58 protein-coding genes, 1 tRNA gene and 1 other RNA gene (2 of these 60 cut by a window edge) are annotated in these 56,805 nt (G+C 66.1%); 40 read left to right on the top strand and 20 right to left on the bottom strand.

What is annotated here, in order from left to right; genetic code table 11:
• Positions 1-3,517, top strand: partial view of a chromosome segregation protein SMC gene (gene smc, locus N2K99_RS10645; RefSeq protein WP_227933738.1) — the 3' portion only. 101 nt of this gene lie to the left of the window's left edge; 3,517 of the gene's 3,618 nt are visible here — the last part of the coding sequence; the start codon falls outside the window, past its left edge; it ends in the stop codon at positions 3,515-3,517.
• Here smc and N2K99_RS10640 read toward each other — a convergent pair.
• Positions 3,514-4,245 (bottom strand): glutamine amidotransferase, encoded by a 732-nt coding sequence (locus tag N2K99_RS10640; protein WP_227933737.1) that lies wholly within the window; start codon positions 4,243-4,245, stop codon positions 3,514-3,516. The genes smc and N2K99_RS10640 overlap by 4 nt on opposite strands.
• Entirely contained in the window at positions 4,242-5,471 is a 1,230-nt protein-coding gene (locus N2K99_RS10635; protein ID WP_227923633.1) for an MFS transporter, read from the bottom strand. Before N2K99_RS10635 ends, N2K99_RS10640 begins: the two co-directional genes overlap by 4 nt.
• A 62-nt stretch (positions 5,472-5,533) precedes the next feature.
• On the opposite strand from N2K99_RS10635, the gene ftsY reads away from it, so the two are divergent.
• The 18 genes from ftsY (at position 5,534) to N2K99_RS10545 (ending at position 19,090) form a co-directional block, all read left to right on the top strand.
• A complete protein-coding gene (gene ftsY / locus N2K99_RS10630) occupies positions 5,534-6,721 on the top strand; it encodes a signal recognition particle-docking protein FtsY (protein WP_227923642.1) in 1,188 nt (395 codons plus the stop codon).
• Between the two features lie 211 nt (positions 6,722-6,932).
• The gene (locus N2K99_RS10625) at positions 6,933-8,231 is read left to right on the top strand and encodes an ammonium transporter (protein WP_227933736.1); all 1,299 of its coding nucleotides are present in this window, start codon (positions 6,933-6,935) and stop codon (positions 8,229-8,231) included.
• A complete protein-coding gene (locus N2K99_RS10620) occupies positions 8,228-8,566 on the top strand; it encodes a P-II family nitrogen regulator (RefSeq protein ID WP_227923647.1) in 339 nt (112 codons plus the stop codon). The genes N2K99_RS10625 and N2K99_RS10620 overlap by 4 nt, the downstream gene beginning before the upstream one ends.
• A 174-nt stretch (positions 8,567-8,740) precedes the next feature.
• Positions 8,741-10,324, top strand: coding sequence for a signal recognition particle protein (ffh, locus tag N2K99_RS10615; RefSeq protein WP_227923649.1), 1,584 nt, complete (start codon positions 8,741-8,743; stop codon positions 10,322-10,324).
• Positions 10,325-10,441: 117 nt separating this feature from the next.
• Positions 10,442-10,987: an NUDIX domain-containing protein gene (locus N2K99_RS10610; RefSeq protein ID WP_227933735.1), complete on the top strand. Its 546-nt coding sequence runs from the start codon at positions 10,442-10,444 to the stop codon at positions 10,985-10,987.
• A gap of 8 nt (positions 10,988-10,995) precedes the next feature.
• Complete coding sequence (locus N2K99_RS10605; protein ID WP_227923654.1) at positions 10,996-11,568, top strand: alpha/beta fold hydrolase; 573 nt, start codon at positions 10,996-10,998, stop codon at positions 11,566-11,568.
• The gene (locus N2K99_RS10600; protein ID WP_227933734.1) at positions 11,568-12,071 is read left to right on the top strand and encodes a GNAT family N-acetyltransferase; all 504 of its coding nucleotides are present in this window, start codon (positions 11,568-11,570) and stop codon (positions 12,069-12,071) included. The genes N2K99_RS10605 and N2K99_RS10600 overlap by 1 nt, the downstream gene beginning before the upstream one ends.
• A gap of 35 nt (positions 12,072-12,106) precedes the next feature.
• Positions 12,107-12,643, top strand: a complete 537-nt coding sequence (locus N2K99_RS10595) for a DUF3592 domain-containing protein (RefSeq protein WP_227923659.1) — start codon at positions 12,107-12,109, stop codon at positions 12,641-12,643.
• Between the two features lie 57 nt (positions 12,644-12,700).
• Entirely contained in the window at positions 12,701-13,582 is an 882-nt protein-coding gene (locus N2K99_RS10590) for a VOC family protein (RefSeq protein WP_227933733.1), read from the top strand.
• Positions 13,583-13,776: 194 nt separating this feature from the next.
• The gene (rpsP, locus tag N2K99_RS10585) at positions 13,777-14,184 is read left to right on the top strand and encodes a 30S ribosomal protein S16 (RefSeq protein WP_227923663.1); all 408 of its coding nucleotides are present in this window, start codon (positions 13,777-13,779) and stop codon (positions 14,182-14,184) included.
• Between the two features lies 1 nt (position 14,185).
• A complete protein-coding gene (locus N2K99_RS10580; RefSeq protein WP_146364407.1) occupies positions 14,186-14,428 on the top strand; it encodes an RNA-binding protein in 243 nt (80 codons plus the stop codon).
• A gap of 168 nt (positions 14,429-14,596) precedes the next feature.
• Positions 14,597-15,157: a ribosome maturation factor RimM gene (rimM, locus tag N2K99_RS10575; RefSeq protein WP_227933732.1), complete on the top strand. Its 561-nt coding sequence runs from the start codon at positions 14,597-14,599 to the stop codon at positions 15,155-15,157.
• Positions 15,158-15,937 carry a tRNA (guanosine(37)-N1)-methyltransferase TrmD gene (trmD, locus tag N2K99_RS10570; RefSeq protein WP_227923667.1) on the top strand — a complete coding sequence of 260 codons (780 nt, stop codon included), beginning with the start codon at positions 15,158-15,160 and terminating at the stop codon, positions 15,935-15,937.
• A 239-nt stretch (positions 15,938-16,176) separates the two neighbouring features.
• On the top strand, positions 16,177-16,536 hold the full coding sequence (gene rplS, locus N2K99_RS10565; RefSeq protein ID WP_146364401.1) for a 50S ribosomal protein L19: 360 nt from the start codon (positions 16,177-16,179) through the stop codon (positions 16,534-16,536).
• Between the two features lie 5 nt (positions 16,537-16,541).
• Complete coding sequence (gene lepB, locus N2K99_RS10560) at positions 16,542-17,252, top strand: signal peptidase I (RefSeq protein ID WP_227923670.1); 711 nt, start codon at positions 16,542-16,544, stop codon at positions 17,250-17,252.
• A gap of 11 nt (positions 17,253-17,263) precedes the next feature.
• The gene (gene lepB, locus N2K99_RS10555) at positions 17,264-18,028 is read left to right on the top strand and encodes a signal peptidase I (RefSeq protein ID WP_227923672.1); all 765 of its coding nucleotides are present in this window, start codon (positions 17,264-17,266) and stop codon (positions 18,026-18,028) included.
• Entirely contained in the window at positions 18,025-18,762 is a 738-nt protein-coding gene (locus N2K99_RS10550; RefSeq protein ID WP_227933731.1) for a ribonuclease HII, read from the top strand. The genes lepB (N2K99_RS10555) and N2K99_RS10550 overlap by 4 nt, the downstream gene beginning before the upstream one ends.
• A gap of 7 nt (positions 18,763-18,769) precedes the next feature.
• Entirely contained in the window at positions 18,770-19,090 is a 321-nt protein-coding gene (locus tag N2K99_RS10545) for a DUF2469 domain-containing protein (protein ID WP_227901490.1), read from the top strand.
• Here the strand turns inward: N2K99_RS10545 and N2K99_RS10540 are convergent.
• Positions 19,062-19,652: a GNAT family N-acetyltransferase gene (locus tag N2K99_RS10540; RefSeq protein ID WP_227923677.1), complete on the bottom strand. Its 591-nt coding sequence runs from the start codon at positions 19,650-19,652 to the stop codon at positions 19,062-19,064. The two genes, N2K99_RS10545 and N2K99_RS10540, sit on opposite strands and share 29 nt — an antisense overlap.
• Positions 19,653-19,695: 43 nt before the next feature.
• On the opposite strand from N2K99_RS10540, the gene N2K99_RS10535 reads away from it, so the two are divergent.
• The gene (locus N2K99_RS10535; RefSeq protein ID WP_227933730.1) at positions 19,696-20,283 is read left to right on the top strand and encodes a 2'-5' RNA ligase family protein; all 588 of its coding nucleotides are present in this window, start codon (positions 19,696-19,698) and stop codon (positions 20,281-20,283) included.
• 25 nt (positions 20,284-20,308) lie between these two features.
• Here the strand turns inward: N2K99_RS10535 and N2K99_RS19080 are convergent, their stop codons facing one another.
• Positions 20,309-21,073: an LPXTG cell wall anchor domain-containing protein gene (locus tag N2K99_RS19080; protein WP_308036399.1), complete on the bottom strand. Its 765-nt coding sequence runs from the start codon at positions 21,071-21,073 to the stop codon at positions 20,309-20,311.
• 328 nt (positions 21,074-21,401) lie between these two features.
• On the opposite strand from N2K99_RS19080, the gene N2K99_RS10525 reads away from it, so the two are divergent.
• From N2K99_RS10525 to N2K99_RS10495, 7 genes are all read left to right on the top strand, one after another.
• Entirely contained in the window at positions 21,402-22,136 is a 735-nt protein-coding gene (locus N2K99_RS10525; protein ID WP_227933729.1) for an SDR family oxidoreductase, read from the top strand.
• Positions 22,137-22,235: 99 nt separating this feature from the next.
• Complete coding sequence (locus N2K99_RS10520; RefSeq protein ID WP_227923704.1) at positions 22,236-22,601, top strand: YraN family protein; 366 nt, start codon at positions 22,236-22,238, stop codon at positions 22,599-22,601.
• Positions 22,601-24,148 (top strand): YifB family Mg chelatase-like AAA ATPase, encoded by a 1,548-nt coding sequence (locus N2K99_RS10515; protein WP_227933728.1) that lies wholly within the window; start codon positions 22,601-22,603, stop codon positions 24,146-24,148. Before N2K99_RS10520 ends, N2K99_RS10515 begins: the two co-directional genes overlap by 1 nt.
• Positions 24,145-25,368 carry a DNA-processing protein DprA gene (dprA, locus tag N2K99_RS10510; protein WP_227933727.1) on the top strand — a complete coding sequence of 408 codons (1,224 nt, stop codon included), beginning with the start codon at positions 24,145-24,147 and terminating at the stop codon, positions 25,366-25,368. Before N2K99_RS10515 ends, dprA begins: the two co-directional genes overlap by 4 nt.
• 48 nt (positions 25,369-25,416) lie before the next feature.
• Positions 25,417-25,950 carry a methylated-DNA--[protein]-cysteine S-methyltransferase gene (locus N2K99_RS10505; protein ID WP_227933726.1) on the top strand — a complete coding sequence of 178 codons (534 nt, stop codon included), beginning with the start codon at positions 25,417-25,419 and terminating at the stop codon, positions 25,948-25,950.
• 31 nt (positions 25,951-25,981) lie between these two features.
• A complete protein-coding gene (locus N2K99_RS10500) occupies positions 25,982-26,926 on the top strand; it encodes a tyrosine recombinase XerC (RefSeq protein ID WP_227933725.1) in 945 nt (314 codons plus the stop codon).
• 210 nt (positions 26,927-27,136) lie between these two features.
• Positions 27,137-27,640 (top strand): DUF3145 domain-containing protein, encoded by a 504-nt coding sequence (locus N2K99_RS10495; protein WP_227923692.1) that lies wholly within the window; start codon positions 27,137-27,139, stop codon positions 27,638-27,640.
• A gap of 80 nt (positions 27,641-27,720) precedes the next feature.
• On the opposite strand, the gene fabF is transcribed toward N2K99_RS10495, so the two are convergent.
• The 9 genes from fabF to aceE form a co-directional block, all read right to left on the bottom strand.
• The gene (gene fabF, locus N2K99_RS10490) at positions 27,721-28,956 is read right to left on the bottom strand and encodes a beta-ketoacyl-ACP synthase II (RefSeq protein WP_227933711.1); all 1,236 of its coding nucleotides are present in this window, start codon (positions 28,954-28,956) and stop codon (positions 27,721-27,723) included.
• An 80-nt stretch (positions 28,957-29,036) separates the two neighbouring features.
• A complete protein-coding gene (locus tag N2K99_RS10485) occupies positions 29,037-29,282 on the bottom strand; it encodes an acyl carrier protein (RefSeq protein WP_055240832.1) in 246 nt (81 codons plus the stop codon).
• Between the two features lie 113 nt (positions 29,283-29,395).
• Entirely contained in the window at positions 29,396-30,457 is a 1,062-nt protein-coding gene (locus N2K99_RS10480) for a beta-ketoacyl-ACP synthase III (protein ID WP_227923710.1), read from the bottom strand.
• Positions 30,454-31,407, bottom strand: coding sequence for an ACP S-malonyltransferase (locus N2K99_RS10475; RefSeq protein ID WP_227933710.1), 954 nt, complete (start codon positions 31,405-31,407; stop codon positions 30,454-30,456). The genes N2K99_RS10480 and N2K99_RS10475 overlap by 4 nt, the downstream gene beginning before the upstream one ends.
• Before the next feature lie 109 nt (positions 31,408-31,516).
• Positions 31,517-32,740, bottom strand: a complete 1,224-nt coding sequence (locus tag N2K99_RS10470; RefSeq protein ID WP_227923715.1) for a CdaR family transcriptional regulator — start codon at positions 32,738-32,740, stop codon at positions 31,517-31,519.
• A gap of 60 nt (positions 32,741-32,800) precedes the next feature.
• The gene (locus N2K99_RS10465) at positions 32,801-34,156 is read right to left on the bottom strand and encodes an ABC transporter substrate-binding protein (RefSeq protein WP_227933709.1); all 1,356 of its coding nucleotides are present in this window, start codon (positions 34,154-34,156) and stop codon (positions 32,801-32,803) included.
• Between the two features lie 39 nt (positions 34,157-34,195).
• Positions 34,196-35,116 (bottom strand): carbohydrate ABC transporter permease, encoded by a 921-nt coding sequence (locus tag N2K99_RS10460; RefSeq protein ID WP_227923719.1) that lies wholly within the window; start codon positions 35,114-35,116, stop codon positions 34,196-34,198.
• Positions 35,113-36,066, bottom strand: coding sequence for a carbohydrate ABC transporter permease (locus N2K99_RS10455; RefSeq protein ID WP_227933708.1), 954 nt, complete (start codon positions 36,064-36,066; stop codon positions 35,113-35,115). The genes N2K99_RS10460 and N2K99_RS10455 overlap by 4 nt, the downstream gene beginning before the upstream one ends.
• A 295-nt stretch (positions 36,067-36,361) precedes the next feature.
• Positions 36,362-39,106: a pyruvate dehydrogenase (acetyl-transferring), homodimeric type gene (gene aceE / locus N2K99_RS10450; RefSeq protein ID WP_231709533.1), complete on the bottom strand. Its 2,745-nt coding sequence runs from the start codon at positions 39,104-39,106 to the stop codon at positions 36,362-36,364.
• Positions 39,107-39,389: 283 nt separating this feature from the next.
• Here aceE and N2K99_RS10445 point away from each other — a divergent pair, with 283 nt between their 5' ends.
• From N2K99_RS10445 to gndA, 6 genes are all read left to right on the top strand, one after another.
• On the top strand, positions 39,390-39,809 hold the full coding sequence (locus N2K99_RS10445) for a DUF3052 domain-containing protein (RefSeq protein ID WP_227923726.1): 420 nt from the start codon (positions 39,390-39,392) through the stop codon (positions 39,807-39,809).
• The gene (locus tag N2K99_RS10440; RefSeq protein ID WP_227933707.1) at positions 39,806-40,270 is read left to right on the top strand and encodes a peroxiredoxin; all 465 of its coding nucleotides are present in this window, start codon (positions 39,806-39,808) and stop codon (positions 40,268-40,270) included. Before N2K99_RS10445 ends, N2K99_RS10440 begins: the two co-directional genes overlap by 4 nt.
• Positions 40,267-41,217 (top strand): NAD-dependent protein deacetylase, encoded by a 951-nt coding sequence (locus N2K99_RS10435; RefSeq protein WP_227933706.1) that lies wholly within the window; start codon positions 40,267-40,269, stop codon positions 41,215-41,217. Before N2K99_RS10440 ends, N2K99_RS10435 begins: the two co-directional genes overlap by 4 nt.
• 84 nt (positions 41,218-41,301) lie before the next feature.
• Positions 41,302-41,377 (top strand) — tRNA-Val (locus N2K99_RS10430).
• 86 nt (positions 41,378-41,463) lie between these two features.
• Positions 41,464-42,321 carry a serine hydrolase gene (locus N2K99_RS10425; RefSeq protein WP_227933705.1) on the top strand — a complete coding sequence of 286 codons (858 nt, stop codon included), beginning with the start codon at positions 41,464-41,466 and terminating at the stop codon, positions 42,319-42,321.
• Between the two features lie 125 nt (positions 42,322-42,446).
• A complete protein-coding gene (gene gndA, locus N2K99_RS10420) occupies positions 42,447-43,883 on the top strand; it encodes an NADP-dependent phosphogluconate dehydrogenase (protein WP_227933704.1) in 1,437 nt (478 codons plus the stop codon).
• Between the two features lie 66 nt (positions 43,884-43,949).
• On the opposite strand, the gene epsC is transcribed toward gndA, so the two are convergent.
• The 3 genes from epsC to msrA form a co-directional block, all read right to left on the bottom strand.
• Entirely contained in the window at positions 43,950-44,534 is a 585-nt protein-coding gene (gene epsC, locus N2K99_RS10415) for a serine O-acetyltransferase EpsC (protein ID WP_227923736.1), read from the bottom strand.
• Positions 44,535-44,582: 48 nt separating this feature from the next.
• Positions 44,583-45,518 carry a cysteine synthase A gene (gene cysK / locus N2K99_RS10410; RefSeq protein ID WP_227923738.1) on the bottom strand — a complete coding sequence of 312 codons (936 nt, stop codon included), beginning with the start codon at positions 45,516-45,518 and terminating at the stop codon, positions 44,583-44,585.
• An 83-nt stretch (positions 45,519-45,601) separates the two neighbouring features.
• Positions 45,602-46,126, bottom strand: coding sequence for a peptide-methionine (S)-S-oxide reductase MsrA (gene msrA, locus N2K99_RS10405; protein WP_227923740.1), 525 nt, complete (start codon positions 46,124-46,126; stop codon positions 45,602-45,604).
• Positions 46,127-46,254: 128 nt separating this feature from the next.
• On the opposite strand from msrA, the gene N2K99_RS10400 reads away from it, so the two are divergent.
• The 3 genes from N2K99_RS10400 (at position 46,255) to N2K99_RS10390 (ending at position 48,944) form a co-directional block, all read left to right on the top strand.
• Complete coding sequence (locus N2K99_RS10400) at positions 46,255-47,163, top strand: Nif3-like dinuclear metal center hexameric protein (RefSeq protein ID WP_227933703.1); 909 nt, start codon at positions 46,255-46,257, stop codon at positions 47,161-47,163.
• Between the two features lie 77 nt (positions 47,164-47,240).
• On the top strand, positions 47,241-47,981 hold the full coding sequence (locus N2K99_RS10395; RefSeq protein WP_227923745.1) for a zinc ribbon domain-containing protein: 741 nt from the start codon (positions 47,241-47,243) through the stop codon (positions 47,979-47,981).
• 3 nt (positions 47,982-47,984) lie between these two features.
• Complete coding sequence (locus N2K99_RS10390; RefSeq protein WP_308036394.1) at positions 47,985-48,944, top strand: reverse transcriptase-like protein; 960 nt, start codon at positions 47,985-47,987, stop codon at positions 48,942-48,944.
• Positions 48,945-48,948: 4 nt separating this feature from the next.
• On the opposite strand, the gene N2K99_RS10385 is transcribed toward N2K99_RS10390, so the two are convergent.
• Positions 48,949-49,713: a YaaA family protein gene (locus tag N2K99_RS10385; protein WP_227933702.1), complete on the bottom strand. Its 765-nt coding sequence runs from the start codon at positions 49,711-49,713 to the stop codon at positions 48,949-48,951.
• Positions 49,714-49,791: 78 nt separating this feature from the next.
• Between N2K99_RS10385 and rnpB the strand changes: the two genes are divergently transcribed.
• The 3 genes from rnpB (at position 49,792) to N2K99_RS10370 (ending at position 53,209) form a co-directional block, all read left to right on the top strand.
• Positions 49,792-50,197, top strand: an RNA gene (gene rnpB / locus N2K99_RS10380) — RNase P RNA component class A.
• A 124-nt stretch (positions 50,198-50,321) separates the two neighbouring features.
• Entirely contained in the window at positions 50,322-51,629 is a 1,308-nt protein-coding gene (locus N2K99_RS10375) for an MFS transporter (protein WP_227933701.1), read from the top strand.
• A gap of 152 nt (positions 51,630-51,781) precedes the next feature.
• The gene (locus N2K99_RS10370) at positions 51,782-53,209 is read left to right on the top strand and encodes a glyceraldehyde-3-phosphate dehydrogenase (protein ID WP_231709540.1); all 1,428 of its coding nucleotides are present in this window, start codon (positions 51,782-51,784) and stop codon (positions 53,207-53,209) included.
• Positions 53,210-53,289: 80 nt separating this feature from the next.
• Here the strand turns inward: N2K99_RS10370 and N2K99_RS10365 are convergent, their stop codons facing one another.
• Entirely contained in the window at positions 53,290-53,862 is a 573-nt protein-coding gene (locus N2K99_RS10365) for a peptide deformylase (protein ID WP_227923754.1), read from the bottom strand.
• 40 nt (positions 53,863-53,902) lie between these two features.
• Positions 53,903-55,060: an acyl-CoA dehydrogenase family protein gene (locus tag N2K99_RS10360; RefSeq protein WP_227933700.1), complete on the bottom strand. Its 1,158-nt coding sequence runs from the start codon at positions 55,058-55,060 to the stop codon at positions 53,903-53,905.
• Between the two features lie 528 nt (positions 55,061-55,588).
• On the opposite strand from N2K99_RS10360, the gene N2K99_RS10355 reads away from it, so the two are divergent.
• Entirely contained in the window at positions 55,589-55,966 is a 378-nt protein-coding gene (locus N2K99_RS10355) for a VOC family protein (RefSeq protein WP_227923757.1), read from the top strand.
• Between the two features lie 468 nt (positions 55,967-56,434).
• Here the strand turns inward: N2K99_RS10355 and N2K99_RS10350 are convergent, their stop codons facing one another.
• Positions 56,435-56,805 carry the end of a hypothetical protein gene (locus tag N2K99_RS10350; protein ID WP_227923758.1) on the bottom strand. The gene runs 376 nt beyond the window's last position, so only the last 371 of its 747 coding nucleotides appear in the window; its start codon lies off the right edge, out of view; its stop codon occupies positions 56,435-56,437.

Here is a 56,805-nt window from a genome sequence, read left to right as displayed (position 1 = left end):
GTCCGGGAAGTCCAACGTGGTGGATGCCCTGGCGTGGGTGATGGGCGAACAGGGTGCCAAGACGCTGCGCGGCGGAAAGATGGAAGACGTGATCTTCGCGGGCACGTCCGGCGCTTCCGGCCGTGCGCCGCTGGGACGGGCCCAGGTGTCGCTGACCATCGACAACGCCGACGGCGCCCTGCCGATCGAATACTCCGAAGTCACCATTTCGCGCACGCTCTTCCGCACCGGCGGATCCGAGTACGCCATCAACGGCAGCCCCTGCCGCCTGCTCGACATCCAGGAACTGCTCTCGGACTCCGGCCTGGGCCGTGAGATGCATGTCATAGTCGGGCAGGGCCAGCTGGACAAGGTGCTGCACGCTTCAGCGGAGGAACGCCGGGGCTTTATCGAGGAAGCCGCCGGAATCCTCAAGCACCGGCGGCGCAAGGAAAAAACCCTGCGCAAGCTGGACGCCATGGCCGCGAACCTCGCCCGCGTCACCGACCTCACTGCCGAACTGCGGCGCCAGCTGGGACCGCTGGGCAAACAGGCCGCCGTCGCCCGCCGGGCCAAGACGGTACAGCAGGATGTCCGGGATGCCCGTTCACGGCTGCTGGCCGATGACCTGGCCACCCTGAGGGCTGCCTACGAAAAGGAAACAGCCGATGAGTCGGCCCTGAAGGCACGCCGCACGGTAGTGGAGGCTGCGGTGGAAGAGGGCCGGAAGCGGCAGTCCGAACTCGAGGCACTGGCTGCGCAGGCCGCACCGCAGCTGAACGCCGCACGGGACACCTGGTACGAACTGTCCTCGCTGCAGGAGCGGTTCCGTTCCCTTGGCGCGCTTGCGGCCGAGCGTGCCCGGCTGCTGGGGGCAGCGGAACCCGCGGCCGGCAGCGGCCGGGACCCGGAACAGCTGCAGGCCTCCGCGGACCGGGTACGCGCGGAAGCTGCGGCCCTGGACGCCGAAATCGAAGACCGGCGGGCACGGCTGGAGGACGCCGTGGAGATCCGCGAGGCAGCCGAAGAGGAAGCGGCTGCGGAGGAAAAGCGGTACGCCGGGCTGCTCCGGGCCGCGGCGGACCGGCGCGAGGGCCTGGCCCGGCTGACCGGCTCGGTGGAAGCCGCCCGTTCGAGGGTGGCCTCGGCGCAGTCCGAAGCGGGCCGGCTGCGGGCCTCGATCACCGCTGCCGAGGAACGCCGTACCCGTGCCCGGGAAGAGTTCGAGCAGCTGGAAGGGTCCGCCGCCGGCGCCGAGGCAGGCGAAGCGGACCTCGATGCCGCGTATGAGGAAGCACAGGAAGCCCTCGAAGCGGCCGAGCAGGAACTCCGGCACCTGCAGCAGGCCGAGCGGGAAGCAGTCCGCGAAACCGAGAACCTCGCTGCCCGCCGTGAGGCCCTCGCCGTCGGCCTGGACCGGCGCGACGGCAGCGCCTCCCTGCGCGGGGCCGGGGTGGACGGCGTGCTGGAACCGCTGGCGGAATTGGTCAGCGTCAAGCCGGGCTGTGAACGGACAGTGGCGGCAGCATTGGGATCCGCAGCGGACGCCCTGGCCGCCGCGGACCTCGACGCCGCGGGCCGGGCCCTGCAGCACCTGAAGGACACGGGCGAGGGACAGGTGGAACTGCTGCTGGGCGGGGCACCGGCCCGGGCAGCGGAACTGCCCGCGGATCTCCCGGCCGGCGCGGTGCCCGTGCTGTCCCTGGTGAGTGCCGATGCCAAGGTGCAGGAAGCGCTGAACGCACTGCTGGGCAATGCCGTGGCAGTCCCCGATCTGCCCTCCGCCGTGAGCCTGGTGGCCGCCGCGCCCGGCGCCGTCGCGGTGACGCCCGACGGGGATGTGCTGAGCGCCTTCAGCGCCCGGGGCGGATCCGCGTCTGCCCCGGGGCTGCTGGAAATCTCCGCCGCGGTGGAGGAAACGGATGCCCGCCTGGCAGCGGCACGCGCCCGGGCGGAGGAAGCCGGCACCGGCATCGGTGAGGCGGCCGCGCGGGTCGAGGCCTGCCGGCAGCGGGCGGACGCCGCGCTCGCGGCCCTGCATGAGTCCGACGCACGGCTGGCCGCGGTAGCTGAACGGTTGGGCACTCTGGGTTCCGCCCTGCGCGCCGCCTCGGGGGAGGCCGAACGGCTTTCGTCCCTGGTGGCGGCAGCAGAAGCCAACGTCGTGGCGGAAGAAGCGAAACTGGCGGCCGTGTCCGAGCGCCTCGCCGCAGCAGGCCAGGAACACCGGCCCGAAGAAGACCCGTCTGCGGACCGGCGGGACGCTTTGGCGCTCGCCGCTGCGTCGGCACGGCAGGCTGAAATGGATGCCCGCCTGGGCCTGCGCTCAGCCGAAGAACAGCTCAAGGCCGTAGCCGGCCGTGCGGAGTCACTGGAACGCGCTGCCGGAGCCGAACGCCGGGCCCGGGCTGCAGCCGCGGAACGGGCCCGACGCCGTGCCGGACAGCATGCCCGCGCGGTTGCCGTCGGCGCGGCGGCAGAAGCAGTACTGGCACACCTGCAGGTTTCCCTGGCACTGGCTGCCGAGGAACGCAGCCGTGCGGAGGAAGCCCGGACCGCACAGGAAGCCGAGCTGTCCGCCGTCCGCAGCGCGAACAACGACGCCGCTGCGGAACTGGCACGGCTCACGGACTCCGTCCACCGCGACGAGCTGGTCCGTGCACAGCAGCGGCTGCGCATCGAGACCCTCGAAGCCCGCGCCCTCGAGGAGCTGGGCATGACCGCGGAGCACCTGGTGGCGAACTTCGGGCCGGACCAGCCGGTCCCGGTGCCCGCCGAGCCGGTCAGCGGCGACAAATGGGCGGCACTGCGCACGCCCGTGGACGAGGACGGCAATCCGCTCCTGGACGGCATCCCGTATGTCCGGGCGGAGCAGGAGAAACGGCTGAAGCGCGCCGAGCGGGACCTGGCGGCGCTCGGAAAGGTCAACCCCCTGGCGCTGGAGGAATTTGCCGCCCTGGAGGAACGCCACCAGTTCCTGTCCACGCAGCTGGAAGACCTTAAGGCCACCCGGAAGGACCTGCTGGACATCATTGCCGACGTTGACCGCCGCGTGGAAGAGGTTTTCACCGCCGCGTACCGGGACACGGCCGAGCAGTTCAAGCATGTCTTCGGCACGCTGTTCCCCGGCGGAGAGGGGCGGCTGGTGCTGACCGATCCGGACAACATGCTGACCACCGGAATCGAGGTCCATGCCCGGCCGGCCGGCAAGAAGATCAAGCGGCTTTCCCTGCTCTCCGGCGGGGAACGCTCACTGACGGCCGTGGCGTTGCTGGTGGCTATCTTCAAGGCCCGGCCCTCGCCGTTCTACGTGATGGACGAGGTGGAGGCCGCGCTGGATGACACGAACCTCGGCCGGCTGCTCACCATCTTCGAAGAACTGCGGGAGTCCAGCCAGCTGATCGTCATCACCCACCAGAAGCGCACCATGGAAGTGGCGGACGCGCTCTACGGCGTGACCATGCGCGGCGACGGGGTCTCCACCGTTATCAGCCAGCGGATCGAGCGCGGGACGGGGCCCGAAGCCGTCCGGAGCTAGGACGCGTAACGGCTCACGAAGTTGCGCAGCACCCGCGGCGGCACGTGCACGGCAGATCCGCGGACGGCGTCCATCACCGTCTCCGCCTCGTCCGCCTCAAAATAGCCGGCATGCCGGTACACGGAGATCCGCGTCAGCAGCCCGGCGACGTCCAGCTCGGGGTGGAACTGCGTGGCGTACAGGTTGGACTTCACCCGGAACATCTGCACCGGGCAGGTCGCCGAGCCGGCAAGGTTCACCGCCCGCGCCGGGAGCTCGGCGACGGCCTCCTTATGCCCCACGTACGCGGCGAAGGTGTCCGGTACGCCTTCCAACAGCGGGTCGCGGCGGCCTTCGGGCGTCAGCCGGACCTCGATCGGGCCCACCGGCTCGCCGTACCGGCGGTCCACGGTTGCACCCTGGTGCCGTCCCAGCGTGCCCACTCCGTAGCAGGCACCGAAGAACGGAAAGTCGCGGGCCACGACGTCGTCCAGCAGCTTGGCCATCTCCGACTCAACCCGCAGCTGGACCGGGGACTTGGACTCCTCGGGATCGCTCGAGTTGAACGGGCCGCCGCCCACAATTACGCCGCTGTAGGAATTCAGGTCCACCGGCGGCATCGGGCCGGCTTCCAGGCGGACCCGGTGCAGCTGGCCCTCGTCAAGCCCGCCGAAGCGCAGGAAAGAGGCGTACTCCTCGTCGGCGGCGTCATCTTCGGCGCGGGTGGCCAGGAGCAGGAAAGGCTTCATTCCTCGATGGTAGTGGGGGCCGGGGCCGCTTTCCGGGCAGGCAGGGTCTCCCGCGCCGTCAGCCAGGCGATGAAGCCCATGGCGGCAATGGCACCGGTGACGCCGAACGCCCAGGAGTAGCCCAGCGAATCGGCGAGCATGCCGGCGAGGATGGGACCGGCAATGGCACCGGTGTCGCTGGCCATCTGGAAGGTGGCCAGGACCTTTCCGCCGCTGCGCCCGTTGCCGATGATGTCGCCCACGGCGGCCTGCTGGGCGGGATTGAGCAGGCCGGTGCCCATGCCGGCGATGACGGAGATGATCAGGAACTCCGGCACGCTGGAGCTGAAGCCCATCAACGCGGTGGCCGCGGCGTTCACAGCCAGTCCAATAAGGGCCAGTGGCTTGCGGCCCCAGCTGTCGGCCAGCCGGCCGGAGAACGTCAGGACGACGGCGGTGCCCACAGCGAAGGCCGTCAGGGAAATGCCTGCCACCTCCGGTCCGGCGGACAGCGCCGCGGCAGCGAACAGCGGAACCAGGGCGTTCCGCACACCGAACGAGGACCAGCCGTTGGCGAAGGAGGACACCAGCGCCGCACGGTACGTCGGATCGCGCAGCGCCTCCGTGACGGTCAGTACCGGCAACGCGGCGGGCTTGGTGTCACCGGGGCCGGCCACCGGACGGGCGTCCTTCAGCCGGAGGAAGACGACGCCGGCGGCCAGCACCAGCGCGGCTGCGTAGACGAGGAACGGAACACGCAGTCCGAATCCGGCCAGCAGGCCGCCGAGCAGCGGGCCGCCGATATTGCCCAGCAGGAAGGAGGAGGCATAGGCGCTGGAAACCCTGCCGCGGATCTCCGCAGGTGCGAGCCGGATGATCAGCGCCATGGCCGAGATGGTGAACATGGTGGACCCGATGCCGCCCAGGCCGCGGAAGACCAGGAGCTGCCAGTAACTCTGCGCAAAGGCGCATGCGGCAGTGGACACGGCCACGATCAGCAGGCCGGCAATGTAGACCGGGCGCTCGCCGAGCTTTTCCAGCAGCATGCCGCCGGCCGGGGCGAACACCAGCCGGGTGAACGCAAACGCGCTGACGATGACGGCGGAAGCCGTGACGCCGACGTCGAAACTCTGCGCGAACTGCGGCAGCACCGGCGCCACCAGGCCAAAGCCAAGGGCTATGACGAAGGCGGCCGCGATGAGGACCTGGATTTCCTGCGGGATTCGGATTCTGGAAGAGCGCACCATGATAAGGCGATTCTCTCAGATCCCAGGGGATCGGATGAGCGGCATGTGAGAAGCTTGGGAGCGTGAATGAGACCCTTTCGATAGTGATCTATGTCCTTGTTGCGATCGCCGTTGTCGGCTTCTCCGCGACACTGCTGGTACGGACCCGGCGTACACCCAAGAGCATGTACCCCACCCGCCGGGACGCCAACGATCCGGTCACCGGAACCGGCGGCGGCACCGACACCCTGGAGGCACCGCCGGGGGAGACCGACGTCGTCGTCCCGGATGACCTGCGTGACCTCGAGGAAGCCCCTGCCCCGCAGGCGCCGACCATCGAAACGCCTGAACCGGTGCAGGGCCGCCTGGCCCGGCTGCGGGCACGGCTGGCGAAATCCAACAACGCGCTGGGCAAGGCGCTGCTGGCGCTGCTCTCCCGCGACACGATCGACGAAGACGTCTGGGACGAGATTGAGGAAACCCTCCTCCTTGCCGACCTGGGCACCGAACCCACCATGGAACTCGTGGACGCGCTGCGTCAGCGGGTCAAGGTCTCCGGCAGCCAGGATCCGCAGGAAGTCCATGCGATGCTGCGCGAGGAACTGATCAAGCTGGTCGATCCGTCCATGGACCGCTCCCTGGCAGTGACCCGCCACGCCGAGACCCCCGCCGTCGTAATGGTCGTCGGCGTCAACGGCGTCGGCAAGACCACCACCGTGGGCAAGCTGGCCCGCGTACTCGTGGCCGAAGACAAGGACGTGCTGCTGGGTGCTGCCGACACCTTCCGTGCCGCCGCCGCCGAACAGCTGGCCACCTGGGGACAGCGCGTAGGCGTACCCACCGTGCGCTCCGAGATCGACGGCGCAGACCCCGCCTCCGTAGCGTTCGAAGCGGTCAAGGCCGGCATCGAGGGTGAAGTCGACGTGGTCCTGATTGACACCGCCGGACGGCTGCAGAACAAGGTCGGCCTGATGGACGAGCTCGGCAAGGTCAAGCGCGTCATCGAAAAGCAGGCCGCCGTGGACGAGGTCCTGCTGGTCCTTGATGCCACCACCGGCCAGAACGGACTGACCCAGGCGAAGGTTTTCGCCGAGGTAGTCAACATCTCCGGCATCGTCCTGACCAAGCTGGACGGTACCGCCAAGGGCGGCATCGTCGTCGCGATCCAGCGGACCCTGGGCGTGCCCGTGAAGCTCGTGGGACTGGGCGAGGGTGCCGACGACCTGGCCCCGTTCGAAGCGGAGAGCTTCGTGGACGCGCTGCTGGGCTAGGCAGGCCACTCGAACGCACAGCCCCGTTTCCCGCAAGGGAGGCGGGGCTTTTGCGTGTCCGGAAACGTTTCCGAAACGTCGTTGTCACGATCCTTTTACCTCAGGGCCGGGTTTGTAACGTCCCGGCAACACCTCCGGGCCCGGACGGAAATCTGGCCCCGGCAGAGTTCGTTGTGCGGGAGATGCCCGCCATATGTGAAGGGACGTGAAGATGGATCTGTCAGCAGGTCACGTCTGGGTAATGGTTTCGGCGGCACTTGTGCTGCTTATGACGCCGGGCGTGGCATTTTTCTACGGCGGCATGACCCGCGCCAAGGCCGCGTTGAACATGATGATGATGAGCTTCGTCTCGATCGGACTCATCGGCGTGGTCTGGATCCTCTGGGGCTTCTCCATGACCGGCGGGAACGGTATCGCCGGACTGTTCGGCAACCCCTTCACCTCCTTCGGGCTGAAAGACATCCTCGGCAGCGAGGACCTCATCACCGCCGGCTACGGGGCTACGTTCGCCATCATCACCGTTGCCCTGATCAGCGGCGCGGTGGCCGACCGGACCAAGTTCGGCGCCTGGGCGGTATTCGTGCCGGTCTGGGTAACCCTGGTCTACTGCCCGCTGGCGTTCATGGTCTGGGGCGGCGGACTCCTCGGCGCCGAGGGTGCCGTGGGCTCCGTGGTCGGTGAAGCCATCGACTTCGCCGGCGGCACCGTGGTCCATATCAACGCAGGCGTGGCGGGACTGGTCCTGGCCCTGATCCTCGGCAAGCGGAAGGGCTTCGGGAAGGACCCCAACCAGCGTCCGCACAACATCCCCTTCGTGATGCTCGGCGCCACATTGCTCTGGTTCGGGTGGTTCGGCTTCAACGGCGGCGCCGCGGGCACTGCCGAAGAAGCGGGGCTGATCTGGATCAACACCCTCGCCGCACCGGCCGCAGCGATGCTCGGCTGGCTCCTGACCGAACGGCTGCGCGACGGCCGCGCGACGTCGCTCGGAGCCGCCTCCGGCGTCGTGGCAGGACTCGTGGCCATCACCCCGGCCTGCGCCAACGTCAGCCCGCTCGCCGCGGTGGGGCTCGGCCTGGTCTCCGGTGTCCTGTCCGCCCTCGCCGTCGGGCTCAAATTCCGGTTCGGTTATGACGACTCGCTCGACGTCGTCGGCGTGCACCTCGTCGCCGGCCTTGCGGGCACCCTGGCCCTGGGCTTCATCGCCCTGCCGGTCGACGGCGCGGGCGGGGGCTTGTTCTACGGCGGCGGTTTGGGTCAGCTCGGCGCCCAGGCAGCAGCCGCGGCAGTGGCCATTGTCTTCTCCGGAGTCCTCACGCTGCTCATCGGCCTGGCGATCCACAAGACCATGGGCTTCCGGATCTCGGAGGAGGACGAGGTCAACGGCGTCGACCTGAGCGAACACGCCGAAACGGCCTACGAATTCGGCGGACTCGGCACCGGCGGCTCCTTCAGCCCCTTCCAGGACTCGGCACGCGCCACCACAACCAAGGAGACGGTCAACTCATGAAACTCGTAACCGCTATTGTCCGGCCGGAAAAGCTTGACGCCGTCCGGGGAAGCCTGGAGAGCTACGGGGTGCAGGGCCTGACCGTAAGCTCCGCCAACGGGTACGGCCGCCAGCGCGGACACACCGAGGTCTACCGCGGCGCCGAATACACCGTGGACCTGCTGCCCAAGGTCCGGGTGGAGATCCTGGTGGCCAATGACTGGGTCAACGACATTGTGGATGTCCTGGTTTCCACGGCCAACACGGGCCAGGCCGGTGACGGCAAGGTCTGGGTGGTGAACGTGGAGGAAGCCCTCCGGGTCCGGACGGGGGAGCGGGGGGACTCGGCCCTCTAGCGCTCCGGCAGCGAAAGGAACCTACCGCCCGGCTGGTGCTCCAGCCGGGCGGTCCTGCGATCCGGCGAAGCGATCCGCCGGGGCAGGAGGGGCGAATAGCGGGACCGGCTTGGTACCCTTAACAGCTGGGCCTGCCAAACATGGCGAAGAACTGACGAAAGAAGTGCGCGGCACGTGTTCAATTCACTGTCTGACCGGTTGACTTCAACCTTCAAGAATCTCCGCGGCAAGGGCCGGCTCACCGAGGCCGACGTCGATGCCACCGTTCGCGAGATCCGCCGCGCCCTGCTGGACGCCGACGTCGCCGTTCCGGTGGTGCGGGCCTTCACCGCTACCGTCAAGGAACGCGCCCTCGGCCTGGAGGTCTCGCAGGCGCTGAACCCGGGCCAGCAGGTCGTCAAGATCGTCAACGAGGAGCTCAAGGGCATCCTCGGCGGCGAGACCCGGCGGCTGCGCCTGGCGAAGAACCCGCCCACGGTCATCATGCTCGCTGGCCTGCAGGGTGCCGGTAAGACCACCCTCGCCGGCAAGCTCTCCAAGCACCTGAAGTCCCAGGGCCACAGCCCGCTGCTGGTCGCAGCGGACCTGCAGCGCCCGAACGCAGTCCGCCAGCTGCAGGTCAACGGTGAGCGCGCCGGCGTCCCCGTCTACGCGCCGCACCCCGGCGTTTCCTCCGAGTTCGAGGCAGCCACCGGCGACCCGGTCGCCGTCGCCCGCCAGGGCATCGAGGAAGCACGCACCAAGCTCTACGACGTCGTCATTGTCGACACCGCCGGCCGCCTGGGCGTGGATGCCGAACTGATGCAGCAGGCCGCGGACATCCGCGCTGCGATCAACCCGGACGAAGTCCTGTTCGTTATTGACGCCATGATCGGCCAGGACGCCGTGAACACGGCGCAGGCCTTCAACGAGGGCGTCAACTTCACCGGCGTGGTCCTCACCAAGCTCGACGGCGACGCCCGCGGCGGTGCCGCACTGTCCGTGGCGTCGGTGACCGGCAAGCCGATCATGTTCGCCTCCACCGGCGAGGGGCTGACCGACTTCGAGGTCTTCCACCCGGACCGCATGGCCAGCCGCATCCTGGACCTCGGCGACGTCCTGACCCTGATCGAGCAGGCCGAGCAGAGCTGGGACAAGGACGAAGCCAACCGGATGGCGAAGAAGTTCGCCGACCAGGAAGACTTCACCCTCGACGACTTCCTCGCCCAGATGCAGCAGATCCGCAAGATGGGCTCCATGAAGAAGATGCTCATGATGATGCCCGGCGCCGCCGGCATGCGTGAGCAGCTGGAGAACTTCGACGAACGCGAAATCGACCGGGTGGAAGCGATTGTCCGCTCCATGACCCCGCACGAGCGGGTAGCACCCAAGATCATCAACGGCTCCCGGCGTGCCCGCATCGCCCGCGGTTCCGGCGTCCACGTCTCCGAGGTCAACGGCCTGCTCGAGCGTTTCGTGCAGGCGCAGAAGATGATGAAGAAAATGGCTGCCGGCGGCGGCATTCCGGGCATGCCCGGCATGGCAGGACCCGGCGGGTTCGGCGGCGCGCGCAAGAAGCAGCAGGCAGCCAAGGGCAAGAAGAAGGCCAAGTCGGGCAACCCGGCCAAGGCTGCCCAGGAACGGGCAGAGGCGGAGGCCCGGCGTGCGGGCGCCCGGCAGGCCCTGCCCACCGGCAGCGCCTTCGGCGGCCAGGAAGCGGACTTCGACCCGTCCTCGCTGAACCTGCCCAAGGGCTTCGACAAGTTCCTCGGTAAGTAGGGTCTGTACCGCACCCCCACACAACGCCGGACTACTCGTCCGGCGTTGTGTGTTTAATGGCGGATGCGTGCCTTCACGGCGCAGCGCCGAAGTTCGGCACCAGAGGAAGGGACCAGCATGGCGGCACAGGGACTGAGCGGCTTTTACGGGTCGGTCTTCCGGCGCAGCATCACCGTACGGGTCTTGATCCGCACCAGCGACGCCCGGGTGCTGATGCTGCGCAACGGCAAGGCCTGGGAGCTGCCGGGAGGAGTGGTGAAGGGCGGGGAGGATCCACGCTCCGCCGCCCGCCGCATTGCCCGTGCAACCCTGGATCCCGAGTTCGACGTCGGCCGCGTGCTGGTGCTGGACTGCGTGCAGGGCACCCAGGGACAGGCGGACTCCATCGATTTCCTGTTCGACGGCGGCACGTTGTCCACCTCCGTGACGTCCTTTACCGGAGCCGGCGGGGAATGGGAGGCCGGCTTCATTCCCCTGGCGGATTGCGGTGCGGGGGACGAGGGGCATGGCGGGGAGTGGGGAGCCGCGTTGGAAGCCCTGGAACTGGGCACCATGGTGGAGCTTGTGAACGGTGAGCCTGTCACCGCGGGGCCGGTCGCCGCGCCGTCGCTGCGCAGGATGATGCCGCCGCTGGAGGGCTTCTCCGGAATTCTTGGACATTAGGAGTGGGTTTGGCTCGGGACCGAGTGGTGTTTGTGCATGGCGCCGGCAGTTTCGGCGCGGCCGCGTGGCCCCGGCAGCACGGGCTTGCCCTGGACTATGACTGCCTGTTCCTTCGGCGCCATGGCTATGACGCCGTCGCCGAGCCGCTGCCTCCGGACGTGGAAGCGGACATCGCCCTGATCCGGGAGGAGCTGGCCGACGGCGGGCACCTGGTGGCGCACTCGGCCGGCGCGGTTCCGGCCATGCTGGCGGCACTCCGCGATCCGGCTCGGGTCTCGTCCCTGGTCCTGTGCGAGCCTGCGGTCTTCTCCCTGACCCGCGACCTGCCGGCCACAGCAGCCCACCGAAACCTGCTGCAGCCCCTCTTTGACGACGCTCCGCTGGACATTGTTCCGGGTGTCCCCACCCTCGTCCTTACCGGCGGATGGGAGCCGCTGTACGAAGAGGTGGCGGATTTCCTGGTCTCGACGGGAGCCGAGCACCGGCAGGTCGGCGGGAACCACCGCCCGCAGGACACGGATGCCGGACGGCAGGCGATCCGGGAGTTCCTGGCCTCCGTCAGCCGGATCGGGGCCAACTGATGGGCGGACCGTCCATCCGGAGTGCCGGCCCCGGCGATCTTCCCGTGCTGCCCTCGTTGGAGGAAGCATCGGACACGCTGCTGGACGGGATGCTGCCCGCAGGCTCCGTGGAGCTTCCGGCTGCGGCCACTGGGCGGGAGCTCGCGGCTGCCCGCCGCATCCTGGTTGCGGGCGAGCCACCCGTCGGCTTCGCCCGCCTGGAGGAGGTTGACGGACAGGCCCACCTTGAGCAGCTCTCCGTGCACCCCGACGCCGCCGGTGCCGGGCTCGGGCGGGCACTGGTCGAGGCCGCTCTCGGCTGGGCGCGGGAGCACGGCTACACCTCAATGACGCTGTGCACCTTTGCGGACGTGCCGTTCAACGCCCCGTTCTACGCCAGCTGCGGCTTCGAAGTTGTCTCTGAACCCGACGGCGAACTGGCGGCGCTGCGGCAACACGAAATCAGTCTTGGACTGGATTCCATTGGACGACGAGTGGCCATGCGTGCCCCGCTGCGGCGGTAACCGGGCCGTGCCGCTGCGTGTGTCATGATGCCCTCATGGCCGATCAACCCACCTCCGACCCCAGAGCGCGCAGAACCGAGATCATCGGAACGCTGATCGCCCATCTGTTGGTGATCTCCATCCCGGCTTTCGGCCTTGCGGTGGGACTTCCCTGGATCTCGTCCGTCCATAACGGCCATCAGCTCGTATCCGCAAACGTCAGGACGACCGGCACTGTCACTGACGTTCGGTTTTCCAACGGCAGCCGGAAAAGCAGCGGCCGCAGCGCAATAATGACGTATTCATTCACCGCCGAAAACGGGACAGAAGGAACCGTTGAAGACTCGCAAAGCTACAGCAAATGGCGCGATGGGCCTCGGGAGGAGCTGACGGAAAAGCTCCAAGGTACCGAAAAGACTGTGTTCTATGATCCCGACGATCCCGACGAAGCCATTGTCGAGGGAGACACGAGGTCCTACGTGCCACCGGTTATTTTCCTGACCCTCTTCACGGTCATCGGCGGCTTTTTCACGTATGTCATGGTGGAGCAGACCATCAAAGCCAGGAGAAAGAAGGAGGCGCAGACGGTCTAGTCGTGCCGGCGTTCCAGGGGGCTTGGAATTAGATGAAGCTTCAAGTAATCTCATTGCATGAACCTTCAAGTAAAAGACCGCCTGCCCGCCGACCTCGCCATGGGCACGGTAATGCTCAAGGTGGGCGACCTGGCAAAGGTCTCCGCCTATTACCGCGGTGCCCTGGGGCTGGAGATCGTGGCGGAGGCCGACGGCGGCCAGTATCTGGGGCGCGGAAGCGTCCCAGTGGTGCATTTGGCGCCGGCGCCCGGACTGCAGGTGGCCTCCCGCGGCGAGGCCGGACTGTTCCACACCGCCATCCTCTTCGAAACCCAGGCAGACCTTGCTGCCACCGTTGCCTCTGCGGCCCGGTATGACCCGTCGGCCTTTGTCGGCTCCGCGGACCACCTCGTCAGCGAGGCGTTCTACTTCACCGATCCCGAAGGCAACGGCATCGAGCTCTACTATGACAAGCCGCGCGAAACCTGGGACTGGGATCGGACGGAGGCCGGCAGGGAAGTGCGGATGGCGTCGTTGCCGCTGTCTCCGCAGGCCTACTTCCGCAACCATCTCACCGAAGCGGCACTGGACGGACTCTCCGCTGCCGATGCCGCCGTCGGGCACGTTCACCTGCAGGTAGGCGACACGGAAACCGCTGCCGCGTTCTACGTGGACACGCTGGGGTTCGAGCGGACCGCCGGTTTCCACGGGCAGGCCCTCTTTGTCTCCGCCGGCGGCTACCACCACCACATGGCGATGAACGTCTGGAACAGCCGCGGCGCCGGACCGCGCCGCGACACGCTGGGCCTGGGCGAGGTGCTGATTAGCGTTCCAACCGCCGACGACGTCGCCGGGCTTGCGGACCGCCTTCGGGTTGCCGGGATTTCCAGCCACTCCACCGGGGCCGAGCTGCGCTTTGAGGACCCGTGGCGCAACCGGCTGCGTGTTGCCGTCGGCTGAAAATCCGCGGAAATCCGTTCCGGCCGCGCGAGTCGCAAAAGATGAAGTCATCTGGCACAATGGTCAGGTACTCGATCTGCGCGGGCCCTCTCTCCGTGCATGCATCTTGTCCTTTTGAACCCCAACGTTATGGCCCGCCCCACGGGAGCAGAAGTACGGGTTCGCCCCATTTCAGATCAGGAGTGACCACAAAAGTGGCCGTAAAGATTCGCCTTAAGCGCCTTGGCAAGAAGTTCTCAGCACACTACCGCGTTGTTGTCATGGATTCCCGTGCCAAGCGCGATGGCCGTGCCATCGAAGAAATCGGACTCTACCGTCCGACCGAAGAGCCGTCGTACATCGACATCAAGTCGGACCGTGCGCAGTACTGGCTCGGCGTCGGCGCCCAGCCCACCGAGCAGGTCGCAGCACTGCTGAAGATCACCGGTGACTGGCAGAAGTTCAAGAACATCGACGGCCAGGAAGGTACCCTGCGTACCAAGGCCCCGAAGGAAGCCTTCGTGGCTCCCGAAAAGAAGTCCGTGATTGTCCCCGAGGCCATCACCCCCAAGGCCAAGAAGGAAGAGGCCCCCGAGGCCTCCACCGAGGCTGAGGCAGAGTAACTTGCTCGCTGAAGCGCTGGAGCACCTCGTGCGCGGAATCGTTGACAGTCCTGAGGACGTCAAGGTTTCCGCCAAGAGCAACCGCCGTGGGGAAACCCTCGAGGTTCGGGTTCACCAGGACGACCTCGGCCGGGTCATCGGCAGGCAGGGACGGACCGCACGCGCACTGCGCACGGTCATCGCAGCCCTTGCCAACGGTGAGCAGGTCCGAGTGGACGTAGTGGACACGGACCGGCGCCGCTGATCTAAAATGATCACCGACGGCGCAGCGGAAGCGAACAGTTCTTCACTGCAGTACCGGAAGTAAAGCAGTACACAGGATCCGGCCCCGACACCAGATAATGGTGAAGGGGCCGGATTTTTTTCAGGCGCCGGCCAATCCAGGCGACGAAAACCCCACAGAGGAGAATCCATGCAGTTACAGGTGGCACGCATCGGCAAGCCGCACGGCATCCGCGGTGAAGTGACCGTCCAGGTGCTGACCGACGCACCCGAGGACCGCTTTGTCCCGGGCACGGAGCTCACCGTAGAGCCGGCTGCCAAGGGCCCGCTGACGGTGATCAGTGCGCGTTGGAACAAGGACATCCTGCTGCTGGGCTTCGAAGAAATCACGGACCGCAACGGCGCAGAGGAACTGCGCGGCGTGAAGCTGTTCATCGACACCGAAACGGTGGACGAGGACGACGACGAGGGCTGGTACGAACACGAACTGGTGGGCCTGAAGGCACGGGTGGGCGACGACGTCGTCGGCACCGTCAGCGGCCTGCGCACCCTCACCGTCCAGGACCTGCTGGTGGTTGAGGACGGCCGCGGCGAGGAAATCCTCGTACCGTTCGTCGAGGCCATCGTTCCGGAAGTCAATATCGAGGACGGCTATGTCCTGCTCACTCCGCCGGAGGGGCTCTTTGAGCTGAATAAGCCCGAGGACAAGAAGGACGCGGCCCCGGCCGACACGAAGGAAGCCGGGCAGTAAGTGCGCATCGATGTCGTCAGTATTTTCCCGGAGTATCTGGCAGCCCTTGAGCTGTCCCTGATCGGCAAGGCCCGGCAGGAAGGCCTGCTGGACCTGGCCGTGCATGACCTGCGGGAGTTCACCACCGATCGGCACCGTACCGTGGATGACACCCCCTACGGCGGGGGAGCGGGCATGGTCATGAAGCCCGAGCCCTGGGCCGCCGCGCTGGACGCGGTGGCGGGCGACGGCGACGAGCGGCCGGTCTTGATCGTCCCCTCGCCGGCCGGTGCAGTCTTCACGCAGGCCATGGCCTACGAGCTGGCCGAGGAGAAGCACCTTGTTTTCGCCTGCGGCCGCTACGAAGGAATCGACGAGCGGGTGCTGGAATGGGCCGGGGAACGCTTTGACGTCCGTCCCGTCAGCCTCGGAGACTACGTGCTCAACGGCGGAGAGGTCGCGGTGCTTGCCATGGTCGAGGCCGTAGGCAGGCTGGTGCCCGGCGTCGTCGGGAATCCCGAGTCCCTGGTGGAGGAATCCCACTCGGACGGGCTGCTGGAATACCCGGTCTACACCAAGCCCTCGGCCTGGCGCGAGCGTGCCGTCCCGGAGGTCCTGCTCAGCGGCAACCACGGCAAGATCGCCCGGTTCCGGCGGGACGAACAGCTGCGGCGCACCGCGGCACGCCGGCCCGATCTGATCGAAAAGCTCGACGCCGCGTCGCTGGACAAGGCCGACCGGGCCACTTTGGCGGCTCTGGGCTACGAAATACGCGACGGCAGGGTCTGCCCGCCCGCCTGACGGCAGCGCCGGATTGGTGCCGTTCGGATGCGTATGGCAAAATGGGGAGTTGTGTCATCTGGGTCCGTACCTGCCACAGGGGGAACGCGGCCAACAGATATGTACACACCGGCATTCCATCCTAGGTCCTGCCGGTCTACTAACTTCGACAGCATCCGTGCAGCCCGCATTTTGGGGGCGCATTCTTGCTGCCGTTACCAAAGTGAATGACCTGTGGCGTTCACCAGGAGTGATAAACAATGCACATCCTAGATTCTGTTGACGCAGCGTCCCTGCGTACGGACATCCCCGAGTTCCGCGCCGGTGACACGGTCAAGGTTCACGTAAACATCATCGAAGGCAAGAACACCCGTGTTCAGGTCTTCCAGGGCTTCGTGCTCAAGCGCCAGGGCGATGGCCTCCGCGCGACCTTCACGGTCCGCAAGGTTAGCTTCGGCGTCGGCGTTGAGCGTACCTTCCCGGTACACTCCCCGGTCATCGACAAGCTCGAGGTCGTCTCCAAGGGTGACGTCCGCCGCGCGAAGCTGTACTACATGCGCGATCTGCGCGGCAAGGCAGCCAAGATCAAGGAAAAGCGCGACTTCCGTCCCGCCAAGTAACTTACTTGACTGCAGCATCCGCCTCCGGGGGTCCCTCCGCGAAGCACACGAAACGCCGGCCCCGGTTTGTGGGCTGGCGTTTTGTGCTATGTGCTCTCGCCGCGGCCGTGATCCTCGCCGCCCTCGTGCGGGCATTCCTGTTCGACGTCTTCTACATCCCCTCGGATTCCATGCAGCCGCTGCTCGAACCCGGCGACCGGATCCTCGTCTCCCGCACCGCCTACGATTCGGCTGAGATCCGGCGCGGCGATGTGGTGGTGTTCGACGGCCGGGGCTCGCTGGCGCCGCTGCACAGCGGGCGTCCGGCACTGGCCGACGCCGCAGTCACCGTGGGGCGCTGGGTCGGGCTGGCCGGCAGCGACACCGTCTATGTAAAGCGGGTTGTCGGTGTGGCGGGGGACAGGGTGAGCTGCTGCACGGACGGGGATCCACGGATAACCATCAACGGAACTCCCATGGAGGAGCCGTACGTTTACTCTGGAGACGCTCCCAGCGACCATGCGTTCGACGTCGTCGTTCCCGAAGGCAGGCTGTGGCTGATGGGGGACCACCGGTCCGTTTCGGCGGATTCCCGGTCCCTGCTGGGAGCTCCCGGCGGCGGCCTGATCTCCACGGAACGGGTGATCGGACAGGCCCAGCGGATTCTTTGGCCGCTCGAGCGCGGCACCAATATTGACCGGCTATCCTTAGGAGCCGAGTGGAACACGGAGAAATAAGAGGAAACGCAATGTCGCAGCAACCGGACCAGTCCCCTGACGGGACGCCCGGCTCCGGGGAGCAGCGGGACCACGCAGCGCACTCGACCGCACCGAAGGAAAAGAAACGCGGTTTCGGCGCCTGGCTGCGTGAAGTCCTCACGATCGTGGTGATAGCCCTGGTGCTGTCGTTCCTGATCAAGACCTTCCTTTTCCGGGCGTTTTACATCCCCTCGGGGTCCATGGAAGAGACGCTGGAAATCAACGACCGGATCTTCGTCAACCTTCTGGTCCCTGAACCGATGGACCTGAACCGCGGCGATGTCGTGGTCTTCAAGGACACCAAGGGCTGGCTGCCGGAGACCGCGGAGAAGGAAACGAATCCGGTCAAGGATGCCCTGACCTTTGTGGGCCTGCTCCCCGACGAGTCCCAGCAGCACCTGGTCAAGCGTGTCATCGGCACCGAAGGAGACCACGTGGTCTGCTGTGATGCCGACGGCAGGATCACCGTCAACGGCGAACCCCTGGACGAGCCCTACCTGTACCCCGGCGCCGCACCCTCCGACATCCCGTTTGACGTGGTTGTCCCCGAGGGCAAGGTCTGGGTGATGGGGGATCACCGCAACGCCTCTGCGGATTCCCGCGAACACCAGTACGGTGAGGGCGGCGGTTTCGTAGACGTGGAGGACATTGAGGGCAAGGCCGTAGTGACGGCTTGGCCGCTGAACCGCGTCGGCGGGGTCGACGACTATTCGGAAGTCTTCGAGGACGTCCCGGAACCGAGCGGCAGCAAGTGAGTTCCACCGCCAAGCCGCCGACCCTTCGGTATGAGCGCACCTTCGCTGCCTCCGGGCACCGGATCCTGGCCGGCTGCGACGAAGTGGGCCGCGGCGCCCTGGCCGGACCGGTGTCCGTAGGGATGGTGGCCGTGGACCTGGCTACTGTGCGTTCCCTAAAGGGAGTGCGGGACAGCAAGCTGCTTTCCGTTGCTGACCGGAATACGCTGGTTCCGCAGATCAAGAAATGGGCCCTGGCCTGGGGCGTGGGCCATGCCAGTGCAGCGGAGATCGACCTGCACGGGCTGACCGTCGCCCTTCGCCTGGCCGGAACGCGCGCCTGGGACCAGATGTGCTCAACCCTGCGTCCCGACGTCGTACTCCTGGACGGCAACTACAACTGGCTCTCGCCCGAGCGGCAGGGCAGCCTGTTCGACGATCCCGATGAACCGGCCGGAGGCTGCACGGCACCGGTGCACACCCGGATCAAGGCGGATATGCAGTGCCTGAGCGTAGCCGCCGCCAGCGTGCTGGCGAAGGTGGAACGCGACGCCATGATGGTAGAGTTTGCCGCTTCGAACCCGCACTATGCGTGGGAGATCAACAAGGGTTATGCCACCGAGTCGCACCGCGCGGCCATCGACGTCCACGGACCCACGCCGCTGCACCGCATGTCCTGGCGGCTGGGCTCCAAGCCCCGCCCGGGTGAACCGGTGCTGGAACCGGAAGACGACTTGAGCACAGTTGGGGGATGATAGGAACATGAGCGCCGAAGACCTTGAGAACTATGAAACGGACATGGAGCTCCAGCTGTACCGGGAGTACCGCGACGTCGTAGGCCTCTTCAGCTACGTGGTGGAAACCGAACGGCGCTTTTACCTGGCCAACCATGTGGACCTGCAGGCACGGTCTGCCGACGGCGAGATCTACTTCGACCTCACGCTTCAGGACGCATGGGTCTGGGACGTCTACCGGTCCGCACGGTTCGTCAAAAGCGTACGGGTGATCACCTTCAAGGACGTCAACGTTGAGGAATTGACCCGCAACGACGACCTCACACTGCCGAAGGCCGACGAACTGTAAGTTCCGCCTCTGTGTTCTCCCAGCTGACGGATGGGCTCCTTGGGTCATTCCGGGCGAGGCTGGAAATCCAGCCCTCAACCATCGTTCCGCGGTGGTTCAGCAGGTAAGGCACCGCGATCGGCGGCGGGAAACCGCAGCGCCAGACGGTCTTATAGCTGCCGGTGTTTCCCGCATTCGCCTTCCACGTGACCACATCCCAGTCCAGGTCCTCGAAGGCGTGGCCCACTGCCAGCCGGACCGCGCGGGACATCAGGCCGCGGCCGCGGTATTCCGGCGACGTGACGAATCCCAGCGAACCGGAAGCTGCACCTTCGAAGCGCAGGTCGATGGTGCCTGCATAGCTGCCGCCGACGTCGAGCGCCCAGGACACGGCGTTATCCTGCGGTACCGAGATAGCCGCCAGGTACTGCTGCGCCATCTCCGGCGTGTAGCCCAGCGGAATGGTGGTCCACTGGACCGACACGGGGTCGATGCAGCGGGCGTGCACGGCGTCGAGGTCGGCAGCCGTGTGTGGACGGAGCAGGAGGAAGTCGTCGCTGAGCAGCGGGATCGCGAAAGCCATCCCGACAGCCTAGCGGGTGTAATCCGGACCTAGACTTAGCGTCATGCCCGAGTCCCGGCGTGGCTTCGACGCCAACCTCCGCCTGTACGCACAGATGCAGCCCGACGGTCCGTCACTGGCCCACCTGCTGTCCCTGCAGGAGTCGTTGCCGGCCGGCACCCGGCTGGTGCCGCGGAAACAGCTGCACCTGACGCTGATCCACTTCGGGAAGGTGCTGGACGTGCACCGGGCCGTCAATGCCCAAACCGGGATTTCACGTTCTGCCTACGAGCAGCTGCTCGCCGGGTACGTGGCCCGGACCGAGGCGCTGCTGCCCGCGGTTTCCTTCCGGCTGGGACCGGTGGGGTTTGCCGGGTTCGGTACGCGCGGCTCGACCTTAGTAGTGGAGTATCTGCCGACGCCGGATCTCGCTTTGCTGCATCGGGACCTGTATCGCGAGCTGGTGGGTTTCCTCGGCGCCGCCGGCATTCGGGATACCGCGGCCTTCATAGCCGGTGATCCGAACTTCATACATGCCGGGACACTGCGCCCGCACATCTCCCTGGCACGGGGGTTTGCGGGCGCCCTGCCCTCGCTGCAGCTGGAATCCGTGACCCTGCAGCCGATGCCGGTGGTGTACCCCGGGCACTGACGGCGCCCGGGGTACACCTTTGGGCCTAGGCCTTCCTGCGGCGGGCAATGACCACCAGTACCGCTCCGACAGCCAGGATGGCCGCGCCGGCAACGGCAAGCCACGTTCCGCCGGCGCCCGTGTGGGCAAGCCCTGCATCGGGAACGCGGGGGCTGGGGTTGCCGGCAACCTGGATCCCGGGGTCCGTGGTGCCCGGGGCCGGCGGGGTGCTGCCCGAACCGGGCGGGGTTACCGAACCTGCCGGGGTCTCCGACGGGGTTTCGGACGGGGTGGCCGTCGGTGTTGGCGTTACCGCACCTGCCGGTGGTTTGGTCGGGGTGTCAGTGGGGGTCGGCGTGGGCGTCGAGGACGGAGTGTCCGTAGGTGTCGGCGTCGGCGTCTCGGACGGGGGATCCGTAGGTTCCGGCGTCGGTGTCGGCGTCGGAGCGCAATCGGGAACCGTCATCAACTCCTCAAGCTCCTGATGCTGGGAGGCCAACAGGTCCGGATCTCCGGGGAAGGGGTTGGGATAAAGGAGGTTCTTCGGCCACTCATAAGTGCCTTCGAACTCGAGTACGTCTTGCTGGACGGCCCAGCCGGGACCGCACACCTCGAATGGAACCAAGGGGACCAGGGACGTTACATCGGTGAACCACTGGTGTCCGGGCTGCTTGGCCAGGAAGGTTTGTTCACCCGAGTTCTCCCAGGCGGCCGGCTTCTTCGCGTCTACCTTCCGGTACAAGTAGATTCCCGTTTCCGTCACGGAAACCTCCGCCGAGGGAGACCCGCTCGGCTGAGTTGTTTCGGCCATGAGCCCTGGCTCTGGTGCAGCAGTCGCCAAAGCCGGTGCGCCGGCGGCAATCGACAGCCCTGCAATGGCTGCAAATCCCACCACGAGAGCGGTTGTGTTTCGCTTGCGGTTTTGCATGATGTCCTTTTGGTAAATCCAACATGGGCGCTTGCGTCGCTAGCCTGTCCCGGCCGTCTCAGCGTTCCCCTACGGATTGACGCAGTTTCCCGACAAGACCCGCTCAAATTCCGGGCGGGCTTCTGATCTGCCCTTGGCGACACGGCATCGGTGGTGTATCCCGGAGGTTGAAAACGCCGAGGTCCTGCCCACGACCAGCGAGGAGAGCGTTATGGATACTGCGGGACGGGTTGCCCTGGTGACCGGAGGATCCGGCGGGATCGGAGCGGCCGTGGTCCGACGGCTCGCGTTGAACGGCTATTCGGTGGGTGTGCACTGCGCGCGGAACCGAGCGACAGCGGACGGGATTGTTGCCGACATTGCCGCCGGGGGCGGACTTGCCTTGGCAGTCGGCGGGGATGTGGGAGACGAGCCCGCGATGGCCGCCGCGTTCGACGCCGTCGAGAAAGCGTTCGGTGGCCTGGACGTGGTGGTCAATACCGCAGGCATCATGCTCCTTTCCCCTATCGCGGAGCTGGATCTGGCGGACCTGGACCGTATGCACCACACGAATATCCGGGGAACGTTCGTGGTCTCGCAGCAGGCGGCCCGTCGGGTCCGTCCGGGTGGAGCGATCATTAACTTTTCGACCACCGTCCGGCGCACCCAATACCCCGGTTACGGCGCCTATGTGGCCTCCAAGGCTGCGGTGGAAGGGATGACGCTGATCCTGGCGCGGGAACTGCGGGGACGGGACATCACAGTCAACGCGGTGGCACCCGGGCCGACAGCCACGCCGCTGTTCCTGGACGGCAAAGACGAGGCCACCGTCGAGCGGCTGGCCGAGGCGGCGCCGCTGGGGCGCCTGGGCCAGCCCGAAGACATTGCCGAAACCGTCGCTTTCCTTGCCGGACCTGGGCGCTGGGTCAACGGCCAGGTGGTCTACGCCAACGGGGGGCTGGCCTGAACTTGTGCTCCTCCACACTCAGGTTCCGGTGCGCGGCGGCGGAATCCTTCTCCACACGGCTGTGTGCTGCTGTGCCGGGTCCGTCCGGTTCGAGCCAACGTGGTGGACATGAAAGCCAAAGACATCCTGGGAAGCCGCGGAGAAGAACTGGCGGCGCGGTACCTGACCGAAGCCGGGCTTCGCATCATCGACCGGAACTGGCGGTGTCCCGAGGGGGAGATCGACCTGGTCGCCGTGGACGGGGCCACCCTGGTGGTGGTCGAAGTGAAAACGCGTTCCTCGCTGGACTTCGGACACCCCTTCGAAGCGATCGGGCAGGATAAGGTCGCCCGCCTCTACCAGCTGGCAGGGGCCTGGGCTCGGGCCAACAGCCGCTACTTCACCCACCGCCGGATCGACGCAGTCTCGATTCTCGACGACGGCGCCAATCCACCCGTCGTGGAGCACCTGAGGGGAATCTCCTGATGGGGCTTGGACGGACCTACGGGGTCGGGCTGGTCGGCCTGCAGGGGAGGATCGTCGAGATTGAAGCCGACATCGGCCAGTCCCTTCCGTCCTTTATCCTGCTGGGGCTGCCGGACGCCTCCTTGAACGAGGCGCGCGACCGGGTGAAGTCGGCGGCAAAGAACGCCGGACTCCCGCTGAGCCGGCGCCGCATCACGGTCAATCTGATGCCTGCGGATGTACCGAAGCACGGCTCCGGCTTCGACCTGGCCATAGTCGTGGCTGCACTCTGCGCCGGTGGTGTCCTGCGCAGCCCGGGACGCTGCATCTTCCTGGCAGAACTCGGGCTGGACAGCCGGCTTCGGCCGATCCGGGGCGTACTTCCGGCTGTTATGGCTGCGGTTGCGGCCGGCTTCACGGACTTTGCCGTGGCGGCGGAGAACGCAGAGGAGGCTGCACTGGTCCCTGCGGCCCGCGTGCGGGGATACTCCTGCCTGGCCGAGGTGGCCGCCGACCTCGGTGCGGACCCCGAGCAGCTTAGTTTTCCACTGCCGGTGGCCCGTACCGGCCAAGATCCGGAACACGAAGAGGGTCCGGCTGAAGCCCGGATTCCCGACCTTGCGGACGTGGCGGGGCAGGCAGAGGCCCGCTTCGCTGTCGAGGTGGCCGCGGCAGGAGCACACCATCTGTTGATGACCGGGCCGCCGGGCGCCGGGAAGACCATGCTGGCCGAGCGGTTGCCCGGCATCCTGCCGGACCTTTCCGATGACCAGGCAATGGAAGTCACCGCCATTCACTCCCTCGCCTGGCAGGGACGCCCCTGCCGCCAGCTGCTCCGCAGGCCCCCGTTCGAGAGTCCGCACCACACCGCGTCCACGGCAGCGGTGATCGGCGGCGGTTCAGGCATTCCGCGTCCCGGCGCTGCCTCCCGTGCCCACCGCGGCGTGTTGTTCCTCGATGAGGCTCCCGAGTATGAGCGGCGGGTCCTGGACGGCCTGCGCCAGCCGCTTGAAAGCGGCGAGCTTGTCCTGCACCGTGCAGCGGGTACAGCCGTGTATCCGGCACGATTCCAGCTGGTCCTTGCCGCCAATCCCTGCCCCTGCGGACTCGCAACCGGTAAGGGAATCGAGTGCACCTGTACCTCCACACAGCGGCGCCGGTATTTCAGCCGGCTCTCCGGTCCGCTGCTGGATCGGGTGGACCTGCAGCTCTCCGTTCAGCGGGTCTCCCTGGTCGACTACTTCGCCGCAGAGACTGCGGAGGCGAGCTCGACGGTGGCGGCACGCGTGCAGGAGGCGCGGCGGCTCCAACGGGAACGGCTTCAGCCACTGGGATGCGAAACCAATGCCGAGGTTCCCGGCACCTTGCTGCGGGACAGCCTGCGGCCGCCGAGCAAAGCAACGTCGGCCCTGGACCGGGCCATGGACCGCCAACTCCTGACGGCTCGGGGCTACGACAGGGTATTGCGGGTGGCCTGGACCGTCGCCGATCTTGCCGGGCACGGAAGCCCGGACGCCGACGACGTCGGGCAGGCCCTCGCTTTCCGCCGGCAGGGAGCTGCGGCATGAGTACCGATGACGTGCTGGTCGCACGGGCGGCGTTGTCGAGGCTGTTCGAACCTTCAGATACCGTGGGCCTGGCCCTCGTGGCGGCCGCCGGTCCGGTCCAGGCGCTGCAGATCGCCACCGGAGCGGTGGGCACACCGCCGGATCTTGCCGCCGAAACGGCACGCTTCCTATTCCCGGGCGGCGGCCAGGGAAGCGTCCTGGCAGAGGGATTGAAGAGGTGGGCCCCGCGGGTAGCGGATCTGGCGCCGGACCGGGACCTGGACGCGATCCGCCGTCTGGGTGGGGAACTCCTGGTTCCGGAGGATCCCCGTTGGCCCGAGTCATTGCGCCACCTGCAGCTGGAAATGCCGTTGTGTCTCTGGGTGCGGGGAGACCTGGAGCGTGGCCTGCCGGAACTGGACCGGACTGTGGCAGTAGTGGGTTCCCGGGACGCCACCGGATACGGGCTGTCCATAGCGGGGGACATTGCAGCGGGGCTGGTCAACCGCGGGTACACCGTGGTCTCCGGAGGCGCCTACGGCATCGATGCCCAGGCACATCGCGCCGCGCTCGGATCTGCATCCACTGATGCCACGCCCACGCTAGCGGTCATGGCGTGCGGTGCGGACCGGTTCTACCCGGCCGGCAACGAGGACCTGCTTCGCGCCGTCGCGGAGCGCGGGCTGCTGCTGTCCGAAGTGCCGCCGGGATCTGCCCCCACCCGCTGGAGATTCCTGCAGCGGAACCGGATCATCGCTGCGCTGAGCGCCGTCACTGTGGTGGTGGAGGCCCGGTGGAGATCCGGAGCGCTGAACACTGCCCACCATGCCGCCGGGTTAGGGCGGGAAGTCGGTGCGGTGCCGGGCTCCGTGTACTCGGCCAACTCTGCCGGATGCCACCGGCTGCTGCGCGACGGCAGCGCAGTCTGCGTGACCGATGCCCAGGAAGTGGCGGAACTGGCCGGGCCGCTCCGTGATGTCCCGCCGGGAGAGCCGGGCGGCCCCGGCAGTCGGGCAGGGGACAGTCGGGCAGGAGTCCGCCGGGCAGATCATGACGGACTGCCAGTGGAGGACCTGCTGCTGCTGGATGCGCTGCCCGTGCGCAGCGGAACGACCATCGAGAAACTGGCCACCGTCGCAGGGCTGTCCCTGCAAGGAGTGCGCGCCGGGCTGGCACGGCTGGAATTGGAAGGACTGGCCGTACGGACCGAAGGAGACCAGTGGCGCCGTGGCCGGCGTTAGCAGCATCGACATTTCTACTACCCGCACAACCCAAGGAAGGGCATCATCATGATCACTCACAAGATAGTCACCTCGCCGGTAGGGGTACTCACCCTCGTCGCTATGGACGGACTCCTGTCCATGGTCCGGCTCGGGCCGCCCGCTGCGCCGGCAGTTGCCGGGGCAGGGACGCCGTACGGCATTGCGGCGGAAGACGGCTTCGAGGATGTCGAACGTCAACTGACGGAGTACTTCGAGGGCCGGCGCTGCTGCTTCAGCGTGGGTACCAATCCCCAGGGGACCGAGTTCCAGCGCAGGGTATGGGAGCAGGTCTCGGGCATCGCCTACGGCAGGACGGCAAGCTACAAGCAGCTGGCGGTCCTGCTGGGTGATGCGGCCAAGGCGCGAAGCGTAGGTGCAGCATTGGCGCACAACCCGTTGAACCTGGTTGTCCCCACCCACCGCGTGGTGGGGTCCCGCGGCGCGCTGACCGGATACTCGGGCGGCGTCGATGCGAAGCGGTACCTGCTGGAGCTGGAGCAGGCACCGCAGACAGAACACCTGCGGCGGAACTGCCTGCGTGCCGACAGCGTGCCTGCTTGAACGCCGGCACCAAAGAGAGAACAGTAAAGAGGTGACATCAAAGGGAGCAGCAGACAGAACTGCGTGGCCGGCGGAATTCCGTTCCGCTTTGGAGGGCTTCTGCCGGTATCTGACGGCAGAGCGTGGACGCTCCGAACACACCGTCCGTGCCTACGAATCGGACGTGTCGAAGCTGCTCGACTATGCTCTCGGCGCCGGAGCAGGCTCGCTTCAGGAACTGGACCTGGGCATCCTGCGCGGCTGGCTGGGCGAACTCAGTGCCGGGGGACAGGCCCGTTCCACGCTGGCCCGCCGCGCCGCCACGGCCCGCAGCTTCACCAACTGGGCCCTGCGCGAGGAACTCATCAGTGAGAATCCGGCCCTGCGGCTGAAGGCACCGAAGAAGGAAAAGACCCTTCCCGGAGTACTGCGCAGCAGCCAGCTGGATGATCTGTTCGAAACCCTGCAGGCGGCTGCCGCCGAGGGCGAACCCGTGGCACTTCGGGACCGCGCGATGGTCGAACTGCTCTACGCGACCGGCATCCGGGTGGGAGAACTGGCCGGACTGGACGTCGACGACCTCGATCCGGACCGCAGGACGCTCACGGTGCTGGGCAAGGGCAACAAGGAACGTACGGTGCCTTACGGCCTGCCGGCTGCCCTCGCGGTGGACGACTGGCTGCGCCGCGGCCGCCCGTCGATGGCGACCGGGGGCAGCGGTCCGGCATTGTTCCTGGGTAAGCGGGGCGGACGAGTGGACCAGCGGCAGGTCCGCAGCGTGGTCGCCGTCCTCCTGGAAGCCATGCCGGACACCTCCGCCTCCGGGCCGCACGCCCTCCGCCACTCCGCGGCCACCCATCTGCTCGACGGCGGTGCGGACCTGCGTGCCGTGCAGGAAATCCTGGGCCATTCATCCCTTGCCACCACGCAGCTCTACACGCACGTGTCAGTGGACAGACTCCGCCAGAGCTACAGCCAGGCCCATCCGCGCGCCTAAGGGACGGCCGCCCAAAGCCGGCCGACCCAACGCCCGCCACAACGCCCGCCACGCCGCCCGGCCTTCCGCGCTGCAGAGGCTCAGAAGACTATATTGGCGCATCGACGTAACTTACGGCACAATGATGGACAGCGGACACATATGGCTCGATATCCGTCCATGCAGCAGCAGGTCGTTGGGGAAGACGTACCTACAGCTATGGAGGATGGAATGTCTGTTGTGATGGCGCGCGGCGTACTGTTTGTGCACTCTGCCCCTTCCGCGTTGTGCCCCCATATTGAGTGGGCCATCGGATCCGTCGTGGAAAAGCGAACGGATCTACAGTGGACCCCTCAGCCGGCTGCGCCCGGAATGGTACGGGCCGAAATCGCCTGGACCGGGCCGCAGGGCACCGGTTCCCTGCTCGCGTCCGCGCTGCGCGGCTGGGCACACCTGCGGTACGAGGTGACGGAGGAACAGAGCCCCGGAGCCGACGGCAGCCGCTGGGCCCACACCCCTGAGCTGGGCATCTTCCATGCCGCGACGGACGTACACGGCAACATCATGATTTCCGAGAACCGCATCCGTTACGCCTATGAAAACGGCGCCGGCGATCCCTCGGCTGTCTACCACGAACTCTCACTCGCCCTGGGCGAAGCCTGGGACGAAGAGCTGGAGCCGTTCCGGCACGCGGCCGACGGCGCTCCGGTGCGCTGGCTGCACCAGGTCGGCTAGTTCCTCAAAAACTCCATAGCTAAACAAAACAGGCGTCCGGTCCCCGCGGGGACCGGACGCCTGTTTTGTAAACGAAGGACTTAGCGGCTGCGCAGCACGGCGACGGCGTTGTGCCCGCCGAAGCCGAAGGAGTTGCTCAGCGCTACGATGTCTCCGCCGCGCAGCTGGCGGCTGGAGGTCACGACGTCGAGCGGGATCTCCGGATCCTGGTTTTCCAGGTTGATCGTGGCCGGTGCCTGGCGTTCGTAGACCGCCAAAGCCGTCAGGACGGCCTCGACTGCACCGGAGGCACCCAGCAGGTGGCCCATCTGCGACTTGGTGGCAGACACGGCGACACCGTCGAGGGCACTGCCAAGGGCAGCCTTCAGCGCAGTGTATTCCGGCTTGTCGCCCACCGGGGTGGACGTGGCATGCGCGTTCACGTGGACTACGTCCTCGGCCTGCGCCCGGGCATCAAAGAGAGCGGACTTCAGGGCCCGGGTGGCGCCGAGGCCCTCGGGGTCCGGTGCGGTGATGTGGTACGCGTCGGCGGTGACGGCCGTGCCGGCGAGTTCGGCGTAAATCCGTGCCCCGCGGGCCAGGGCGTGCTCTTCGCTTTCGAGCACCAGCGCACCGGCACCCTCACCCATAACGAAGCCGTCGCGGTCGCGGTCGTAGGGGCGGGAAGCGCGCTCCGGATCGTCGTTGCGCTTGGACAGGGCCTGCATGGAGGCAAAGGATGCCAACGGCATCGGGTGGATGCAGGCTTCCGCGCCGCCGGCGACGACGATGTCGGCTTTCCCGGAGCGGATCATTTCCAGGCCCTGGTGGAGGGCCTCGGTTCCGGAGGCGCAGGCTGAGACGGGCGTGTGGGCACCGGCGCGGGCACCGAGGTCGAGGCTGACCGCGGCGGACGGGCCGTTGGGCATCAGCATCGGAACGGTCATGGGCAGTACACGCCGCGGTCCCTTTTCGCGCAGGGTGTCCCAGGCATCGAGCAGGGTCCAGATGCCGCCGATACCGGTGGCGAAGGAGACGGCAAGCCGGTCGTGGTCAATGTCTGCGAGGCCGGAATCGGCCCAGGCTTCGCGCGCCGCGACGACGGCGAACTGTGTGGAGGGGTCCATCCGTTTGGCTTCGACGCGGGAAAGGACTTCCGAAGCGGGAGTGGTGGCCCGCGCTGCAAAGGTCACGGGCAGCGAGTACTTCTCCACCCAGTCGTCTTCCAGGGTACGGGCGCCGGAGACACCCTGCAGTGCGTTCTTCCACATGGTTGGAACGTCCCCGCCGATGGGCGTGGTCGCTCCGAGGCCTGTGATGACTACTTTGCGGGCCATGATTCACTCTCTTGAAGCAGTTGCAGGTGCTGGTTCCGGCAGTACCGGGCGGCCGCCGCCAGGCAGCGGCCGCCGGAAGGTTAAGCCTGGGCGTTGGAGATGAAGTCCACGGCGTCGCCGACGGTCTTCAGGTTCTTGACCTCTTCGTCCGGGATGCGCACGCCGAACTTCTCTTCGGCGTTGACGACGATGGTCATCATGGAAATGGAGTCGATGTCCAGGTCATCGGTGAAGGACTTGTCCAGCTCAACGGCCTCGGGGGCCAGACCCGTCTCTTCATTGACGATCTCGGCGAGGCCGGCCAGGATTTCTTCGTTGCTAGCCATGTTGGCTCCTTTTCTTGTAGTGCCGGTACGGGGACCGGTCCGGTTTTTCCAACCGCCGAAGCGGTGTGGTTCTGTGGGCTGCACCGGCGTCGCCGGCACTGCGGGAATTGGGTCTAGGGAAGGACGACTACCTGCGCGCCGAACACAAGGCCGGCACCGAAGCCGATCTGCAGCGACAACTTGCCGCTCAGTTCCGGGTGCTCCTGCAGCAGGCGGTAGGTGGCCAGGGGAATAGAGGCGGCCGAGGTGTTTCCCGCATCGGCAATGTCGCGGGCAATGATGACTGACTCGGGCAGCTTCAACTGCTTCGCCATTTCGTCAATGATGCGCATGTTGGCCTGGTGCGGCACGAAGGCGGAGAGATCCTCGGCGGTGATCCCGGCGGCGTCGAGCGCCTGCTGGGCAGCCTTGGCCATCTCCCACACGGCCCAGCGGAAGACCGTCTGGCCGTCCTGGCGCAGGGTGGGCCAGAGCTTGGTGTCCCGGCCGGAGAGGTCCGCGGGGCTCATGCCGCCGTCGGCCTCGGCGGCGAGGGAAAGTTCGCGGACGTCCAGCATGGAGTGGGTCATGCCGATGGCACCGGACTTGCTGCCGTCGGAGCCCCAGACGGAGGGCGCGATGCCGGGGGTGTCGGAGGGTCCGACGACGACGGCGCCGGCACCGTCGCCGAGCAGGAAGGAGATGGTGCGTTCGGTGTTGTCGATGAAGTCGGAGAGCTTCTCCACGCCGATGACCAGCACGTAGGTGGCGGCGCCGGAGCGGACCAGCGCGTCTGCCTGGGCAATGCCGTAGCAGTACCCGGCGCAGGCGGCGGAAACGTCGTAGGCCGGTGCCGGCGTTGCGCCCAGCCGCTCGGTGATCTGGGTGGCCGCGGACGGCGTCGCGTAGGGGTGGGTCACGGTGGAGACGATGACGGCGCCGAGCTGCGATCCCTCGATGCCGGCGTTCTTCAACGCCTCGCGTCCGGCAGCCTCTGCCATGTCCACCACGGACGTGCCCTTGTCCGCACGGTGCCGGGTGACGATGCCGGTGCGCTGGCGGATCCACTCATCGGAGGAATCGATCCACTGGCAGACATCGTCGTTGCTGACAATGACGTCGGGGCGGAAGGCGCCGATGCCGTGGATTCGGCTGAATTCGTTGACGGGGGACTGCTTCAGGGTGGGCGTGCTCACGCGTTACCTTCTCCGGTTGTTGCTGCCGTTCCGGAATGCTCACGGATGAACTCCCGGGCAGCGGTTAGATCTTCTGGGGATTTCAGGGCCAGCGTCGGTATGCCCTTCATGCCGCGGCGTGCCAGTCCGGTGAGGGTTCCTGCCGGCGGCAGTTCCAGCAGGCCGGTCACGCCCATGCCGAGCATGTTCTCCATGCAGAGGTCCCACCGTACCGGGCGGGATACCTGGGCGATGAGGCTGTCAAGGTTGGCATCGCCGGACACCACGGCTGCGCCGTCGCGGTTGGAGAGCAGCGTGGCCAGCGGCGCCTGCGGGGTGAGGGAGGGGCGCAGCGCTTCGAGGACAGTCACGGCGGGGGCCATGTGGGAGGTGTGGAACGCCCCGGCGACCTTCAACGGAATAACCCGTGCCTTGGCCGGCGGTGCTGCGGTGAGTACCTCGAGCTGGTTGTGCGTTCCGGCCGCCACGGTCTGCCCGCCGCCGTTGGCGTTCGCTGCCGTGAGCCCTGCGGCTTCCAGCACGGCGGCCACGTCGTCGGGATCCCCGCCAAGGATGGCGCTCATGCCCGTGGGCTCAACCGCTGCGGCGCGTGCCATGGCGTTGGCCCGTTCCCGGACGAACACCAGCGCGTCGTTTTCCGGCAGCGCACCGGCGATGGCGGAGGCGGTGATCTCGCCGACAGAGTGGCCGGCCAGGACGGTGGAGGATGTCAGCGCCGAGGGATCCAGCAGCAGCCGGGCGGCCATCAGGCCGGCGGCAACGATCAGGGGCTGGGCGACGGCGGTGTCCTTGATGGTTTCCTCGTCGGAGACCGTGCCGTGGGCAATGAGGTCCAGGCCGGCGACGTCGCTCAGCGCGGAAAGGTGATCCCGTACGCCGGGCAGTTCCAGCCACGGTGAGAGGAATCCTGGCGTTTGGGACCCCTGGCCGGGGCAGACGATTGCAAGCACGTATACAGCTTTCCAAAGATAGGGGACGGTACCGGGTGTTTGCGTAGACCAAGCTCCCCGGACGGCTTTGTAGGAAGTCTACAAGCCGACGACGGCACCTGGGCAGGGTTCAGAGGCGGACGGCTGGCTTCTCGGGGGCTGCTTTTCCGGCCGGCGCCAGGCGTCCGACCACCAGTGCGGTCTGCAGTACGAACGCTTCGCGGGGCAGCATCGGGTCCCATCCGGTGACATCGCAGACCCGCCGCAGTCGGTAGCGGACCGTATTGGCGTGGACGAAGAGTTCGCGTGCCGTGGCCTCCAGGGAGTGACCCAGCGAGAGGTATGCGCTTAGGGTCTCGGCCAGCCCGTTGGAGGCACCCAGCAGGGGTGTGTAGATGCTTTCCACCAGGGCCTTGCGCGCGGTGTCATCCCCGGACATCACCCGCTCGGGCCACAGGTCGTCAGCTGCCACCGGGCGTGGGGCAGCCGGCCAGGCGCGGGCGGCGGTAAGTCCGGCAAACGCGGCCTGCGCGGACGGGCCGGCCTCGACCAGGGAGAGCGCGGGCGGGCCGTACACCACCGGACCCGGACCGAAGAGTTCGGACAGGCGGGTGTAGGAGAAAGCCTTGTCCTCCAGTCCGCCCAGGACCAGGATCAGCCGCTCGCCCTGGATCCCCACGAGGGTGTCTTCGGCCAGCCGGCCCGTGGCCCGGCGGAGTTCATTCACGAACGTGGCATTGGCTTCGGCAGGAGAACCGCCCACCATAACGGTGACCGGCGCCGCGGAGCTCCAACCGACGGCGGCGATCCGGGAGCGCAGCGCGTCGGAACTCTCGCCGCGCAGGATGGCGTCGACAACAAGGGCCTCCAGCCGGGTGTCCCAGGCACCCCGGGTTTCGGCCGCACGGGCATAGACGTCGGCGGCGGCGAAGGCCACTTCACGCGAATAGCGCAGCACCGCTTCGCGCAGCTTGGACTGGACCTCGCTGCCGGCCAGCTCCGGAACCCGGTCCTCGACCACTTGGACCACCACCCGGATCAGCTGGAGGGCCTTCTGCAGGCTGATCGAGCGGGTGAGCTCGGTTGGGGCGGTGCCGAAGACGTCGCTGAGCACCCAGGCGGGCGAGGCAGGACGCTGGTACCAGTTCACGAAGGACGCGATGCCCTTCTGCGCAACCATTCCCAGCGCCGAGCGCTCGTCCGGGCGCAGCCCCCGGTACCACGGCAGGGAAATGTCCAGCTGCTGCAGGGTGGCAGTCGAAAGCCTGCCGATATTCGCTTTCAGGCGCTCGACGGTGGGCTGGTCTGCTTCCGGCGGCGCTGAGGCAGCGGACGTATTGGGACGCACTGGCATACCTGCGAGCTTACGGCCTGCGCGAGTGAACCGCTATTTTGTGTGAAGGCTACAAGTTGGCTAGGCGGGTAGCTTGGGTTTTACGTCGTTTGTGTAGATACCTTCCAAGGTTGCGGACAGTTCCGTGAGAGTGGTTTTCACATCGGCCTGCTCCGTGAGGATCCTGCCGGCCGCCTTGGCGATCTCCTGGTCCGCTCCGGGCAGGAACACCCGGGCATAGTCCTGGTTCCGGGTGACGGCCAGCTGGTCGATGGCCGTTTGGATCTGCGGCGTCGCAGCCAGCACCTTCGTCATGTCCGCGGACTTGCGCACCGGCATGTAGCCCGTTGCCGCGGAGAACGCTGCGGTGTTTTCCGGGGAGGTCAGGAACTTCAGGAAAGTCGCGGCGGCGAGCTGCTGCTCGGGGCTAATGTCCTTCGGGATGCCCAGGCCGGCGCCGCCGGTGGGGCAGACTCCGGTGAGTTCCCGGCTGCCGCCGGGCATGAAGCCCACGCCGACGTCGAATGTTGCCGTCTTGAGGACACCCACGAGGTTCCCGGTGGAACCCACAGCCGCGGAGACGGCGCCTGCCGCCATGTCGGCGGTGGCATCCTTGGAGGACACACCGGCCCAGGCGTCCCGGTAAACAGTGTCCTGGACCTGCTGGATGGCGGTGACGGCCTCGTCCGAGGCCGCCGTAATGGTCCATTCGTCGCTCCAGGCCGCTCCCTCGCCCCAAAGCTGGTTCTGCAGGGTCCAGCCCGCATAGTCAATCAAGGCGGGGTGCTGGTAGACATGCTGGATGCCCGGCACCGCCGCCTTGATCTTCGGTGCCCACTCCGAGAACTCCTGCCAGGTCTCCGGTGCCCGGTTGGGCAGTCCGGCGGCGGCCCAGTGTTCCTTGTTGTAGTAGAAGAGGGGAGTGGAGCGGGCAAACGGGACGGCCCACTGCCGGCCGTCATACTTGTAGTCGCTGAACAGCTGGTCCCGGTAGTCGGCGGTGTCGAAGTCCAGCTGTTCCATCAGTGTGTCCAGCGGGATGATGGATTCGTTGAGGAAATAGCGGAACCACCAGACGTCGGAGAAGATGACGATTGCGGGAAGGTCGCCGCCCTGCTGGGTGGTTTGGAACTTCTGGGCCACCTCTTCGTAGTTGGATCCCGCGCTGACCATGGTGACGCGGATCGTGCTCTGGGAAGCGTTGAACTTTTCGATGATTTCGGTTTCAATTGCCTCGGACTGGCCCGGGTGGCTGGACCAAAAGGTGATCTCCGGGGCGGGGGTCACTCCGCTGAAGTCGAGTTCGTCCTCCTCGACGGGTGTGTCCGCCTCCGTGGACGGCCCGCCGCAGGCCGCCAGGGCGGCCGCGGAGGCGCCGGCAGCACTGAGGGACAGGAACAGGCGGCGGTTGAAGGCCGGCTTGGGTGCTGCTGACATGGAATGCCTTTCTGGAGTGCGGATGTTTTGCCGTGCGGTTTAGCCGGTGACGGAGCCCTGGGTCAGTCCGGCGACGATGTAGCGCTGCAGGGCTGCGAAGACCACCAGGATCGGAACCAGCACCAGGACCGCGCCGGCCATCATGATGCCCCAGCTGGCGGGATCTGACTCGGAATTCCGGAGCAGGGTCAGGCCCACCGGCAGGGTCATCATCTCGGGCCGGCTGACGATCACCAGCGGCCAGATGTACTCATTCCATTCGGTCACGATCGTGACCAGTCCCACGGTGGCGATGGTCGGCACCGAAATCGGGACCACGATCCGCCACAGGCGGGACCAGTGTCCCGCTCCGTCGATCTCCGCTGATTCCAGGATGGTGCCGGGCAGGGTAAGGAAATGCTGCCGCAGGAGGAAGGTCCCGAAGGCGGTCCCAAGTCCGGGCAGGATCATGCCCCAATACGTGTCGGCACCGCCCAGGGACGTTACGAGGATGTAGTTCGGCAGGATGGCCACCTGCGGCGGGACCATGAGGGCCACCAGGATGGCTACGAAAATCGCCCGCTTGAACGGGAACCTGATGAAGACCAGCGCGTACGCGGTGAGGATGGCAAGCACCACCTTGATGGAGGCGCCGGCGAGCGTGACGATCACGCTGTTGACGAAGAACCTGCCGAACGGCACCAGGGTCATGGCCTCCTGGTAGTTGCTGAAGTCCAGGGAGTCCGGCAGGACATCCAGGTCCGTTGTAACGATCTCGCCGGGCCCCTTGAAGGAGGACAGGACCATCCACATCAGGGGGAGGAATACCACCAGTGTGGTGAGGGCCAGGGGAACGTACCCCGTCACCAGGGTTTCGGTGATGTTTCGACGTGAGAGCGGGCCGTCGCCGGTGCGGCCGGGACCCTTGCTGCCGGGTGGTGTCGGCGCGGACACGGGGGCGGCGGGTGCGGGGACACTCATGAGTAGTGCACCTTTCGCTCGACGAACCGGAGCTGGAAGCCGGTGACCACCAGCAGCAGCACGAACAGGATCACTGAGACGGTGGCCGAATAGCCCGCCCGGTTGAATCCGCCGAAGGCCTGCAGATAGGCCTCGAAGATCAGGGTGTTCGTGCCGTTGCCCGTGGGGGTCATGATGCGGATCAGGTCAAAAGCCTGCAGCGAACTGAGCAGGGTGGTGATGAGCAGGAAGAAGGTTGTCGGGGAGAGCAGCGGCAGCGAAACACTGAAGAACCGCCGTGCCGCTCCCGCGCCGTCGAGCTGTGCGGCCTCGAGGACGTCGCGCGGAATCGACTGGAGGCCGGCAAGGTAGACCACCGCGCAGTAGCCCAGGTTCTTCCATACATAAACCAGGATGACCATGACCAGGGCCATGTCCGGGTTGTTGATCCATTCGGGGCTGCTGGCTCCGAAACCGCGCAGCACCCAGGCCAGTGCTCCGTAGACGGGGTCGAAAATGAACAACCAGACCAGGCCCACACCCACGCCGGACAGGACATACGGGGCAAAGACGGCTGCGCGGGCCAGGCTGGTGCCGCGGACTTTCAGGTTCAGCGCCAGCGAAACCAGCAGTCCGAGGAGCATCGATCCGCCGACGGTGAAGACCGTGAACACGGCCGTTACCGTCAACACGTCCCGGGCATCGGGAGAGGTGAAGAACGTGACGTAGTTTTCGATCCCGACCACCGTGGCTGTCTTGGCCCCAAGGGTCCAGTTCAGGGTGGAGTAGTAGATGTTGCTGAACAGCGGCCGGTAGGTGAATGCGGCAATCAGGATCAGGTTGGGCAGCGCAAAGGCCAGGAAGGTAAAAAAGTCCCTGCGGCTGCGGCCGGAAAAACGGCGGCGGCGGACCGGGGGGTTCCTGCCGGGCGGTGCGGCGGAGACCGGCGGCGACACAGTGGTCCTGGCCATCTTCCTCCTTTGGGCGAGGGTTCGACGTCGAACGAACAGCAAGCAGCCGTAGGGATGCGCGCCGATTGTGGGGAGCATAACGGCACGCAGGGAGAAAACGGAAAGGAACCGCCGTGGCGTGCGGCGGTTCCGTCATTTGTTACGGGCCGTGTCGTGGCCGCAAGGGACAGCGGTACTACGAGTGTTTTGGCAGGGACGTGGGATTCGGGCGGGATGGGCCGCCAAACGAAAGGGAACCGCCGCAGATGCGGCGGTTCCCTTTCATGTTCCCCGAGCTTCGGGGCCGGCGGATTGCTTAGGCGTCGCCGCCGGCGTTTCCGCTGGTGCCGGCGTTGACGTCCAGCAGGTGGTACTTCTCCATTGCCTCCTTGGGGGCATTGGCGTCGACTTCACCGCGGCGGGCGAGCATCTCCAATGCCCGCACCACCATCGAGTGGCTGTCGATCTTGAAGTACCGGCGTGCAGCTGCACGGGTGTCCGCGAAACCGAAGTCGTCGGCACCGAGGGTGGCGAATTCGTTCGGCAGGAACTGGCGGATCTGGTCCGGAACGGCCTTCATGTAGTCCGTCGAGGCAACAATCGGGCCGGTGGCACCGGCCAGCTGCTGGGTGACGAAGGGCACCCGCGGCTCAGAGCCGGGGTTCAGGAACGCTTCCTCCTCGGCGGCGAGGCCGTCGCGGCGGAGCTCGTTCCAGGAGGTCACGGACCAGACATCGGCCGAGACACCCCAGTCCTCGGCAAGGAGCTTCTGGGCTTCCAGTGCCCACGGCACGGCAACACCGGAGGCCAGCAGCTGCGTGCGGGGTCCGTCGATCTTTGCCGGTGCGAGCAGGTAGATGCCCTTGATGATGCCTTCCACGTCCAGGTCCTCGGGGGCCTTGGGCTGCTGGATCGGCTCGTTGTAGACCATGAGGTTGTAGATGACGTTCGGATCCTTGGAATCCGGGCCGTACATCTCCTCGAGGCCGTGGCGGATAATGTGTCCGATCTCGTAGCCGTACGCCGGATCGTAGGTCTTCACCGCGGGGTTGGTGGAGGCCAGGATCGGCGAGTGGCCGTCGGCATGCTGCAGGCCTTCACCGGTGAGGGTGGTGCGGCCGGCGGTAGCCGAGATCAGGAACCCGCGTGCCATCTGGTCGGTAGCCGCCCAGATGTAGTCGGCGGTGCGCTGGAAGCCGAACATCGAGTAGAACACGTAGACCGGGATCAGCGGCTCGCCGTGCGTGGCGTAGGACGTGCCCGCCGCGGTGAACGCCGCAATCGAGCCGGCCTCGTTGATGCCGACGTGCACAATCTGGCCCTGCGGGGATTCCTTGTAGGCCAGGACGAGGTCCCGGTCCACGGACAGGTAGTTCTGCCCCTTGGGGTTGTAGATCTTGGCCGTCGGGAAGAACGAGTCCATGCCGAAGGTACGGGCCTCATCGGGGATGATCGGCACAATGCGCTTGCCGAACTCCTTGTCCCGCATCAGGTCCTTGAGCAGGCGGACGAAGGCCATGGTGGTGGCGGCCAGCTGCTTGCCGGAACCCCGGTTGGCTACTTCGTAGGCCTTCTCGTCCGGAAGGTGGACGGGTTCGTGCTTCACCCGGCGTTCAGGGACGTTGCCGCCCAGTTCGCGCCGGCGTTCCAGCATGTACTTGATCTCGGGGGCATCCGCTCCCGGGTTGTAGTACGGCGGCTGGTACGGGTCGGCTTCGAGCTGCTCGTCGCTGATCGGGATCCGCAGGTGGTCGCGGAAAGCCTTCAGGTCATCAAGCGTGAGCTTCTTCATCTGGTGGGTCGCGTTGCGGCCCTCGAAGTGCGTGCCCAGGCCGTAACCCTTGACCGTGTGGGCCAGGATGACCGTCGGCGCGCCCTTGAATTCCGTGGCTGCCTTGTACGCGGCGTAAACCTTGCGGTAATCGTGGCCGCCGCGCTTGAGGTTCCAGATTTCCTCGTCGGTCAGGTTGGCAACGAGTTCCTTGGTCTCCGGGGTCTTGCCGAAGAAGTGGTCGCGCACAAATCCGCCGGACTCGGCCTTATAGGTCTGGTAGTCGCCGTCGGGGGTGGCATTCATGATGTCCACCAGCGAGCCGTCCTTGTCGCGCTGGAGCAGGTCATCCCACTCGCGGCCCCAGACAACCTTGATGACATTCCAGCCTGCGCCCCGGAAGAAGGCTTCCAGTTCCTGCATGATCTTGCCGTTGCCGCGGACCGGGCCGTCGAGGCGCTGCAGGTTGCAGTTGATCACAAAGGTCAGGTTGTCGAGCTTGTCATTGGCGGCGAGCTGGAGCAGGCCGCGCGATTCGGGCTCGTCCATCTCTCCGTCGCCAAGGAACGCCCACACATGCTGCTGGGAAGTGTCCTTGATGCCGCGGTTCTGCAGGTAGCGGTTGGACTGTGCCTGGTAGATGGCGTTCATGGGACCAATGCCCATGGAAACCGTCGGGAATTCCCAGAAATCCGGCATGCTGCGCGGATGCGGGTAGGAGGACAGTGCATGCCCCTCGCGGGACTTCTCCTGGCGGAAGCCGTCCATGTCCTCTTCGGACAGGCGGCCTTCGAGGAAGGCGCGGGCATACATGCCGGGGGAGGCGTGACCCTGGAAGTAAATCTGGTCTCCGCCGCCCGGGTGGTCCTTGCCCCGGAAGAAGTGGTTCATGCCCACTTCGTACAGGGTCGCTGCTCCGGCGTACGTGGAAATATGGCCGCCTACGCCGATGCCCGGGCGCTGGGCCCGGTGCACCATGATGGCGGCGTTCCAACGCAGCCAGGCGCGGTATCGCCGTTCGATTTCCTCGTCGCCGGGGAATTCAGGTTCCTGGTCAACCGGAATGGTGTTGACGTAGTCGGTGGTGGTTACCATCGGCACGCCCACGCTCTGGGCACCGGCACGCTGGAGCAGTGAACGCATTATGTACTGCGCGCGTTCAGTGCCCTGCGAACGGATCAGCTCGTCGAGCGATTCGATCCATTCTGCGGTTTCCTCAGGATCACGGTCCGGTAGCTGGTTGGTTAACCCGCTCAGGATGTCCGTTGTGTCTTCTGCGGCCACGGCCAACCTCTCTCATGTACAGATTGTGTCTGCGACATTCTTTCTGTGGTATCCGGCCGGTGTCCGCCGGATCTTCGCTTGCGCGTATGCGCGCCTCGGCGCCCCTTTTTATCCACTCTAGTCCCGAGCAGCCGTTGTTGCGTAGCCTGCACGGCTGTCATCGCTGACGGCGTAGACCCCGGAACCCTTGAAGCCTGCGGGTTTTAGGTGTTTGGTTGAGTCGGAGACAGCGCAGATCAGGCAAATGTGTGATTCCCTTGTATTCATGCAGTCAACCAGGAGGAGTGAAGTGAGCGAGGCCGAGGCCGTCACTGAAGAAAACGTGGCGAGCAGATTGGGTTTCAAGGACGGGGACCTGGTTCAGGAGTACGGCTACGACGAGGATGTGGACTTCGACTTCCGTGAGGACCTTGAGGACCTCATCGGCGGCGAGTTGCTTACTGAAGACGACCACGATGTTGTGGACGGCGTCATCCTCTGGTGGCGGGCCGACGACGGCGACCTCGTGGACGCGTTGGTCGATTCCCTGACCACGCTCGACGACGGCGGCGTTGTCTGGGTTCTGACTCCGAAGTCCGGGCGTGAGGGCTACGTTCCTCCTGCCGACATCGAGGAAGCGGCCCCCACAGCGGGACTGCACGTCACCACTTCCCCGGGCGTCACCGAGGACTGGGCTGCAACCCGCCTGGTGAGCCGACGCAAGAAGTGACTGCGCACCTGCTCACGGCAGGTGCTGCTGTTCCGGACTTCTGCCTTCCCAACCAGTTCGGCGAAGAGGTCCGGCTGGACGGTCTGCGGGGTGCCGGCGTCGTGCTGGTCTTTTTCCCGTTCGCGTTCTCCCAGGTTTGCCGGGGCGAGCTCGCGGAGCTGCAGTCCGAACGTGCCCTTTTCGACGGCGCCGGCGTGCGCCTGCTGGCAGTATCCTGTGACTCGAAATACACCCTGCGCGCCTGGGCCGAGCAGGAAGGCTTCGGTTTCGACCTGCTTTCCGATTTCTGGCCGCACGGCGAGACGGCACGGGCCTTTGGGGCTTTTGACGCAGGCAAGGGGCTGGCGGAACGCGCCAGCTTTGTAATGGACGGGGAGGGCACCCTCCGCGCATGCATCCGTTCCGACCCGGGCGCAGCGCGTCCGCTCGAGCAGTACCGTACTGCTTTGGAGGCACTGTGAGCGAGCAGCAGCCGAAGGACTCCCGCCCGGGCCTCGGCCTCACGGGTTTTGCCAGCGGCCATGCCCTCGAGTCCGTTCCGGCACCCACCGAGGCGGAGCTGCGGCTCCTCGAGCGCGCCGTCGGCTATCTGGGCGGGCAGCGGCTGGCGCTGCTGACCGGTGCCGGGCTGAGCACGGACTCCGGCATCCCGGACTACCGCGGGCCCGACGCGCCGCCCCGGAATCCGCTGACCTACCAGCAGTTTGTCGGCGATCCGGACCTCCGCCGCCGGTACTGGGCCCGCAACCACATTGGCTGGCACCATCTGCGCCACGCGGTGCCCAACCCCGGCCATGCGGCCGCGGTGGTCCTGGAACGGCGGGGGCTGCTCTCGGGCCTGATCACCCAGAACGTGGACCGGCTCCACACGGACGCCGGCAGCGTCAACGTCATCGACCTGCACGGGCGTTACGACCATGTGGTCTGCCTGAACTGCCGTTCCGGCTTTTCCCGTTCCGAGGTTGCCGGGCTGCTGCAGGAGCTGAACCCCGGTTATCTGGAGCAGGTGCGGCTCGACGGCGGGATCGCCCCGGATGCCGACGCGGACATCGCCGATACCGAGAGCTTCGTCGTTGCGGACTGTCCCGTCTGCGGTGGAATGCTGAAACCGGACTTCGTGTACTTCGGCGAGAACGTCCCCAAGGACCGCGTGGCCCGGGCCTTCTCGATGGTGGACGACGCCGGTGCCCTGCTGGTGGCGGGTTCCTCACTGACCGTGATGAGCGGGCTGCGCTTTGTCCGGTACGCGGCCAAGGCCGGCAAACCGGTGGTCATCATCAACCGGGGGTCCACGCGGGGGGATCCGCTGGCCACCCTGAAGATCGATATGGGAGTCAGCACGGCCCTGACCTGGCTGGCCGAAAACCTCCCGGACCTGCCGGCCGGAGGGCAGAACGGCGCCGATTAGGCATCCGGCGCGGTCTTACGGTAATGTAGTTCCTCGTGATGCAGGGCCTGCGGAGAAGTTTCTGACGGCCGGGCAACATGTCTTGGGTCTTTAGCTCAGCTGGTAGAGCGCCACGTTTACACCGTGGATGTCATCGGTTCGATCCCGGTAGGACCCACCAGAGAAGCCGCCGTTACTTTCCGCAGATGTGGAAGGCAACGGCGGCTTTTGGTTTAACCGCACAGACGTACGGGACGAGTGGGGTTGATGGCAAAGGAATTCCAGGCGCGGAAGCGCGTTGGTGCGGCGCTTGCCGTAATGATCCTGCTGGGCGGCTGCTCGGCGCCGGACGACGCTCCGCAGGTACCACCAACAGCAGAGCAAGGCACAGGCAGCACCGCGGAGACAGGGGCGCCGGAATCGATTGCAGCCGCCCTGGACGTGATGGCCGGGGACAGGCGGGAAGATTTTTCCGTGGCCCTCCAAGACAACCGCACCGGGGAATCCTGGATTGAAAACCCGGATGGACGGTACCTCGAAGCAAGCCTGGTGAAGGTCCCCATCCTCCTGACCCTGGTCCGCCAGGCCACCGAAGAGCAGCGCAGCTTCACGGCGGAGGAAGAAAACCTGGCAACGCTGATGATCGAATACAGCGACAACGAAGCCACCAGCGAGCTGTACGGCCGGCTGGGGGGCCGGGAGGAACTGAACCGTACCTATGAGCTCATTGGGGTGGAGGATACGGAAGCCGGGGAAGTCTGGGGAGCCGGCGAAACCACTGCAGGGGACCAGCTGCGTATTGCCCGGACGGTGGCCTGCGGTGCCGACTGGCTGGACCCGGACCTGATGGCGTTCGCCGTCGGACTCATGGAAAACGTCTGCCCGGAGCAGAACTGGGGGATCAATGCGGGGGTGCAGGCACCCGATGCCGAGGTGGCACTGAAGAACGGCTGGCTGCAGGATGACGACGCCGTGTGGAACGTGGGCAGCGCCGGGTTCGTCCGGGCCGGAGACAGTGACTACAGCATTGTTGTGCTCAGTTCCCGGAACTCCACGCTCGAGGAGGGGATCGGGATTATCGAAGGCGTTGCCTCGGTGATCAACGGCTACGAAGATGGGGCCTGATCCCGCGACCCGGGCCCCTGTGGCGGCCGGACGCCGAAGAAGCATAGGCTGGAGCGTGAACACGGCGCAATGATCCTGTGCCGTCCCCGTGCCCGCCGGGCACCCGAACCATCCTTGGAGAGAACTTGAGTGCACAAATTGGTGTAACCGGCCTTGCCGTCATGGGTGCAAACCTCGCCCGCAATCTCGCCCGCAACGGTTACACGGTGGCCCTGCACAACCGTTCCATCGAGAAAACGGATGCCCTGCTTTCCGCCCACGGCGATGAGGGGGACTTCATCCGCACCGAGACGCTGCAGGAACTGGTCGACTCACTGGAGAAACCGCGCCGCGTACTGATCATGGTCAAGGCCGGAGCGCCGGTGGACTCGGTGATCGGCCAGCTGGTTCCGCTGCTGGAGCCGGGCGACATCGTGATCGACGGCGGCAACTCGCATTTCGAAGACACCCGCCGCCGCGAGGCCGCCCTGGCCGAGAAGGACCTGCACTTTGTCGGCGTCGGCGTGTCCGGCGGTGAAGAGGGAGCCCTCCTGGGCCCCTCCATCATGCCCGGCGGTTCCCGCGAGTCCTACGATTCCCTGGGCCCGATGCTGGAGAAAATCGCGGCGAAGTACGACGGCGAGCCCTGCTGCACCTGGATCGGCACCGACGGGGCCGGCCACTTTGTGAAGATGGTGCACAACGGCATCGAATACGCGGACATGCAGGTGATCGGCGAGGCCTACGACCTGCTGCGCTCCGCCGCCGGCATTGAACCGGCCGAGCAGGCCAAGATCTTCAACGAGTGGAACACCGGCCAGCTCAGCTCCTTCCTGATCGAAATCACCGCGGAGGTCCTGGGCCATGTGGACGCCCGGACCGGGAAACCGTTCGTGGACGTAGTGGTGGACTCCGCCGGGCAGAAAGGCACCGGACGCTGGACGGTCGTCTCCGGCCTGGACCTGGGTTCCCCGGTTTCGGCCATCGCCGAGTCGGTCTTCGCCCGCGCACTGTCCTCCCAGCGCGGACAACGCGAGGTTGCACAGCACACGCTCCAGGGCGAGGAAACCGCCGTCGAGCTTCCCGATACGTTCGTCGACGATGTGCGGCAGGCCCTCTACGCCTCCAAGCTGGTCAGCTACGCGCAGGGCATTGACATGCTTAACGCTGCAGCCAAGGAATACGGCTGGGAACTGAAGCTGGACGAGATCGCCTCGCTGTGGCGTGCCGGCTGCATCATCCGCGCGGAACTGCTGGACGACATCATGAAGGCCTACGCCGGCAGCGAAGCTCCCGCGAACCTGCTGTTCGCCCCGGCGTTCGCGGAGTCGATCGCCGCAGCCGTCCCGGCCTGGCGCCGCGTGGTCTCCGTCGCCGTGCAGCTGGGCATTCCCGTGCCGGTGTTCTCCTCCTCGCTGGCCTACTACGACGGCCTGCGCCGCAAGCGGCTTCCGGCCGCACTGACGCAGGGCCTGCGGGACCTGTTCGGTGCACACACCTACCACCGGGTCGACGCCGAAGGAACCTTCCACACCATGTGGGGCGAAGACCGCGCCGAGGTCGAGGCAGTGGACACCCACTAAGAAACCCAACGGGTACTAAAAAGGTCCGCAGCTGATGCTGCGGACCTTTTTAGTGAGCTGTTCCGGCTAGATGTAAATGGCCGGATCGATGTATTCGGCCGGGTCCACCGCGGGCTGGGTCATCTTGGTGTCCCGATGCCGCCACTTGGCCGGAATGCCGGTGATGATCGAATCCGCCGGGGCATCCTTGACCACCACGGCGTTGGCTCCCACCGCACTGTTCGCACCAATGGTCACCGGCCCCAGGATCTTTGCTCCCGCGCCTACGGTGACGCCGTCGCAGATGGTCGGGTGGCGCTTGACTTTGGCCAGCGAACGGCCGCCCAGGGTCACCCCGTGGTAAAGCATGACGTCGTTGCCGATCTCCGCCGTCTCGCCGATGACCACCCCCATGCCGTGGTCGATAAAGAACCGGCGGCCGATGGTCGCTCCGGGGTGGATTTCGATGCCGGTGGCGAAACGGGTCACCTGCGAGAGCACGCGGGCCGGGAACCGCAGCGGCGGCCGAGCCCACATGCGGTGCGTCAGCCGGTGCATCCAGATGGCATGCAGGCCGGAGTAGACAACGAGGTTTTCGAGCGAGCCTCTGGCCGCCGGATCGTGCGATGCGGCGGCGTCGAGGTCTTCGCGCAGTCGGGCTAACAGACTCACAGAGAACTTTCTGCTCGGATGGTCCGTCCAGCAGGGACGGAACGCGGACTAACCGCGGATGTCGTCGTACAGGACCGTGGAGATGTAGCGTTCTCCGAAGTCGCAGACGGTGGCAACAATCAGCTTACCGGCGTTCTCTTCGCGCTTGGCGAGTTCCAGTGCAGCCCAGACGATGGCACCGGAGGAGATACCGCCGAGGATGCCCTCCTGGGTGCCCAGTGCGCGGGCCGTGGCTACGGAATCCTCGATGGAGGCGTCAAAGACCTCGTCGTAGACGGTGGTGTCCAGGATCTCGGGGACGAAGTTGGCACCGATGCCCTGGATCTTGTGGGGTCCGGGGGATCCGCCGTTGAGGATGGCGGAGTCCTTGGGCTCTACGGCCACGATCTTCACGTCCGGCTTGCGTTCCTTCAGGACCTGCCCGACGCCGGTGATGGTGCCGCCGGTGCCGATGCCGGCCACGAAGATGTCCACCTTTCCATCGGTGTCGGCCCAGATTTCCTCGGCGGTGGTGGCGCGGTGTACGGCCGGGTTCGCTTCGTTGGCGAACTGCTGCGCCCAGATGGCGTTTTCAGTGGTGGCCACGATTTCCTTGGCCTTGTCCACTGCTCCGCGCATGCCTTCGGCGCCGGGGGTGAGGACAATCTCCGCACCGTAGGCGCGGAGCATGACACGGCGTTCCGTGGACATGGTTTCGGGCATGGTGAGGATCACCTTGTAGCCGCGGGCAGCGCCCACCATGGCCAGGGCGATGCCGGTATTGCCGGAGGTGCCCTCCACGATGGTGCCGCCGGGCTGAAGCGCGCCGGCCTTCTCGGCGGCGTCGACAATGGCTACGCCGATCCGGTCCTTGACGCTGTTGGCCGGGTTGTAGAACTCCAGCTTCACGGCCACCTGGGCGGGAAGCCCCTCGGCAAGCCGGTTCAGGCGGACCAGCGGGGTACCGCCTACGAGCTGGGTTACATCGTCATAAATACGAGCCATGGTTTCCTCTATTCCTTCAACATTGCTTTAAAAAGCCGGACTCAGGTATGCCCGTTCCAGCCTATCGGCGCGGCCGGACAGCCCTAGTCCTGAAGCCATTCGGAGTAATACTTGCGGGCCTTGGCCAGCTTCGGATTAATAATCACCTGACAGTAACCCTGGCCGGGGTGCTTGGCGTAGAAATCCTGGTGGAAATCCTCCGCCGGGTAAAACCGGGGAAGGGGCACGATCTCGGTGACGATCGGGTCCTTCCAGTTCTCCCGGGCACGCTCAATCGCAGCTTCGAATTCCTTGCGCTGATCCTCGTCCCGGTAGAACATCGAGGACCGGTACTGGGTGCCGACGTCGTAGCCCTGTCGGTTCAGGGTGGTGGGATCATGCTGCGAGAAGAACATGTCCAGGATGACTTCCGGGGGGATCATGTCCTCGTCAAAGGTCACGGCCACTACTTCTGCGTGCCCGGTGATCCCGGCGCTCACGCTGTCATAGTCCGGGTTGTCCACCGCGCCCCCTGTGTAGCCGGAAACTACGTCGGTTACGCCGCGGACCTTGCGGTAAAGAGCATCGAGGCACCAAAAGCAGCCTCCGCCTAATACATACGTCTTCATGCCCTTAACAAGGCATCACGTCCCGCTTTGATTCCCGATGTCCGGCAACCGGGTGCGGCGGTGTTCGTTCCGTCACGGCAGGCGCGGCGGAATTGAGCACGGCAACGGCAGCGGGTAGAACTAAAGTCATGGAAGCGGATCACCCCCACGAGCGCGCCGGCGCAGACACTGAACCTGACCAGGCCACCGGCGGCAGCGACACACCCACCCTTGGCGACGTACTGCTGGCAGCCGAAGAACTCTGGCCCGAATCACTGGCCGAGGACTGGGACGCGCCCGGCCTTGTTGCAGGCCGCGGCGACCGGGAGGTCCGGCGGATCCTGTTCGCGGTTGATCCCACCCGTGAAGTCATCGACGAGGCCCTTGAATGGGGAGCGGACCTGCTCGTGACCCATCACCCCCTGCTGCTGAAACCGGTCAACTCCGTAGCTGCCAACTCGTTCAAGGGCGAGACAGTGCACCGGCTGATCGAGGGCGGCTGCGCCCTGTTGACGGTGCACACCAACGGCGACAGCGCCGTCGGGGGCGTGTCCGACGTGCTCGCAGACGCCTTCGGGCTCCGGAACGTCACGCCGCTGGTTCCCGCTGCGGAAGGCCTGCCCGAAGAGGGGATCGGCCGGGTCGGGGATCTTCCCGAGATGCTTTCGCTGGCGGACTTCGCCGAACGCGTCTTCAGCCTCCTGCCCGCCGTCGCCGGCGGCGTCCGCGTGGCGGGCGACCCGCAGGGCCTGGTCCGCCGGGTGGCCGTCTGCGGCGGAGCCGGTGACAGCCTGTTCGACGCCGTCCGGGCCCAGCGCGCCGACGTCTACGTCACCGCGGACCTGCGCCACCACCCGGCGTCGGAACTGCGGGAGCGTGCCCTTGCCGGAAACGGCCGTCCGTACCTCATGGACGTCTCCCACTTCGGCAGCGAATGGCTGTGGCTGACGCCGGCCGCGAACGCCCTCGAAAACGTCCTGACGGACCAGGGCTTCGCCGCTGACGTGCGCGTCAGCGGCGTGAACACAGATCCGTGGGACTTCGTACTGACGCCGTAGGCTGAAGTGATCCCCGGCGGTGGCATAGGCTTAGGAGAGCCGGGCCAGGCAGGCCCGGATATACACGGAGGTAACCGGTGGCAAAAGCATCGCCCGCGGAGCAGCTGAGGCTGCTGGATCTGCAGGCCCTGGACAGCAGGATCAAGTCCCTGCGCAATCAGGCCCGCAACGTTAGCAACAATCCCGAGATCGCGTCCCTGGCCGGTGCCGTCGCCGCAGCTGAAAGCGCACGCGTGGCAGCCGGCACGGAAGTGGCCGACATTGAACGTGAGCTCACCCGCGCCGAAGCGGACGTAGCGTCCGTGGTTGCACGGATGGCCCGCGACCAGCAGCACCTGGACAGCGGCAAGGGCGGCTCCAAGGAGCTCACGGCGCTGCAGGCGGAAATCGTGTCCCTCGAACGCCGCCGGTCCGACCTTGAAGACGTCGAACTCGATGTGATGGAACGGCTCGAGGCTGCCCGCACCCGCGAAGCCGAAGCCGGTGAAGCACTGACATCCCTGCACGAGAAGCGCCGGGAACTGGAGGAGAAGCGCGACGCCGAACTCGCCGTCATTGCCGCGGACCGTTCCGACGCCGAAGCCCGCCGCGCAGAGCTTGCCGACAGCTTCGATACCGCGTTGCTTGCCGTCTACGAAAAGACCCTGTCAAAGCACGGCATCGGCGCCGCCCGGCTCTTCCACGGCACCTCCGAGGGATCGGGTATGCAGCTGAGCCCCGGTGACCTTGCCGACATCCGCAAGGCCGCGGAAGACGAGATTGTGTTCTGCCCGGATTCGGGCTGCATCCTGGTCCGCTCTGCCGAGTGGGGCAGCTAAGCGGTGACATTGTTTGACCCGGAGCCCGACTCCGGCGAGGAACCCCGCCGTGCCTCCGCCGGCAGCTCCCGGCGGACCCTGATTGTGGAAGCCGACGGGGGGTCGCGGGGCAATCCGGGTATCGCCGGTTACGGCGCGCTGGTCCGCGATCCTGACTCCGGCCGCATCCTGGCTGAAAAGGCCGAATACGTGGGCCGGGTGTCCAATAACGTTGCCGAGTATTCAGGCCTTATCGCGGCCCTGGAGTTGGCGCACAGCATCGACCCGGACTGCTGGATCCTGGCGAAGATGGATTCCAAGCTCGTGGTCGAGCAGATGAGCGGCCGCTGGAAGATCAAGCATGCCGACATGCAGAAACTTGCGGCGAAGGCACGTTCGATCGTCAATCCGCAGCGGGTGAAATACCAGTGGATTCCGCGGGAACTGAACAAGGACGCGGACCGGTTGTCCAATGAGGCCATGGACGCCGGCACGGCCGGTGTTCCGTGGAAGCCGCGCGCCGGTGCGGAGACCAAGGCAGCCGCCGCCGCGGCGGTACTCGAAGCGGCGTCGTCTCCTGCTCCTGCGGCCGCCCCCACGGGACGGCTGCATCACACGGAGATCTGGGTCAACGATTTCGCTGCGGCCGAAAAGTCCCTGGGCTGGCTGCTGGAACGGGTGGGCTACGTCCGGAAGGACACCTGGACCACCGGTGCAAGCTGGCAGGGCGCCGAGGGCTACATAGTGCTCGAGGAAGGCCCCGACGTCGAACGGGGTCCCTATTCCCGGAAGCGGGCCGGACTGAACCACCTCGCGTTCTGCGCCGGTTCGGAGGCCGACGTCGAACTCCTGGCACGGCGTGCGGCCAGCCACGGCTGGACCCTGATGTTCGCGGACCGGCATCCCCACGCCGGGGGAGCGGAGCACTACGCCGCCTATCTGGAAAACGAAGAGGGCTTCGAAGTGGAACTGGTGGCCGGCTAGGGCGCTATCCGGCCAGGATGAGGTTGAGCTGGTACGGCTTCCGGCCTGCCGGGGCCACCAGCTCGGTCTCCCACTTTTCCTGTGCAGCAGCCAGCAGTTCCTGCGGTGTCGCAGGCTCCGTGCCGGTGCGCAGGAGCAGATGGCGGGCCAGCTCGCCGCGGGTGTGCTTGGCGAAGTGCGAAACCACTTTGCGTTGGCCGTCGCGGACGGTGAATACGTTAACCGCCGCCGTGCGCTGCGGATCCGGCGTCCAAGCCGCCGCATAGGTGCTGGAACGGCAGTCCACCACCAGTGAATCCCCGGCGTACTCGTCCAGTGGACCGGTCAGGTGCTGCTTCCAGAAGGCGGCAAGGCGCCCGGTCTCCGGAAGCCGCACTGACATCGAGAGCCGGTACGCCGGAATCGGATCCGCAAAGCCGAGGGCACCCCACAGAGCGGACATCACCAGCACGGCATCGTCTGCACGCCGCTGCACTGCCGGCGGAAGCGACGCGTAGCCCAGCGCGTCGTACAACACACCCGTGTAGACCCGGTGAGCAGGCGCGCAGGGCTCATTGTCCAGGGCGGTATTGCGCCGTACCTCCGGGGCAAGGGTTGCACCCACCCCTAGGACCGCCAGGGCATCCTCGGAGCTGCTGGCTTCGGCCAGGGCCTTGAGTACCAGCGCGCGGGGTTCGGAAAGCAGCGGGAAATGCAGCCGGGACGGGTCCAGGACCGGCCCGGACACTGCGGGGGTTTTTCCTTCGGAGGGCGGGAGCAGAATCAGCACCGGTTAATCCTACGCGAGCCGGCCGCTGCAGGCTCCGGACAGGGGCAGTGCCTGCGGGACGGTAGAGTTGACTGTGGACGGGTTGGCCAGGCAATCGCGTCGGCGCGGATTCCTTTTGGGGAAACCGCAGCCGCCGAGGAAAGTCCGGGCTCCGCAGGGCAGGGTGGTGGGTAACGCCCACTCGGGGAAACCCGCAGGCCAGTGCCACAGAAAAGAAACCGCCGGCTTACGCTGCTTTGCAGCCTGAGCAGGTAAGGGTGAAAAGGCGGTGTAAGAGACCACCAGCGTCCCGGGTGACCGGGACGGCTAGGTAAACCCCACCCGGAGCAAGGCCATACAGGACACGTTTGAGGGCTGCCCGCCCGATGTGTCCGGGTAGGCCGCTTGAGGCAGCCGGCAACGGCTGCCCTAGATGGATGATTGCCGCTCCCGGTCCGGTAACGGTCCGGGCGTACAAAACCCGGCTTATCGGCCAACCCGTCCACATACTTCCGCGGCCGTGCGCAGCAGCCAAAGGTTTCCGCACTGTTCGCAAAGCTTTCGTGCAATATTCCTTTTCCGGCACGTTGACTCGTTTTATTCATCCGGTGCTGGGCTAGTCTGTGGCAATGTCCCACACGGAGGCGGCAAGGAAGCCCCTGGTTCTGCGAAATGCAAATTTCCGACGGCTGTGGATCTCTTCGACCGCCGGAATATTCGGCACTGCCGTAACCAGCGTGGCCCTGCCGGTGATAGCGGTGACGGAACTGGACGCCTCGAACTCCACGGTTGCCGTCCTTTCCGGTATGACCTTCCTTCCCTGGCTCCTGTTCGCACTGCCCATCGGCGTGCTGGTGGACAGACACCGGCGGCGGCCGCTGATAGTGGTTTCGCTTGCCGTGCGGACGCTCCTGCTGGCCAGCCTGCCGGTGGCGTGGTGGCTGGGGGCCCTCACGGTTACCCAGTTGTTCGCGGTGTCTTTCGGCGCAGGACTCGCAGCGGTGTTCTTTACCCTTGCCGAGCAGGCACTCGTGCCTGCCGCGGTGGACCGCGAGGAACTGGTGGAGGGAAACGGGCTCATGACGGGTTCCGGTGCCCTGGGCGACGCCGGCGGCCGGGCGGTGGGCGGCTGGGTCACGGATGCCTGGGGGGCATCCAATGCTCTGTTGCTGCAGGTCGCCGCCTCCCTTGCCTCCCTGACGGCGATTCTCCGGCTGGACGTTGCCGAGGCCCGTCCCGACCGGTCGAAGGACCGGAGGGTTTTCCGGGACATGGGGGAGGGGCTGCGCTACACCTTCAGTACCGTGCCCCTGCGCATGCTGCTCATCACCGGAGCGCTCTGGAACCTCGGCGGCAACATTGTGGTGTCCCTGCTGGTCCTGCTGGTGATCCGTTCCCTCGGAGAGTCTCCGGGCATGCTGGGCCTCCTGACGGCAGCTACGGCGGTGGGGGGAACCATCGGCGGCTTGTCCGCCAAGTGGATCTCCGGCCGTCTCGGCTCCGGGCGCGTGTGGCGGTATTCGATGCTCCCGGTAGTAGGCGGATACGCGAGCCTGCTGTTTATCTCTCCGGGCTGGGGGATGACTGCCGGCTTCGTCGGACTCTTTATTGCGGGCTTTTCCATTGCCTTGAACATTGTCGTCTCCACGACCTTCCGCCAGCGGGTCTGCCCGCCGCAGATGCTCGGCCGCCTCGGGTCCGCCCAGCGGATGGTGACCTGGGGCATGCTCGCCGTCGCGGCCTTTGCCGCCGGGCTGCTGGTCGAGGTGATGGATATCCGGGGGGCGATCCTGATCGGAATACTGGTGGCCGCGCTGGCCCCGTTGACCGCTGTCTTCGGCCCGCTGCGCCGGGTCCGGGATCTCGCGGAGCTGGAACCCCCGAGAACGGATGAGCTGGCCGCCACCCGCGCCGGAACCGGCCTGCACACCTCCTGATTGTGACCGATCTCTCAGCCATGGGTCCGGTGGGGTTGATGTGTCCTAATACACTGGTAGGGATTACCGCCAACCGGCACAACGCAGTGCCGGCTGAGAAAAGGATGTGAAGTTCTGTGAGCTCCAATTCGGATACGTGCCTTGATGCCTGGATGGATCGGGAGGCCCTCGCCGAGGCCATGATTCCGCTTATCGGGCGGCTCTACCGGGAAAACAGCGTGGTGACCTCGGTCTATGGGCGTCCACTCGTCAACAAGTCGGTTATCGACATTCTGAAGGCGCACCGGTTCGCCCGCCAGATCGACGAAACCGAACTGCCGGTCGCAGAGACCTACCCGTTGCTCCTGGCCCTGACCGAGCTGGAACTGGGTGCCGCGTCCGTGGACCTGGCCCGGCTGAGCAACAAGTACAAGGAGCAGGGTGGGGACCTCACCGAGTTCCTGCGCGCGGAACTGGCCGACGTCGCCGGCAAGAGCGGAGCCGACGAGCGGACGAGCACCGACGTCGTCCTCTACGGCTTTGGACGCATCGGACGGCTCCTGGCCCGGATCCTCGTTGAGAAGGCCGGCGGCGGGCAGGGCCTGCGGCTGCGTGCGATCGTGGTGCGGAAGGGCTCCGAAAACGATCTCGTGAAGCGCGCCAGCCTGCTCCGCCGGGATTCGGTGCACGGTGCCTTCAACGGCACCATCACGGTGGACGAGGAAAAAAACACCATCCTCGCCAACGGCACCCTGATCCAGGTCATTTACTCCAATGATCCGGCGACCGTGGATTACACGGCGTACGGAATCAACGACGCGGTGGTGGTGGACAACACCGGCCGCTGGCGCGATGAGAAAGGCCTGTCCCAGCACCTGGCCGCTAAGGGCGTGTCCCGGGTGCTGCTGACCGCACCGGGCAAGGGGAACCTGAAGAACATCGTGCACGGGATCAACCACGGTTCCATCACGGACGAGGACCGGATCATTACGGCTGCCTCCTGCACCACCAACGCCATCACCCCGGTACTCAAGGTCCTTAACGACAAGTACGGCATTGTGAACGGGCACGTGGAAACGGTGCATTCCTTCACCAATGACCAGAACCTGATCGACAACTTCCACAACGGCGACCGGCGCGGGCGTTCCGCGGCCCTGAACATGGTCATCACGGAAACCGGTGCCGCGAAGGCGGTTGCCAAGGCACTGCCGGAACTGGAAGGCAAGCTCAGCGGCAACGCGATCCGCGTTCCCACCCCGGACGTGTCGATGGCCATCCTCAACCTGAACCTGGAAAGCGCCACCACCAGGGACGAAGTAAACACCTTCCTGCGCGAAACCTCGTTGAACTCGCCGCTGCACAAGCAGATCGACTACATTGCCTCACCCGAGGTGGTGTCCAGCGACTTCGTGGGTTCCAAGCGTGCCGGGATCGTGGACGGTCTCGCGACCATTTCCAACGGCAAGAACCTCGTGCTGTACGTCTGGTACGACAACGAATTCGGGTACAGCTGCCAGGTGGTCCGGGTCCTGGAGGAGATGGCGCACGTCAACCCGCCGGCCTTCCCCAAGGCACAGTCGCTGGCAGCCATCGCCGGCTAGCAGCCGGCAACGCATAGGGCCCGCAGGCTTATGCCTGCGGGCCCTTCGTGCATGACGGGGCGGTGCCGGTACGGACGGACTCAGTGGCCGAACGGGTCCGGGTCCACGCCCGGCATCCAGGTATGGCCCGGCACGGTCCAGCCCTGTGCCTTCAGCACCTTCCGGGCCTTCCGGCTCCACCGGTCGGTAAGCCGGTCCACGTAGAGCTTGCCGTCGAGGTGGTCGTACTCATGCTGGATCACCCGGGCAAACCAGTCCGTCGCCTCGAACTGCACGGGCGCGCCGAACTCGTCGAAGCCGCTGACCTTGGCCCACTCGGCCCGGTTCACCGGGAAGTTCTCGCCGGGTACGGAGAGGCAGCCTTCGGAGGTTTCGTCCGGATCGGGGGCGGAACCCGGGATCTTGGACGTGATCAGGACCGGGTTGATGACGACGCCGCGGTTCGGAGCGTCGTCGTCGTTCTCGTAGTCGAAGGTGAACAGGCGCAGGCCGACGCCGATCTGCGGGGCTGCGAGGCCGACGCCGTTGGCGACGTCCATGGTTTCGAACATGTCGGCAACCAGGGTGCGCAGTTCGTCATTGAACTCTTCCACCTCGGCCGCCCTGCGGTGCAGTACGGGTTCTCCGTGGATGACGATGGGACGAACGGTCATTACTGTCTTTCTCTCGTGGTGTTGGTGCCGGGAACCGGGCTCAGCGGACGATGCCGCGCCCGATGACTTCCCGCATGATTTCGCTGGTGCCGCCGAAGATGGTCAGCAGGCGGGCCGCCAGGAAGGCCTGGGCCACCGGGTATTCCAGGATGTAGCCGTAGCCGCCGTGCAGCTGCAGGCAGCGGTCCGTGATGGACTTGGCCCGTTCGCTGGCCCAGAGCTTTGCCTTGGCGGCCGAGACGGCGTCGAGCTTTCCTTCGTTGAAGGCAAGGATGGCCGAATCGACGTAGGCTTCGGTGACTTCAACCTCGGTGAGGATGTCCGCCAGTGCAAAACGGCTGTTCTGGAAATCGGCGATCCGGTCCCCGAAGGCGTTGCGGTTTTTCGTGTATTCCACGGTGGCTTCGTAGATCTGCCGGGCGACGGCGGAGGAGGCGACGGCGATGGCCAGCCGGCCCTGGGGAAGCTGCCCCTCGGCGTACTCCAGCCCGCGGCCGACTTCGCCCACGAGGTTGGCGGACGGGACGTGAACATCGTCGAAGAAGAGCTCAGCGGTGTCGGAGGCCTTCAGGCCCATCTTGTCGAGCTGGCGGCCGGTGCTGTAGCCCTCGGTTTTCTCCACCATGAACATGCTGAACGAATCGCGCTGTCCGCGCCCGGTGCCGCCGTCTGTCCGGGCAAGGACCAGGGACGCATCTCCGCTGATGCCGTTGCCGATGAAGGTCTTCTGGCCGCTGAGGCGCCAGTCGCCGTCGTCGGTGCGGACCGCCTTGGTGCGGATGCCGCGCAGGTCGCTGCCAGCTCCGGGCTCGGTCCAGGCCACCGAGGTGACCTTATCTCCGGACACCATGCCGGGCAGCCAGTATTCCTTCAGCTCGTCGGAGCCGTAGGCCAGCAGGTGGGGGAGGACCATGTCGTCATGCAGATGGAAGGTGAGGCCGACGGCGAGGTGGTTGGAGCGGGCAAATTCCTCGTCCATCACGGCGCGGAAGCGGTAATCCGGCATGCCGGCGCCGCCGAACTCCTCGGGGACGGCCAAACCGAGCAGGCCCTGCTCGCCGGCGGCTTTCCAGAGCCGGCGGGGCATCATGTGCGCCGCGTCCCATTCCGGGTACCCGGCGGCGACTTCGCGGGAATCGAATTCCCGGACGACTTCCCGGAACAGCTCATGGTCCTCTTCGAACAGTCTGCGCTCCAAGGCGGCGCCTCCTCATTGATAAGCCACGCATAGGCGTAGTGGTCTTTGCCCGGGGCTGCTGCCCGCCGGAGGCGTTGCACAACGCCTGCCGAATACAGTGAAACACAAACCTATCGGCGGCCCGGACACTCCTGGGACGGTTCGTCAAAGCGCTAAACTCCGCCCGCTGCGCCCGGTGTCCGCTGCCGGGTTTTGCCAACGGAACGACAGACTGCGGCCCTGTGATGCCGCGGAAATCCGATGGGAGCCGGCCGCTTATGTTGTTCGCTCAAAATGCCGCTGGCCGCTGAAATTCAAGAAAGAGATTACCACGGCGACCCGGCCGCCCAGTAAACGCCGGCATCCGCGACGGGTGCTTTCCCATGCCCATTCCCTGGCCGCATACAGGGCGCGCCGTCACCGAAAGGAATGCGGATGGCGGATTCGACCTCGGTCGAGCACCGTGAGCCCACTCGGTCCAGTACGCGGAGCGCGGGCTGAAGTAGGTCTCGGCACCAAAGACCGCTGGCCGTCCGCTAGCATGCCCTTATGAACATCGTCTGGTGGGAAGTCGAGACCGAAGCCCCCGACAAGTTCATGTCGTTCCACTGCGATCTCCAAGGTTGGACGTTCGCCCCCGCGTTCGAGGATTCAGAGCTCGATGCGAGCTACTGGATCATCAGAAGTGGCGAGTCGGGAATTGGCGGTCTTCAGCGTGCAACCGTAGGAACGGCGCCTACGGCCGGAACCCGGGTCTATTTCGAAACTGATGACCTCGAAGGCTTCCTCTCACGAGTCAGAGAGCTCGGGGGCCAGGTCGAACGAAGCAGAACTGCCCTCGGCGGCGATGACCGCTGGTTCGCAACGTTCCAAGATCCATGTGGGGTGTCCTTCGGCATATGGACTGATGGAGCCCCCAGCGAGTAACAGCGTCTCTCGACTACGTTGACACTATGACCAGGGCATCTGAGGTCTTCAGTTCTGAACAAAACCGACACCGGCAGGCATGTCAATGGGGAGTTCTGTCCGCGCTCCGCGCCGGGACCGGTTGCCGGTAGGGGAGTGAAGATGATTTTCCCGCAGCAACGCTTAAACGACTGAGGGACGCCGTTTCCGGCGTCCCTCAGTCCTTCTCCTGGGGTGAGTAACGGGGGTTGAACCAGACGCTCACTACCCCTGAAAGCCCCGGAATCTAGCGGGTTTCGGTTGAACCAACGGAACATTGATTGTTGTGTTAGATACTGCTAAATCTGGCTGAAACACTACCATGGTTGCGGTTCGGGTGAGTAACGGGAGTGGGGCATCGAGCACTAGGGCACCATAACGCCCGAAATGTAGGCGACGAGCCCCCCGCCCCCCAAGTGGGTGGGGTGCGCCTTGCGTCAAGTGCTTCGCTCACTTAGGCGGAAACTGCGGGACGACCTGGACTGCGGCTATCGCAGTTAGCGCCGGCACGCTTTCGGCAAGCAGTTCCTGGTGCATGCATCTCACTCCGTCCACCGTCCAGTGTTTTGCCGCGAGCACGACTCCGTCACCGAAATGCTCCGCCCTGGCTGACGTCAGATACCCAGGGACATCAGTGGCACTTGCCGAAACCCAACTCAAATACCCGGCATATGTGTCATAAAGATCTCCTATGTCCGCGATTGTCCGGTCTGTACACAAGATCGCCGTCTCGGGTTGCCAGATCCGAATCAACTCCCGGAACAGGTTTTCAGCTGCATCAACAGGCCCGAGGGGGTACCCCTGTTCGAGCGTGACAGTGC

Source organism: Arthrobacter sp. zg-Y1110, from assembly GCF_025244865.1.
GTDB lineage: Bacteria > Actinomycetota > Actinomycetes > Actinomycetales > Micrococcaceae > Arthrobacter_B.
This window is presented reverse-complemented; position numbering and strand designations above follow the sequence as displayed.

Excerpts from the sequence above, each read along its gene's own strand:
- N2K99_RS10640 (WP_227933737.1), bottom strand. The coding sequence starts at position 4,245 with ATGAAGCCTTTCCTGCTCCTGGCCACCCGCGCCGAAGATGACGCCGCC.
- N2K99_RS10635 (WP_227923633.1), bottom strand. The coding sequence starts at position 5,471 with ATGGTGCGCTCTTCCAGAATCCGAATCCCGCAGGAAATCCAGGTCCTC.
- N2K99_RS10625 (WP_227933736.1), top strand. The coding sequence starts at position 6,933 with ATGGATCTGTCAGCAGGTCACGTCTGGGTAATGGTTTCGGCGGCACTT.
- N2K99_RS10620 (WP_227923647.1), top strand. The coding sequence starts at position 8,228 with ATGAAACTCGTAACCGCTATTGTCCGGCCGGAAAAGCTTGACGCCGTC.
- N2K99_RS10610 (WP_227933735.1), top strand. The coding sequence starts at position 10,442 with ATGGCGGCACAGGGACTGAGCGGCTTTTACGGGTCGGTCTTCCGGCGC.
- N2K99_RS10600 (WP_227933734.1), top strand. The coding sequence starts at position 11,568 with ATGGGCGGACCGTCCATCCGGAGTGCCGGCCCCGGCGATCTTCCCGTG.
- N2K99_RS10595 (WP_227923659.1), top strand. The coding sequence starts at position 12,107 with ATGGCCGATCAACCCACCTCCGACCCCAGAGCGCGCAGAACCGAGATC.
- N2K99_RS10590 (WP_227933733.1), top strand. The coding sequence starts at position 12,701 with ATGAACCTTCAAGTAAAAGACCGCCTGCCCGCCGACCTCGCCATGGGC.
- rimM (WP_227933732.1), top strand. The coding sequence starts at position 14,597 with ATGCAGTTACAGGTGGCACGCATCGGCAAGCCGCACGGCATCCGCGGT.
- rplS (WP_146364401.1), top strand. The coding sequence starts at position 16,177 with ATGCACATCCTAGATTCTGTTGACGCAGCGTCCCTGCGTACGGACATC.
- lepB (WP_227923672.1), top strand. The coding sequence starts at position 17,264 with ATGTCGCAGCAACCGGACCAGTCCCCTGACGGGACGCCCGGCTCCGGG.
- N2K99_RS10545 (WP_227901490.1), top strand. The coding sequence starts at position 18,770 with ATGAGCGCCGAAGACCTTGAGAACTATGAAACGGACATGGAGCTCCAG.
- N2K99_RS10540 (WP_227923677.1), bottom strand. The coding sequence starts at position 19,652 with ATGGCTTTCGCGATCCCGCTGCTCAGCGACGACTTCCTCCTGCTCCGT.
- N2K99_RS10535 (WP_227933730.1), top strand. The coding sequence starts at position 19,696 with ATGCCCGAGTCCCGGCGTGGCTTCGACGCCAACCTCCGCCTGTACGCA.
- N2K99_RS19080 (WP_308036399.1), bottom strand. The coding sequence starts at position 21,073 with ATGGCCGAAACAACTCAGCCGAGCGGGTCTCCCTCGGCGGAGGTTTCC.
- N2K99_RS10525 (WP_227933729.1), top strand. The coding sequence starts at position 21,402 with ATGGATACTGCGGGACGGGTTGCCCTGGTGACCGGAGGATCCGGCGGG.
- N2K99_RS10515 (WP_227933728.1), top strand. The coding sequence starts at position 22,601 with ATGGGGCTTGGACGGACCTACGGGGTCGGGCTGGTCGGCCTGCAGGGG.
- dprA (WP_227933727.1), top strand. The coding sequence starts at position 24,145 with ATGAGTACCGATGACGTGCTGGTCGCACGGGCGGCGTTGTCGAGGCTG.
- N2K99_RS10505 (WP_227933726.1), top strand. The coding sequence starts at position 25,417 with ATGATCACTCACAAGATAGTCACCTCGCCGGTAGGGGTACTCACCCTC.
- N2K99_RS10495 (WP_227923692.1), top strand. The coding sequence starts at position 27,137 with ATGTCTGTTGTGATGGCGCGCGGCGTACTGTTTGTGCACTCTGCCCCT.
- fabF (WP_227933711.1), bottom strand. The coding sequence starts at position 28,956 with ATGGCCCGCAAAGTAGTCATCACAGGCCTCGGAGCGACCACGCCCATC.
- N2K99_RS10485 (WP_055240832.1), bottom strand. The coding sequence starts at position 29,282 with ATGGCTAGCAACGAAGAAATCCTGGCCGGCCTCGCCGAGATCGTCAAT.
- N2K99_RS10470 (WP_227923715.1), bottom strand. The coding sequence starts at position 32,740 with ATGCCAGTGCGTCCCAATACGTCCGCTGCCTCAGCGCCGCCGGAAGCA.
- N2K99_RS10465 (WP_227933709.1), bottom strand. The coding sequence starts at position 34,156 with ATGTCAGCAGCACCCAAGCCGGCCTTCAACCGCCGCCTGTTCCTGTCC.
- N2K99_RS10460 (WP_227923719.1), bottom strand. The coding sequence starts at position 35,116 with ATGAGTGTCCCCGCACCCGCCGCCCCCGTGTCCGCGCCGACACCACCC.
- N2K99_RS10455 (WP_227933708.1), bottom strand. The coding sequence starts at position 36,066 with ATGGCCAGGACCACTGTGTCGCCGCCGGTCTCCGCCGCACCGCCCGGC.
- N2K99_RS10425 (WP_227933705.1), top strand. The coding sequence starts at position 41,464 with ATGGCAAAGGAATTCCAGGCGCGGAAGCGCGTTGGTGCGGCGCTTGCC.
- cysK (WP_227923738.1), bottom strand. The coding sequence starts at position 45,518 with ATGGCTCGTATTTATGACGATGTAACCCAGCTCGTAGGCGGTACCCCG.
- msrA (WP_227923740.1), bottom strand. The coding sequence starts at position 46,126 with ATGAAGACGTATGTATTAGGCGGAGGCTGCTTTTGGTGCCTCGATGCT.
- N2K99_RS10400 (WP_227933703.1), top strand. The coding sequence starts at position 46,255 with ATGGAAGCGGATCACCCCCACGAGCGCGCCGGCGCAGACACTGAACCT.
- N2K99_RS10375 (WP_227933701.1), top strand. The coding sequence starts at position 50,322 with ATGTCCCACACGGAGGCGGCAAGGAAGCCCCTGGTTCTGCGAAATGCA.
- N2K99_RS10370 (WP_231709540.1), top strand. The coding sequence starts at position 51,782 with ATGGATCGGGAGGCCCTCGCCGAGGCCATGATTCCGCTTATCGGGCGG.
- N2K99_RS10365 (WP_227923754.1), bottom strand. The coding sequence starts at position 53,862 with ATGACCGTTCGTCCCATCGTCATCCACGGAGAACCCGTACTGCACCGC.
- N2K99_RS10355 (WP_227923757.1), top strand. The coding sequence starts at position 55,589 with ATGAACATCGTCTGGTGGGAAGTCGAGACCGAAGCCCCCGACAAGTTC.